The sequence below is a fragment of the Nocardia sp. NPDC058480 genome, from assembly GCF_042720495.1.
In the GTDB taxonomy this organism is placed as follows: domain Bacteria; phylum Actinomycetota; class Actinomycetes; order Mycobacteriales; family Mycobacteriaceae; genus Nocardia.
On record NZ_JBHXMN010000004.1, the window covers coordinates 57,672 to 112,534 of the forward strand.

The following is a 54,863-nucleotide window of genomic DNA, read 5'->3' on the forward strand; positions in this document are numbered from 1 at the left end:
ATCACCGCGGCCGCCCGCCCACTGCCGATCACCGAACGCGAACGTGAGATCGCCGCGCTCATCGGCCGCGGCCTGTCCAACCGCGCGATCGCCGAACGCCTCTGCGTCTCGGTGCGCACCGTCGAAGGCCACATCTACCGAGCCTGCATCAAACTCGACGCCACCGACCGCGACCAACTCGCCGAACTCATCTAAAAGCGCGGTGGCGTCGGCATCCGATCTCGCGTCAGCTCACGGGCTCGGCTCCGGCAACTGACATTCGGCGACCCTCGGGTTCATCCCCAGGTAGTTGAGCGGGCCCGCGAGCACGGTGAGGCCGATCGTGCCCAGATCGCCGCAGTTGACCGGGGTGTTCGTGAAATAGTCTCGTTGCATCGCGGCCGCCAGCCCGGACCCGAACCAGACCAGCATCAGTACCGATAGTAGGAATTTCGCGGTCTGGTGGGCCGGGCTGGCCCGGATTTCCCGTACTTCGCGAATTTCTCGGTCACGTCGATTCCGTCGACTGCGCATCGTCATCGCACCCTTCCCGCCGGCGAGCACCACACTGATACACCATGTGAACAGCGCCGACCTGGTGGGCGCCGCCACGACACGCGCGAGATTCTGCTTCATCAACTGTGCAGCCCAGTAGACGCAGAGTCAATGCGCGGTGTCCGTGGAAGCATGCACCCTTGCCGCCCCGTCACGGCTGCGGCGGGCCGGAGTTCAGGCGGCGGGCACCGATTGGTCGTCGGCGGCCTTGGCCCGCAGATCGCCCAACAACCGGGTGAGCTTGCGGGAGACGCTCATCTGGGAGACACCGAGGCGTTCGGCGATCTCACCCTGCGAGAGCGTGTCGTAGAACCGCCAGATCAGCAATTGCCGCTCTTCCGGTGGCAGTTGCGCCAGCAGCGGCGCGACGGTGATCGTGTCTTCGGTGAGCCGGTAGCTCGGGTCTTCGGCGCCGAAGGACTCGGCGACGGTCATGCCAGGGTCGCCGTCGTTGTCGCGGGCGGGGGTGTCGAGGCTTCGCGTCTGGAATGCGTTGGCCGCCACCAGGGTTCGGGCGACGTCGGTGACCGGCACATCGAGCTCGGCGGCGAGTTCGTCGGCGGTGGGGGAGCGCTGGAGTCGACGGCTCAACTCTTCGGTCGCCACCCGCACTTTGCCCTGGAGTTCCTTCTCGCGGCGCGGCACGTGCAATGGCCAGATGTGGTCGCGGAAATGGCGGCGCACCTCACCCATGATGGTGGGCACCGCGAACCCGAGAAACGGTGAACCGGTGGTTACGTCGTAGCGGTCGACCGCCATGACCATGCCGAGTCGCGCGGTCTGGAGCAGGTCGTCGAAGGCCTCGCCGCGGCCGGCGTATTTGCGAGCGATGTGGTCGGCGAGTGGTAGGCAGATCTCGATGATCCGGTCCCGCAAGGCGGCGTGTTCGGGGCTGCGAGGATCGGTCAGCGTCAAGTGCGCGAACATGGGTTCGACGTGTTCATAGGTCCGGTGGTCGGTGGTTTCGGGCATGTGGATCAGCTCCTGGCCTTCGAATGCTCTCCGGTTCGACGACAGGTGAACCTAAAGTCGGTGCAGGCCGAGCATTCTGAAGGTCATGATCATTCCCGCGCCCAGGCTGACGGCGCCGAAGATCGCGGCGGGCAGCGATCCGGTGAGCGCTGTCAGGCCGAAGAGGAAGAACACGCAGGTGGCCAACATGATGGTGGTGCTGGTCAGATCCATGCTCGGCGTACTCGTTGTCCGATTACGTGAGGTGGTCATAGATCAAGGGTTCACCAACGCGGTGGTTATTAAACCGTTATTGGTTGACAGGGGTTGACAGAGAGACGTTTTCGAATTGGATGTTTAAACCGCCGGATAATGGGAAATATCAATTCACCCCACGCACGCGCAAGTCCCGGGCGAGGTGGTCACGCTGTTCGATGATCAAGCGGCGCAACGCGTGTGGTGCGTCCGCGTTCGTCGCGAGCCACCGGTCCACCCCGTCGAGCGAATCGGCGGCAGGAAAGAGCCCGACCACGATGCGGCGGGCGATCTCGATGCTGCGCTGATCCCACACCGCGCGCAGCGCCGCGAAGTACTCGCTGTCATAGCGCGCGATCAGGTCGCGGTGCCGGCCGGCGCGGAATCCGTCGATGGTGGCGTCGAGGTGGTCGTTGGTCAGGGTGGTGTCATCGAGCGCTGAATCCCATGCCGAGGCTTTGACTTCCGCTTCCGGGCGGGCCGCGAGTGCGCACCGGTGAGCGGTTCGCCCCGACGCGGTGTCGTCTCGTGCCAGTTCGGCGTCCAGTTCGGCGACCGCGGCCGCGCCGGTGGCAGCCAGCGCCGTCCACAGCGCCCAGCGCAGATCGGGATCAAGGGCCAGCCCTTCCGGTGCCCGGTCGAGGAGGATCGCCGCGATGTCGGTGGCATGGCGACCCTCGACTGTGGCGGCGGTCGCCGTCGCACGCGCCCAAGCCAGCTGCGCACCGGAACCCGGTGCTGACGAATGCAGTGTGGCCCAGCATGATTCAAGCCACTCACCGCGCCACCGATCCCGCGCCGGATCGGGCAGATAATGGCCGATGGTGAACGACGCGTTCGCCAGCACGGCGGTGAGCAGCGCCATGTTCGTTTCGGCGGGTGCGAAATCGCGGGCCATGGACAGGTAGCGTTCGGCGTCGAGTTCCCCGTCGCGGGTGGCATTCCACAGCGCCGACCAGATCAGTCCGCGCGCCAGCGGGTCGGTCACCCGATCCAGCGAACGCTCCACGGTGGCAAGCGAATCCGTGTCGAGGCGAACCTTCGCGTAGGTGAGATCGCCGTCGTTGAGCAGACGCAGCGCAGCCGGTGCGAGAGCGACCTGGGTGTGTTCGTCGATGATGTCGAGTTCCACGCGTTCGCGGATCACCAAATCGCCTGCGGGATCGAAGTCGTAGAGCCCGACAGCGAGCCGGTGTGGGCGCGGATCGGTTTGCACGATTTCGCCGTCTTCGATGGTCAGCGTGGACACCCCGGATGTCTGCAACCAGGCTCGCGCCCAGCCGGCCAAGTCGCGGCCGGAATCGGCCGACAATTCTGTCAGCAGATCGTCGAGGGTGGTATTGCCGAAGGCGTGCGTCCGGAAATAGCGGCGCACACCCGAGAAGAATTCCTCCCGGCCGACATAGGCGACCAATTGTTTGAGCACGCTGGCGCCCTTGGCGTAGGTGATGCCGTCGAAATTGAGTTTGGCGGCCTCGAGGTCGGTGATGTCGGCGACGATCGGATGCGTGGTGGGCAGCTGATCCTGCAAGTACGCCCAGGCCTTGCGTCGGTTCGCGAATGCCACCCAGGCGTCGGTCCATGCGGTGGCCTCGGAGCTCGCCAGCGCACCCATATAGTCGGCGAACGATTCCTTGAGCCACAGGTCGTCCCACCACACCATCGTGACCAGATCGCCGAACCACATGTGCGCCATCTCGTGCAGGATCGTGTTCGCCCGGCCCTCGTACTGCGCGGCGGTGGCCGCACCACGGAACACATAGGCCTCGGTGAACGTGACCAGCCCGGGATTCTCCATCGCGCCCAGGTTGTATTCGGGCACGAACACCTGGTCGTACTTGCCCCAGGGGTACGGGTAGTCGAAGTGTTCGGCGAAGAAGTCCAGACCCTGCGACGTCACCTCGAAGATCGTGTCCGCGTCCAGGTAGCGGGCCAGCGAGGCTCGGCAGTAGATTCCGAGTGGAATCGTGAGTTCGCCTCGCGTCCAGGAGGATTCGACGCGATGATACGGGCCTGCCGCCACCGCGGTGATATACGTCGAGATCGGCAGCGTGGGGGAGAATTCGACGTTCTGAATCACCCCGTTGTTCTGGATCGCCGCGAAAGGCCGATTCGACATCACCTGCCAACCGGCCGGGGCCGTCACCGCGAACGTGAACGGCGCCTTCATATCCGGCTGTTCGAAGCACGCGAAAACGCGCCGCGCGTCCGCGGGCTCGTACTGGGTGTAGAGGTAGGTTTCGCCGTCGACCGGATCGAGGAACCGGTGCAGCCCCTCGCCCGACCGGCTGTACGCGCCGGTGCCACGGACGACGACGATATTCGTCTCGGTCAAGCCGCCGACAGTGAGCCGGGCCCCGTCGTACTCGACGGCCACGTCCGCACCGTTCACCGTCACCGACTCCACCGAAAGTCCGATGAAATCGAGCCATGTCTGCTCGACGGTGGCGTCGAACGCGATTGTCGTCGTCGTGACGAAACCAGCCCGAGTCTGGTCCGTGGCCGCAGACAGATCGAGTTCGACACGATAGTCGCCGACGGTGACCGCCGCTGATCGCGCGGCGGTCTCGGAGCGGGTCAGGTTCGCGGTATGCACACCTAGATCCTGCCAGTCGCACCGTCGGCTACGGGAGTTCTTATTCCACGGTGACGCTCTTGGCGAGGTTGCGTGGCTTGTCGACGTCGCGACCGAGGGCGATGGCGCTGTGATAGGCCAGCAGCTGCAGCGGGATCGTCAGCAGCATGGGATCCAATTCCGGTGCCACCCTGGGGACCCGGATCACTTCGTCGGCCGTATTCGGCGGCAGGTCGGCGTTCGTGACGGCGATGACCGGTCCACCGCGCGCCTTGATCTGTTCGATGGTGCTGAGGTTCTTGGCCAGCAGTTCGTCGTCGGGGACTATCACCACGCTCGGCATCTCCTGGTCGATCAGGGCGAGCGGACCATGTTTGAGTTCGGAGGCCTGGTAGGCCTCGGCATGCACGTAGGAGACCTCCTTCAGCTTCTGCGCGCCTTCGCGAGCGACCGGCCACGCCCGTACCCGGCCGATGAAGAACATGCTGCGGGCCTTGGCATATCGGTGCGCGATCTCGGCGATGGCGTCTTCGTCGGTGAGGACCTGGTCGATGGCGTCGGGCAGGGCGCGTAGCCCGTCGACGATCCGGTGGCCGTCGGCCGCCGAGAGGTCGCGTACCCGGCCGAGCAGCAGGGCGAGCATCGTGAACGACACGGTCATGTTGGTCAATGCTTTGGTCGAGGCGACGGAGATCTCCGGGCCCGCGTGCAGGAACACCCCTGCCCCGCACTGGCGTGCGATCGCGCTGCCCACCGCATTGACGGCACCGATGACCCGGCCGCCCTTGCGCTGCAGCTCCTGCACCGCGGCGAGGGTATCGAGGGTTTCGCCGGACTGGCTGATGGCGACATACAGCGCGTCGGGGTCGACGACCGGATTGCGGTAGCGGAACTCCGACGCGGGCTCCGCGGTGGCCGGGATTCGGGCCAGTTCCTCGATCAGCTGGGCGCCCAGCTGGCCGGCGTAGTAGGCCGAGCCGCAACCGAGGAAAACGACTTTGCTGATGCTGCGCAGTTCGCGGGCGTCCATGTTCAACCCGCCGAGGTGGGCGGTGGCGAAGCGGTCGTCGAGGCGGCCACGCAGCGCTCGGCGTACCGCCTCGCCCTGTTCGGCGATTTCCTTGCGCATGAAGTCGGGGAATCCGCCGAGCGCGTAGTCCTCGGCCACCATATCGATGGTGGTCGGGGTCTTGTCGGTCTGCTCGGACTCGACGCCCAGTGTGCTGGTGCGGAATTCGCCGTCGCGGATCGTCGCGAGCTCGCCGTCGTCGAGGAACACCACGCGCTGGGTGTGGTGCACCAGGGCGGCGACGTCGGAGGCAACGAACATCTCGCCGTCGCCGACGCCGAGCACGATGGGGCTGCCGTTGCGGGCAACCACCAGTTCGGTCGGACGGCGCGCGTCGAGTACCAGCAGTCCGTAGGTGCCGCGGACCCGGTGCAGCGCGACCCGAACGGCGTCCTCGAGGGATTCGGATTCGTCCAGCTCCCGGGCGACGAGGTGGGCGATCACCTCGGTGTCGGTATCGGAGACCAGCTCGATGCCTAGTGCGGTGAGCTCGGCCCGCAGCTGTTCGGCGTTCTCGACGATTCCGTTGTGCACTACGGCGATTCGCCCGCTGACATCGGTGTGCGGGTGCGCGTTGGCATCGCTGGGCTCGCCGTGGGTGGCCCAGCGGGTATGCGCGATGCCGACGGTTCCGCGCAGGGGAGTGGTGTCGGCCTTGTCGCGCAGATCCTGCACCCGGCCCCGGGTCTTGCACACGCGCGACTTCCCGCGATGGGGCAGCGCCAGGCCGGCTGAGTCGTAGCCGCGGTACTCGAGCCGATGCAGACCCTCCAGCAGCACGGGAACAGCCTGCCGGTGACCGATATATCCGACGATTCCACACATGGCGTGATGAACCCCTTACCCGTAGACGATGCGACGTAGTTGCCGTTCGGTGAATGTCGGGGCCGCGACCGGACGCTCGGCGAGTTCGGCTTCGAGCTGTCGCCAGATCTCGGCGTTGCGCATCTCCCGCGACTGCATCTCGGCGTGCCTGCGCCGGACGAACTGCTCGGCCGTCTCGTCGAAGTAGCCGACGATGTCGGCGACAACCCGGGCGGCCACGCGTTCGGGTAGGCCGGTGGACGCCACTACGTAGCGGACCAGCTCGGTGGGTACCCCGTCATTCACTCGCACGATCTTGCCTCGCTCCACCCGGTTCGCCAACATCCCTGCCCGAATTCGGGCAAATAGTGTCTCGGCAGGGTCTCGATGGGGTGCGCTGTGCGCGCCGGCGCCCCGGTCGATGCGCGCGGAGTGCATGCCGTTATCGCCTTGTGAGGTGTGAGCCGCGACTTGCGAACAATTTGCTGGAAGGCTGTCAAGGGAACGGCATACTGCGCATCCGAGTGGAGGTTGTGGTGAGGCGACGAATGGGCGACGCATTCAGTGATCGGCTTTATTTCGCGGGCCCCGCGTCGGCCTCCGACGACGCGGGCGGTAGACCCGAATATGTCGTCGACGCGGCAATAGTGACGATTGCCGAAGAGATTGTGCGGACGGGGTTCGATGCCGAAGATACCGTGCATCAGCGGCTGCGGAGATTCTGCGCGCACGCGAAAGCTGAAGGGGCCATGGTGAATTGCCTCCTCGGTGCGGCGACCGCCGTGGAAGACGGCGGGGTGGTGCCCTTTGTCGGCCGGGTCGTCGGCAGGCTCGGGCACGCGGAGTTGTTGTTCGATCTCGCCCTGGGTGAATCAGGTTTCGACCCGTTCGACGGTAATCCCGTCCTGAATTCTGTCGGGCCGGGCACGATGACCGAGCTGGATTTCGAATTCGTCATCGCTCAGGTGAGTGAGCTGGTGGATAGCTTGTTGCTGCCGAACTATCTGGCATTGCTGGAATGGCGTGACCTCACCGGGGAGGCGCCGCGATCTCGTCGGCCGGAGCAGTCGGCCGCGTTGCTGTACGAGCTGAACGAACGGCTCGCGCCGGTTCTCGGCGAGATGCCGCTGGCCTGGCTTCTGCTGCACTACGCGGAGTTCGGCGTCGCTCCGCTGGCGGACTCGATCCATCGCGCGCTGCTGCGCACCAATGCCGCCGACGCCGTGTCGGCCGCGCGGATGGCGGCCGCGGCGCTCACCGCGATGTCGTTCGTCTCCTCGTCGGCCCGGCTGGGTGATCTGCCGGTGGTGTCGCGCCGTCCACGTCATCAGCCGACGCTGGTCACCGGCAATCACGTCATGGCCGATCTCGTCTGCGCGCTGTCGCGGTGCGATACCGCGAACGGCTGGCAGGCCGACGCGAAACTGCTGCGAACCGCCGACGCGCAGACGGTCGGCTGGCTGCTGGTCGAGGATCGCCGGCTGCAACGCGAATCCCGCGGCAGCCGAAGCGATCTCATGGCATCGGCGATCGGGCTGGAAATCATGCTCGGTGTCGATCACACGTCGGGTTCGTCTCCGGCGGCGGTGCAGGCACCGACAGCGAGCGCGATCACCGCCGACCTGCTGCACGTGCTGCGCCTGCCCTGGGATCAGATCCCGGAATCTGCCCGCTACACCCCGCGACATCTGGACGGCGCCCTGCGTTTGGCCTGTTGCGCGGTGGAGTCCATGGCCCCGGGTGCCACGGATACCTCCGATATCCTGCGCCGCGCGGCCGACCGCGCGATCCCCGCGCTGAGCGCCCGACCGGAACCACCGGTCTACCTCCAGGGTGCCATGGCCCTGCTCGAGGCGTGGCATCGCGGCGGAGCGCCCCGGACCCGACCCCTACTCGAGGCAACCGAGCCCATCGCACCCGTGGTCTTCACCACCCTCTTGCTGATCGGCGCGGCACTACTCGAAATGCTGGCCGAGGAGTTCGACGCGGACGTGACGCACGTCCTCGACGCGCTCGAGACCCGACTACGAGCACGCGACCGCCTGTCGGAGTAACGACAGACAGATCGTCGGACCTCAGTGGAGGTAGCCCGTGAGTTGGGGGACCGCGTCGACAACATGCTGGGCATTGATCGGTTGGCCGACAACCGTGAAGGCCCAATCCTGGTGGGGGCGGTGCAGTGTGCCGACGACGATACCGGTGTGGGCGCCCACACTGTCGAGATCGATGCGGACCAATTCGATGCCGGTGACGTTGTCGACGACGCGGCAGAAGCCGTTGGCGATCTGGTCGAATCGTTGGCCGGTGTAGCAGGTTACGAGGAACACGATCGTGGTGACGGCGGGATCGAGACCGGTCAGGTCGGCCACGATGACTTCGTTGTCGCCGTCTCCATCGCCGGTGACGCTGTCGCCGAGGTGGCGCAGCGCGCCGTCGCGCGAGGTCAGTTGATCGTGGAAGGCGACATCGACGAAATCGGCACCCGCGAACGAGAGCGCCGCGGCGTTGAGATCGATGTCCTTGCGGCGGGGGTGGGTTCCGTTGGCGTGGGCGGGGTCCCAACCGAGGCCCATGCTGAGGTGGGTGATGGGGTGCGTCATGCGGTACTCCTGATCGAACCCCACTCGACGGAGCTCCAGCAGGGTCGCCGACCAGGCTTCCCCGCTCGCCTACCCGTAAACATGCCGTAAAGACCACGCCCACCACAAATCTGAGGGCGCCGCCGGGCCCGTTGCCGCCCGGATTCTGGTTATCGCAGGACTACCGTGACGGCGATGAGCGCACGCTTCGAAGAACTCGGCTGGCGGCAGACCCCGATCGGAGAGATCAGTTTGCGTCGGCGGTTCGATCCGACGGTTCGATCCGATGTCTACGAGGTCAAGCTCGGCGACGAGTTTCTGATGTCGAGCTTGTTCACCGTCGCCGAACGTGAGCTGTCGCGGCTGGGGCTGGCACGGACACCGGGCGACCGGCTGGATGTGCTCGTCGGCGGGCTCGGGTTGGGGTACACCGCGCGAGAAGCGTTGATGGACCCACGAATTCGTGGGCTCACCGTTGTCGAGTATTCCGACGCGGTCATCGACTGGCATCGACGTGATCTGCTCCCCGACACCGCCGGGTTGGCCGCCGATCGCAGAGTCGAGCTCGTCTGCGCGGACTTCTTCGCCGCGGCGGCGGGGCCGGTGGGATTCGATCCGGCATGCCCCGGCCGGAGGTACGACGCGCTGCTGCTCGATATCGATCACTCGCCACGCCATGTCCTGCACGGCCCGAATGCCGCGCTCTACACCGGCGAGGGCATGCGCGCGGTCGCGGATTTCCTGGTCGCCGGCGGCACCTTCGCCATGTGGTCCGACGACGCGCCGGATGACGAGTTCTGCGCAGCTCTCGAATCCGCGTTCGTCGATGTCGAGGCACAGCGGATCGTGTTCGACAACCCGCTCACCCGCGGGCAATCCAGCGCGACGATCTATCTCGCGACGCGGTCCGGCCGCTCCCGGGGCACAGGTCACGACCAGGCAATATGTGACTAGGAACAAGAATGCGGCGAAGTGATTGCCGTCGGCGTCGGCGCGGTCGATCGTAGGTATGTGGGAGTAGTCGTCCCACACACCGAACCGCTGGCGATCGCCTCATGACCGGCCGGTTCGGGATCGAGCTTTTCGTATTCGACATCGGAGTCAGATGAACAGCTTGCTCGAAAACCATCGCGGATGGGTTGCCGATATCTTCGCGGATGGGTTGCACGGACGCAGCGACGCTCCCGACCCGCGCGCGACGGTCGCGATCGATGCCCTGCCGCTGTCCTTCGAAGATCAGCACGCGCGCCGACCGGAGGAGGTGATCGGGTGGCGCGCACTGTGTTCTTGCGCAGGCTGGCGCGGGCGAACCTGGCTACGCGCCGACCGATTCGCCGACCACGCCCCCTCCGCGCGGGTACTGCATTGCTCGACCGGCCGACTCGACACGGACCTCGCCCGATTGGTGCTCGGGGAATGGGACTACCACCAGCTCGAGATGCAGGCGCTGATCCCGGTGCGGCTGGCATTCGAGGACACGGCGTCGGCGCAGCAGCGGCTCGTCGAAGCCGTCCGGTTCGTGCGGGCGTCGGGAGCGTCATGGGAAGCGGTCGCCCGGGTGATCAGCGCACCGTCGGCTGAAGCCGCCGAAAAGCGATTCGGTAATTGGTCCTCGCCCGGACACAACGCGGCGGAATTGCGCATACCGTAATTTCGCATCTCGCCTTTTCTTCCGCTCAGCCTGAATTCAATGCTGGTGGCGGCCAGTTCCTGGTGGTTTCGTGTGACCAGATCGTCCGGGTTCGAGCGAAAGGCCTCCGTATGTCCGTCGATGACGCAGCTGTCCCAGGCCATCATCGACCGCCACGACATAACGCGCGTCCCCGGACGAACACCCGGTATCGACTATTCTTCGACGGCACATTCGACCGTTGATCACGCGCGAACAGGTACCCGCTGGCCCAGTCCGACGATCGGAATGCCGTGAATTTGTGGAGCTATGTCCGGGGGCGGGGCGAGGTCTTGACCTTCCTCACCTATCAGCACGCATCGCTGGCGTTTCAGACGGTGCTGGTCGGAACCGTGGTCGCGATCCTGATCGCCGTGGCGGTGTACCGGTTACCGCTGGCGTCGGCGCTGACGGTCACCTCGAGCCGGGTGGCGCTGACGATTCCCTCGCTGGCGCTGCTGGCGTTGCTGCTCGTCCCATTCGGCCTCGGTGTCGTGCCGTCGTTCATCATGCTGGCGTTCTTCGCGGCCCTGCCGGTGATCGGTAACGCGATCGTCGGCCTGCGATCGGTGCCCGCCACGGTCGTCGAATCCGCGCGCGGCATCGGGCTCTCGCGGTGGCGGATCCTGCTGACCGTCGAACTGCCGATCGCCTGGCCGGTGATTCTCACCGGGATAAGGGTCTCGACCCAGATGATCGTCGGTGTCGCCGCGATCGTGGCCTACGTCCTCGGACCCGGCCTCGGCTCGCTGATCTTCAATGGCCTGTCCCGCCTCGGCGGCGCCAATGCCCTCGAAATGGCACTCACCGGAACCATTCTCATCGTTGCCATCGCGTTGGTCTTCGACGCGCTCCTCGTCCTGCTCGGACGCCTCACGATTGCCAAGGGACTGTGATGACCGATGTGACCAGCCAGGCGGCGCCGATGACGCCGCAACGCAATGTGACCGGTGATTCCATCACCTTGGACGGGGTCGTCAAGCGATACAAGGGCCAGGACACCCCCGCCGTCGAGCGCCTCGACCTCGAGATCGACGCAGGGAACATCGTCGCGTTCGTCGGACCGTCGGGGTGCGGAAAGACGACCACGCTCAAGATGATCAACCGGCTGATCGAGCCGACCGAGGGGCGGATCTTCATCGGTGGCCGCGACGTGACCCGGGAGGATCCCGACAAGCTGCGCCAGTCGATCGGCTATGTCATCCAGTCCGGTGGCCTGTTCCCGCACTGGTCGGTCGCCAAGAACATCGGCGCGATCCCGCGGGTGCTCGGCTGGGACAACAAGCGGATCGCCGAGCGCACCGAATATCTGCTCGACCTGGTCGGTCTCGACCCGGCGACGTTCGCCGATCGGCTGCCCAAGGACATGTCCGGTGGCCAGCAGCAGCGCGTCGGCGTCGCCCGCGCGCTCGCGGCCGACCCGCCGGTGCTGCTGATGGACGAACCGTTCGGCGCGGTCGATCCCATCACCCGGGTTCGCCTGCAGGACAGTCTGATCGCGATCCAGCACGAACTCGGCAAGACCATCGTGATCGTCACCCACGACTTCGAGGAAGCCACCAAACTCGGCGACAACGTGCTCATTCTGTCCGAGGGCGGACACGTCGAGCAGTACGCGACACCGGAGGAGATCCTCACCGATCCGGCGACGCCGTTCGTGGAGGAATTCGTCGGATCCGGCGCGAAACTGGCCTATCTCACGGTGTCGCGGGTGCGCGACGTGGCGGTCGACCCGGTGACGACCGCCCGGATCGGGGAATCGTCGCAGGTCGTGATCGGGCGGGCGAAGGCCGCGGGGCACACCTGGGTGGTGGTCGTCGACGAGGCCGGGCGGCCGCGGTCGTGGCCCTCGCTGACGGAAGTGGCGAGCAAGCCGGAGGTCTCGGACTATCTGGATCGCCGTCTGCCCGTGGTGGCAAAGTCCTCGACGCTCAACGACGCGCTCGACGCCATGCTCGCGGCGAGTCAGGGCGCCACCCTGGTCACCGACGGTCGCGGCGCTGTCGTCGGTTCGCTGAACATCGGCTCGGTGACCGATGTGATCCAGACCAAGCTCGCCGAGGGCCATGCCGCCGTCGAGGACCCGTCCTACGAAACCTATGTCGACGGTTCCGATCCCACGCCCACTCCGGTCGTCGCCGCCGCCGACGAACCCGGATCGGCCGGACCGGCATGAACCGGCTGCGCCGGGTCCCGATCGACGTCTGGTTCGAACCGCTCATCATCGTGGTGATCGGCATCGGGTACTTGCTCTGGTATCGGTCGTCGACGTTCACCGCGACCGAACAGGCCTCGCTCGGCTGGGCCAATCTGCAGACCACGATCCTCGAGCACATCCGGCTCACAGTGGTCGCCACGCTGATCGTGGTGGTCGTCGCGATTCCCCTCGGAATCGCGTTGACCAGGCCCGCGTTGCAGCGGTTCGAGCCGATCGCCGTGAACGTCGCCAATATCGGTCAGGCCGCGCCCGCCGTGGGTTTGCTGGTGCTGTTCACCTTCTGGCTCGGCACCGGATTCCGCACGGCGGTCGTAGGTCTCGTCGTCTACGCGATCCTGCCGATCCTGCAGAACACGATCGTCGGGCTGCGGCAGGTGGATCATCGCACCATCGAGGCCGCCCGCGGTATCGGCTTCTCGGCCGCCCGGACCCTGGTTCAGGTCGAATTGCCGCTCGCGGTGCCGGTGATCCTCAACGGCGTACGCACCGCGCTGGTCATCCTGGTCGGCACCGCGACGCTGAGTACCTTCATCGGCGCGACCAGCCTCGGCACGCTGATCACGACCGGTGTCACCCTGTTCCTGCCCAAGCTGCTCATCTCCGGCGCCGTGCTCGTCGGGCTGCTGGCGTTGATCATCGATTGGCTCGGCCGACTCGTCGAACTGGCCGCGACCCCACGAGGTGTCTCATGAGGCGAGTCCCGTTGATTTCCGTGCTGGTCGCGACGATCTCGTTGCTCGCCGGGTGTGGGCTGGTGAGTTCGTCGGGCACCTTCCACGACGCGACGCTGCCCGGTGGTGAGCGTCCTCTCGACGGCGCGGAGCTGACCGTCACCTCGAAGAGCTTCACCGAGGGTGTGCTGCTCGGCAAGATCACCGCGACCTACCTGGCCGCGGCGGGTGCTTCGATCACCGACCTGACCGGCGCGCCGGGGTCGGCCTCGTCGCGGCAGGCCCAGCTCAACGGCGACGCCGACGTGTTGTGGGAATACACCGGCACCGGCTGGGTCAATTACCACAACGAGACCGAGACGATCGTGGACCCGCAGGAGCTCTGGCAGCGTGTCCACGATGTCGAAAAACGTGATTACGACCTGGAATGGCTCGCCCCGGCCAACTTCAACGACACCTACGCGTTCGGTGCGTCGACACCGACCGCGCAGCGACTCGGTGTGAAGACGCTCTCGGACGTGGCCGCACTCCCGGTCGCCGAACGAACCTTCTGCGTCGACGACGAATTCTTCAGCCGCTCAGATGGTTTCATTCCGATGCTGCAGAAATACGGTATTCCCTACAACGATCCCAACGGTGTCCCCGCGGGCAACGTCACGCGCATGGACGCAGGCGTCGTCTACACCGCGACCGCCAAAGGCAGCCCGTGCCATTTCGGCATGGTCTACACCACCGACGGCCGCGTCAAGAACCTCAAACTGCTCGTCCTGGACGACGACAAGAAATTCTTCCTCCCCTACAGCGGCACCGCGGTCGTCCGCGCCGCCGTCCTCGAAGCCCACCCCGCACTGCGCGACCTGCTCGACACGATCTCCGAACGGCTGACCGACGACCTGATGCGAGAACTCAACGGCCGCGTCGACATCGACGGCGAAGATCCCGCCGACGTCGCCTACGACTGGTTGAAAAGCGCGAATCTGATCGACTAGTAGGTCACCCGCGGCGAGTACTGGGGCCGGACAGTCTATTTCGCGAGTGGCAGGCCGGTCGGTGCGGGAATGTGGTCGACGGTGAGCCGTTTGCGGAAGACCCAGTAGGTCCAGCCCTGGTAGATCAGGACCACCGGGGTGGCGAGTACGGCCGCCCAGCTCATCACCTGGAGGGTGTAGTGGCTGGACGAGGCATTGTGGATGTTCAGGTCGAAGGCGGGGCTGATGGTGGAGGGCATCACGTTCGGGTACAGGGAGCCGACCAGCAGGATGGTGGCCGAGGCGATCGTGAGCGTGGTGCCGATGAAGGCCCAGCCGTCGCGGCCCGCGGCGGTGGCGCCACCGGCGACGACCAAGCCGAGTACCGCGGCACCGAGGGCGACCCAGGTCCAGCCGGAGCCGTAGGCGAGCTGGGTCCACAGACCGAAACCGCCGACGATCACCACCGTGGGAACGAACAGGATCCGGACGCATGTGCGGGCATCGTCGCGGACTTCACCACCGGTCTTGAGCGCCAGGAAGATCGCGCCGTGTAGTGCGAACAGGATGGCCGTGGTCGCCGCGCCGAGCAGTGCGTAGGGGCTGAGAAGTTCCCACGCCGAGCCGACGATCTGCCGCTTCTCGTTCAACGGCACGCCGCGCACCAGGTTGGCGAACACCCAGCCCCACGCCAGCGCCGGAATCCAGGAGCCGATGCCGATCCCGATGTCACACCAGGCCCGCCACTTCGGCGAGTTGATCTTGGACCGCCATTCGATCGCACAGATCCGCAGGATCAACGCCACCAGCAACAGCAGCAGTGCCAGATAGAACCCGGAGAACAGGCTCGCGTACCACTCGGGGAACGCCGCGAACATCGCACCACCCGCGGTGATCAGCCAGACCTCGTTGCCGTCCCAGACCGGGCCGATGGTGTTGAGCACCACGCGTCTGCGTACATCGGAACCCTTGCCGAGGATCGGCATCAGCATGCCGACACCGAAGTCGAATCCCTCGAGAATGAAGTAGCCGGTGAACAGCACGCCGACCAGCACGAACCAGAATTGCTGCAGGCTCATCGTCGTCTCCTAGTACGCGAAGGACAGCGGCTCGACGGGTTCGGCACGGTGTCTGCCGCCGCCACCGTCGTCATCGGGACCGGACTTGTCATCGGAAGCCGTCGATTCGGGGCCGGCCACGGTGTAGCGGTGCATCAGATAGAACCAGACCACGGCCAGCGCGCCGTAGAGCAGCGTGAAGACCACCAGGGAGAACACGACGGTGGCGGTCGCGTGCTCCGAGACGCCCTGGGCCACCGTCATCCGAATGGTCTTGTCGCCGGTGGGGTTCGGAACCACCACCCACGGCTGGCGACCCATTTCGGTGAAGACCCAGCCCGCGCTGTTGGCCAGGAACGGAGTCGGGATGGCGATCAGGCTCAGCCAGGAGAACCAGCGTTTGTCGGGCACGCGACCGCCGCGGGTCAGCCAGAAACCGGCCAGCAGCAACAGCACCGAGCCGGCCAGCAGGCCGATCATGGCGCGAAAGCTCCAGTAGGTGACGAAGAGGTTGGGTCGATAGTTGCCCGGCCCGTAGTCCTCCACATAGGACCGTTGCAGATCCTCCACGCCCTGCAGGGTCACCCCGCTGAACTGGCCTTCGGCCAGGAACGGCAGCACGTAGGGGACCTCGAGCACGTGTTCGACGCTGTCGCAATTGTTGTGCGTGCCGACAGTCAGAATCGAGAATTCCGGGTCGGTCTCGGTGTGGCACAGTGATTCCGCCGACGCCATCTTCATCGGCTGCTGCTCGAACATCAGCTTGCCCTGGATATCGCCGGTGATCGCGACCACGACGATCGACGCGGCGACGACCCAGAGGCCGAGCCGGGCCACCGGCCGCCACATCACCTTGGCCTCGTCGAGTTTCGCCGCGTCGCCGCTGCGCGCGTTGCGCACCATGAACCAGCCCGCGATGCCCGCGACGAAGGTGCCCGCGGTCAGGAATGCGCCGGCGACCACGTGGGGAAACGCCGCCACCGTGGTGTTGTTGGTGAGCAGCGTCCAGATGCTGTCCAGCTCCGCGCGGTTGGTCTCGGGGTTGAATTTCGCACCGACCGGGTGCTGCATGAACGAGTTGGCCGCGATAATGAAATAGGCGGACAGGTTGACACCGATCGCGACGATCCAGATCGTCGCGAGGTGAACGAGTTTGGGCAATCGAGTCCAGCCGAAAATCCACAGACCGATGAAGGTGGACTCCAGGAAGAAGGCGATCAACGCTTCCAAAGCCAGTGGGGCGCCGAAGATGTCGCCGACGAATCGGGAGTACTCACTCCAGTTCATCCCGAACTGGAACTCTTGCACGATGCCGGTGGCCACACCGATGGCGAAGTTGATCAGGAACAGTTTTCCGAAGAACTTGGTGAGCCGATACCAGTGTTCTTTTCCAGTGATCACCCACGCCGTCTGCATGATCGCGATGAGCGGTGCCAGGCCGATGGTGAGCGGCACGAAGATGAAGTGGTAGACCGTGGTGATGCCGAATTGCCATCTCGAGACATCCAGTGTGCTCATTGCCAGCGAACTCATCTTCGGATCTCCTGCCATCGCAGTGAACTTTTGCCGAAAGAATTCGTCTGGATTTTAGGTGACGAAGTCGCGAATTCCGGTCAGGACTCGGCGATCGTCTTCGCGCGCAGCAGGATGTCTTCGATCATCGCGGGGTTCACCCGGCCGGTGGCGGTATTGCGCTGGCTCACGTGGTAACTCCCGAGCACGGTGACCGATCGGCCGTCGGGATGGGTGATCACGACTTGGGCGCCGTGGGTGAATCGGGGACGTGGGCGTGGCACCTGCCAGCCGCCTGCCAGCAGGACGGCGAACAGCGCCTGCCAGCCGAAGGCGCCGAGGACGACGATCACCCGAAGCGTCGGGCTGAGTAGTTCCAATTCCCGGCTGAGGAAAGGCGAGCAGCGTCGCCGCTCCTCGGGTGTCGGCTTGTTCTGCGGCGGGGCGCAGTGCACGGGTGCGGTGAGCCGGGTGCCAACCAGTTCGATGCCGTCGTCACGGCTGACCGGATGCGCGCCGGTCGCCAGCCCGACCGCGTGCAATGCGCCGAACAACACGTTGCCGCTCGGGTCGCCGGTGAACATCCGGCCGGTCCGGTTGCCGCCATGGGCGGCGGGGGCGAGGCCGACCACGAGAATTCGGGCGTCGGCGGGCCCGAAGCCGGGTACCGGCCGACCCCAATACGCTTCGTCGCGGAACGCGGCCCGTTTGACGACGGCGACGTCTTCGCGCCAGGCGACGAGTCGGGGGCAGGCGCGGCAGGTACATACCAAGCGATCCACTGCGGCGATATCGGGGGAGTCCTGCGCCGCCTGCGGGGCTGTTTCCGGATCCTCGCCGGTCATCGCCACAGTCTAGTCTGCGGCATGGATGCGACTTCGAGACAGTTCGCCAATCGAACCAGCTGCGCGGTACCGTCGGTACCACGTACATTCGAGGGATGTTGTCCACCGAGATCGTGAGCGCCGACGGAGTCGTGCGCGGTCGCGCGGGTCGTCGAATCGCCCGTTGGCGTGCCCTGCCCTACGCGGCCCCACCCATCGGAGCGCTGCGGTTGCGTGCTCCCCAGCCCGTTCGACCGTGGACGGGGGTGCGGTCGGCGACCGAGTTCGGCTTCGCCGCCGTGCAGAACCCGAACGGTGCCCGCGTCGGCCCACGAACCTGGCAACCCACCGGGGAAGACTGTCTGACGCTCAATGTCACCGCACCGGTGACGCCCTCGGCGACACCGCGCCCGGTGATGGTGTTCTTCCACGGTGGTGGCTATCTCATCGGCACATCGAGTATGTATTCCGGCGCGCGGTTGGCCGCGCGGGGTGACGTGATTGTGGTGTCGGTGAACTACCGCCTCGGCGCGCTCGGGTACGTCGACTTCAGTGAATTCTCCACCCCGGAAAGACCTTTCGAGTCGAACCTCGGCCTTCGCGATCAGGTCGCGGCGCTCGAATGGGTGCGCCGCAATATCGCCGCGTTCGGCGGTGACCCGGACAACGTCACGATCTTCGGTGAATCGGCCGGTGCGCACGCGGTGGTCAGCCTGCTGGCCACCCCCGCCGCGCGCGGCCTGTTCCATCGGGCGATCGCGCAGAGCGCCCCCGCTGACTGGACCTCGACACCGGAGCAGGCGCGCCGCTTCGCCCGCCGCTGCCTTGACCGGCTCGGCGCCACCCCGGCCGACGCCGCGACCGTTCTGAGCACCGTGTCCGCGAAGGAGCTGTGCCGGGCGGGCGACCGTGGGCTCGGCCGGTCGCTGCACGAGGAGCCCGGCAGCTTTCCCTACGCCCCTGTCGCCGACGGCGACTTCCTGCCGGAAACACCCTTGGACGCGATGGCGGCGGGCCGCGCGCATCCGGTGCCGCTGATCATCGGCACCAACCGCGACGAGGCGACGCTGTTCCAGCGCTTCGCCAAGTCGGTGCCGCACACCCCCGAACAGCTCAGGACCATCTTCGAACGCTACGAACCGGGCACCGAACAGCGGGTGACCAGCCGCTACCCCGGCTACCCGGCCGCGCGGACCGCAGTGCGCATCGGCGGCGACCACCTGTTCCTGCGCCCGACACTGGCCGTCCTCGAAGGCCACAGCCGATACGCCCCCACCTACGCGTACCGGTACGACTACGCCCCGCGCGCACTGCACCTGGCCGGCTTCGGTGCCACCCACGCACTCGACCTCGTCCCCGTCTTCGGGTGGGTCGACGGACCGGTCGGCCGCGCGATGACAGCAGCCGGCGGCAGGCGGGCGTTCCTCGCGGTCCAGGACTACATCCAGGACAACTGGCTCAGCTTCGCCCGCACCGGCCGACCGCTGCCGCCGTGGACGCCCTACACCGCCGAACGCCGGACCACTTGCATCATCGACAATCCACCGCGCGTACTGGTCGACCCCGAGTCCGCGCAACGTGAAGCGTGGCAAGGTATCCGGAAGTGTGAAGCATGACGGTAGAGCTCGCAGCGGGCTTGCTGGCTGACCGGATCAAGGCGCTCTACACCGAAGACGAGCAGGTCCGTGCCGCGCGGCCCGCCGAGGACGTTCACGCCGTCGTGACGACTCCCGGACTTCCGACGGCACGCATCATCGAAACCGTCATGACCGCCTATGCCGACCGTCCGGCGCTCGGCACCCGGCGCACCGAGCTGGTCGAGACGGGCGGTCGGTCGACACGGAAGCTGTTGCCGGAGTTCGAGTTACTGACCTACGGGCAGGTGTGGGAGCGCACTCGCGCGCTCGCCGCGGCCTGGCATCGTGAGGCCGTCGTCGCGGGGGATTTCGTCGCGGTGCTCGGGTTCACCAGCGCCGACTACACCGTGCTCGATCTCGCGACGATCCACCTCGGCGGGGTCGCGGTGCCGTTGCAGGCGGGCGCGGGTCTCGAACAGTTGCGATCGATTCTCGACGAGACCGAGCCGACGGTGTTCGCGGTCGATACCGCGCACCTCGACATCGCCGTCGACGCGGTGCTGGCCGGCGCCACGCCACGTTCGCTGATCGTGTTCGACCATCACGCCGACGACGACGATCACCGGGATGCCCTCGACGCGGCCCGCGCCCGTCTGCGGGCCGGGGGATCGGCACTCGTGCTCAGCACTCTCGACGACACCATCGAACAGGGCCGACTCGCCGACTCGGCGCCACTGCACGTGCCCGCCGACGGCGAGGATCCCCTCGCCCTGCTGATCTACACCTCGGGCAGCACCGGCACACCGAAAGGCGCGATGTACACCCAGCGCCTGGTCGCGGTGGGCTGGCAGCCCGCACGGCCGGTGACCGCGATCAATGTCAATTTCCTGCCGATGAGCCATATCGCCGCGCGGCTCACTCTCAACAGCGTGCTCGCCCGTGGCGGCACGGCGTATTTCACGGCGTCGCCGGACCTGTCTACCTTGTTCACCGACATCACGCTGGTGCGGCCCACCGAGGTCTTCCTGGTGCCGAGAGTGTGCGACATGATCCTGCAGCGCTTCCGCCGTGCGGTCGCCGAGCGCGGCGACGCCGCGAGCGACGCGGTGAAAACCGAACTGCGCGAACAGTTCCTCGGTGGCAGGCTGATGTCGGCGATGTGCGGCAGCGCGCCGATCGCACCCGAGTTGCGTGCCTTCGTCGAATCGGTGCTGCAGCTGTGCCTGCACGACGGTTACGGCTCCACCGAGACCGGCGGCGGGGTGATCTTCGATACGAAGGTGATGCGCCCGCCGGTGCTGGATTACAAACTCGTCGACGTGCCCGAGCTCGGCTACTTCGGCACCGACAAGCCCTATCCGCGCGGTGAGTTGCTGCTCAAGACCACCACCATGATCGCGGGGTACTACCGTCGCCCCGAGGTGACGGCCGAGGTCTTCGATGCCGACGGGTTCTGCCGCACCGGTGACGTGGTGGCCGAGCTGGCGCCCGACCGGTTGGCCTATGTCGACCGCCGCAACAATGTCCTCAAACTCTCCCAGGGCGAGTTCGTGACGGTGTCGCGGCTGGAAGCGGTATTCGCCGGCGCGGATCTGGTGCGCCAGATCTACGTGTACGGCAGCAGCGAACGGTCCTATCTGCTGGCGGTCGTGGTGCCTACCGAGGCTGCGCTCGCGGGGCCTGCCGCGCAGTTGCGCGCCGCGATGACTTCGTCACTGCACCGCGCCGCCGTCGCGGCCGAGCTCGAGCCGTACGAGATTCCGCGTGACTTCATTGTCGAGGCCGAACCGTTCTCGGTGGCCGACGGGATGCTGTCCGGAGTAGGGAAACTGTTGCGGCCCAAGCTGAAACAACGCTACGGGGAGCGTCTCGAGCAGCTCTACGCCGACCTCGCGCGGGGTCAGGAAGACGAACTGCAGCGGTTGCGTCGCGATGCGCCCGGACTGCCGGTGTACGACACCGTCGCCCGTGCCGCTCGCGCGGTGCTCGGTGGGGATCTGGCGGATCTGCGTCCGGACGCACGGTTCGGTGATCTCGGCGGTGATTCGCTGGCGGCACTGTCGTATTCGACCCTGCTGCGGGAACTGCTCGCGGTGGACGTGCCGGTGAATGTGCTGCTCGGACCGGACAGCGACTTGGCCCACATCGCCGACTACGTACGCCGTGAACGCGAACCCGGCACGCACAGAACTGATTCCGATGCGGTGCACGGCCTTGGCGCTACCGAGATTCGCGCCGCGGATCTGACACTCGAGAAGTTCTTGGATGTCACAGCCACGGCGGCCGTGCCTGCCACCGCGCCGGCGAAGACGGTATTGATCACCGGCGCGAACGGTTATCTCGGACGTTTCCTACTCCTGACCTGGCTGGAACGGCTCGCCCCGCAGGGCGGCAAGGTGATCTGTGTGGTCCGGGGCGGTAACGCGGTCGCCGCCCGCGAGCGCCTCGACGCGGCGTTCGACACCGGCGACAGCGTGCTCGCCACCCACTTCCAGGCTCTCGCGAAGGACACCCTGGAAGTACTGCCCGGTGATATCGGTGAACCGAACCTCGGTCTGCCACAGCCGACATGGGACCGGTTGGCCGCCGAGGTGGAGCTGATCGTGCACTCCGCGGCACTGGTGAACCATGTGCTTCCGTATACGCAATTGTTCGGCCCGAATGTGGTCGGCACGGCCGAGATCATCCGGCTGGCGCTGACCACCACGCGCAAGCCGGTGAGCTATCTGTCGACGGTGGCCGTCGCGGCACAGGGGGAGTCCTTCACCGAAGACGGTGATGTGCGAACCATGAGTCCGGTCCGTCGGCTGGATGGCTCCTATGCCAACGGCTACGGCAACAGCAAATGGGCGGGCGAAGTGCTGTTACGTGAGGCGGCCGAGCGGTTCGGACTGCCCGTCGCGGTATTCCGCTCGGACATGATCCTGGCGCACAGTCACTTCCGCGGTCAGCTCAATGTGCCCGATGTCTTCACCCGGCTCGTGCTGAGTGTGCTCGTCACCGGGGTCGCGCCGAAGTCGTTCTACCGCACCGATTCTCACGGGGGACGACAGCGCGCCCACTACGACGGACTGCCTGCCGACTTCGTCGCCACGGCGATCACCGAACTCGGCGCCGCCGCGACGAGCGGTTACCGCACCTACGACGTCCTCAACCCGCACGACGACGGCATCTCGCTCGATGTCTTCGTCGACTGGTTGATCGAAGCAGGCCACCACATCGATCGCATCGACAACTACGACGCATGGTTCGCCCGCTTCGAAACCGCGCTGCGCGCCCTCCCCGAACCCCAGCGCAAACACACCCTGCTCCCGCTACTCGACGCCTACCGTAAGCCGGGTCGTCCACTGCCCGGCTCTGCCCTGCCCGCTGACGGATTCCGCGCCGCCGTCCGCGCCGCACAGATCGGCCCCGACAACGACATCCCGCACCTGCCGACAGATCTCATCGCCAAATATGTCCGCGACCTGACCCATCTCGGCCTCCTGGAGTAGCTCTCACCGGCTGGGTCGCGCGATCCAGGAGTGCCACCGACTGTCGAGGATCAGGTCGGCCAAGCTCTGGTAGCCGCCACTACCAGGGTGCGCGCCGTCGCCCGCCGTAGCTTCGCGAATCCAGAGGGGATCTTCGGCCAATTGCCGTGTGGTGGCGACGAATGGCACATCCCGCGAGTCGCACAGGTCTGCCATGTCGTCGGCGAGTTCCGCTGTGCGTCGCAGATGGTCCGCACCACCGTCGATGACGGGTGGCGGGCCGATGACCAGCGGCTGGATCGCGCGCTCTCGGCTTTCGGTCAGGATGGTCGCGAGGTTGTCGAGGCACTGGGCCTTACCCACCCGGACGCTGCCGTCCTCCACGATCGCGTCATTGCTGCCGAAGGAGATCACCAGGCGATTGTCGGTGTCGGGCAGGATGCGCGGCTCGACCTCGCGCCAGCAGCGGCGCAGGACGTCGGCTGAGGTGTTGCGCCGGATGCCGAGATTGAACGCGGTGATGCCGGGGCCGCTCGCGGCGAGTACACGCCCGACCCAGCCGCGGTACTCCGGGTCACCGATGCCCTGGACGAAGGAGTCACCGATGAAGCAGATACGCAGATCCTCGTTCATTCCGGCAACTGTACGAGGCGGGGGAGTGGGGTCGCGGCTCGGTCTGACCGACGGCGGGGAGCGGACGAACGAAGGGGCAGTTGGGGTTTGAATCGTGCAGGTGGAGCCATGGGTGGCAGCGCGTCAGCGATCTTCAGCTGATGCACGCCTAATTAATCGCGATACTGAGATATATGCATCTATTTATGTGTTCCCATCAAACCTCATCGCCACCTCGGCAAACAGGCAATATCCAAAAGACACAAGGAGGCTAGGGCACTCACTGAGAGCGCTTGTCGCGGTGGGGGATCGTGGGCGAGTTGTGGACAGTGAGGGGCCGACTGCTACGGAGGGGCCACCATGCGCGCGACGGCCGACACCGTCGCCGCGCGCTGCTCCGCCACGCGATCACGGCCGGCGGCGACGTGGCGGAGCAGTGCATGGGTGGCCGCCGTGCGGGCCAGGTCGGTGAGCATGCGGAGCAGGATCGGGGCCGGGATATCGGTGGTGATGAGCCCCTCGTCCTGGCCGCGGCGGAGTTCGATGATCTTCATGTCGATGGTGCGGCGCAGAACCTGGGGAATATCGCCGGACGGTTCGAGTTCGGACCAGGCTTGTAGGCGGGCGTTGTCGGGGTGGGCGATGAAGTGGTCGAACAGGCGGCCGACATAGGCGGGAAGGTCGTCGGCCGACATCGCGGCTTCGATGCTGGTCTCGCTGGTCCAGCGTTCGGTGACGGCCGCGTAGAGCTCGTTCTTGCCGGGAAAGTAGGCGTAGAGCCGATCCTTGCTGGCGTGTGCGGCGGCCGCGATGCGGTTGATCCGGGCACCGGCGATACCGAATTCGGCGAACTCCGCTTTCGCCGCGGTGAGTATTCGCTCCCGTGTCGCCTGACCTGCCGCCCGCATGCGGCGCATCGTACCTCTTGCCGAACCATCTGGTTCGGAACTATGGTCCCATGTGGAACCGGACGGTTCTGAACTTTGTGAGACGAGGGCTTGATGAGCGCGGACAAACCACGGTGGCAGCAGCTCAGGGAGCAGGCCGACGGTGTCGCGACCGCCGATCTGGACCAGCTGTGGACCCGGCTGCGCCCGGCCCGCGCCGAGGAGATCCTCGGCGAATGGCGCGGCGACGCTTTCCAGACCGGTCACCCGCTGTGCCGCGCGCTGCCTGCCAGCCGGTGGTACGGAAAGACCTTCCTCGCCCTCGACGACGCGAAGCCGCTGATCTGCCGAGCCGAAGACGGCACGCTGTTCTCGAATGTCGAACTGGGACAGGGTGAAGCGACCCTGTGGAATATCGAGTTCCGCGGTGAGGTCACCGCGACCATGGTCTACGACGGCCGCGCGGTGTTCGATCACTTCAAGTGGCTCGACGACACCACCCTGATGGGCATCATGAACGGACGCCCCGAACTGGTTCTCGCCCGCGGCGAGTACTTCTATTTCCTCTTGGAACGGGTCTCCTGATGCGCACCTCGGCGGTGCTGTCGCGCGATCCGGCCGCGGAGTTCTCGATCGAGCCGATCGAGGTCGACGAGCCGCGCGCCGGGGAGATCCTGGTGCGGATCGTCGCCGCGGGGATCTGCCACACCGATCTGGTAACCCGGCGCGCGGGTGCCGCGGATCGTCCGATCCTGCTCGGACACGAGGGCGCCGGCGTCGTCGCGGCGGTCGGGTCCGACGTGCGTACGGTCCGGCCCGGCGATCATGTCGTGCTGACCTTCCGGCACTGCGGTGCCTGCCGCAACTGTTCGGCTGGGCGCCCTGCCTACTGCGTCCGCGCGACCGCCCTCAATCAGTTCGGCCGACGCGCGCACGACACGCCCCGGGTCCTGGTCGACGGTTCCCCGATACTGGACGGATTCTTCGGCCAGTCGAGCTTCGCCGGTTACGCGCTGACCACCGAGGACAACACGATCGTGATCGACCCGGCGATCGACCTGGCGGTGGCGGCGCCGTTCGGCTGCGGATTCCAGACCGGCGCTGGCGCTGTGCTCACTGTGTTGCGGCCGGAGTCGGGGGCGTGGGTCACCGTGTACGGTGCGGGCGCGGTCGGGATGGCGGGTCTGCTCGCTGCCCGGACGATTCCCGGCGTCCGCGTGGTCGTCGTCGAAACATCGGCTGCGCGGCGGGAACTGGCTGTGTCGCTGGGCGCTGACGCCGCGCTTGACCCCGCCGACGGGCCCACCGCACCGCGTATCCGCGAACTCACCGATGGTGGCGCGACCCACGCGCTCGACACGACCGGCATCGCCGCCGTCCTCGCCGATGCCGTCGCCGCGCTCGCTGTCGGTGCCACAGTGGTAGCCGTCGGTCTCGGCCGTGGCACGCCGCCGATCGATATCAGCGATCTCGTGCTGCACGGCAAGGCGATTCGCGGCTGCCTCGAAGGCGACAGTGTGCCTGCCACCTTCATTCCCCACCTGCTCGATCTGTACGCGGCCGGTCGTTTTCCGGTCGAGCGACTGATCGCCCGGTACCCGCACACCGAGGTCGGCACCGCGCTGGCCGACCAGCGCGCGGGTGCTGTCATCAAGCCGGTGCTCACATGGTGAGCACCCTCGAATCCCCGGACGTCCCATGACACTTCTCTACAACGACATCCCGACCATCGAGAGCGCCGAGACGGCTGCCCGCACCCAGCGGCGACTCGCGGTGCTCAGCGCCGCGCGTGCGGTCTTCGTCGCCCATGGTTACCACGGGGCGAGCATGGACGACATCGGTGTCAGGGCCGGGATGAGCAAGCCGGTGCTGTACACGCACTACGCGAGCAAGCTCGATCTCTATCTCGCTGTGCTGCAGGGCTATCTGGACCGGATGGTCGACGGTATCCGGGACGCGCTGGCCGACGCGCACGGCCAAGAGGACAAGGTGCGCCGCGCGGTGCTGGCCTATTTCGATTTCGTCGACGAGGACGCAGGCGGGCACACCCTGGTCTTCGAGTCGCCGGTGCCGAGCGAACCGTGTGTGCGGTGGCGGGTGCGCAATGCGATGGGCGAATGCGCGGTGTTGGTCAGCGCCGAGCTGCGTGCCGCGGGTATGGATGACGTCCGTGCTTACGGGTGTGCGTTCGGGGTGGTCGGCGCCAGCCACCTCGCGGCCCGTCAGTGGCTCGACGCGGGTTGTCCGATTCCGAAGGGCGAGGCTGTCGACACGGTTGTCGCGCTGTGCTGGAACGGATTGTCCGGAGTGGAGACCACGGGCGACTAGGGCGACCCCGTCGGCGAGGAATGTGTTCAGTGCGGCGCGACGGGCAGTGGACTTCCGTCGAGCAGTTCATCGCTGGGTAGCTGTCCGATGAGCACGGCGAGGGCACGCTTCCAGCGGCGCAGCACGGCCTCGCGTTCGCCGAGTGTGCCGGTGAGCATGGCGGTCATCGAGAGCCCGGTGAGCAGGTCGATGGTGAACTCGATCAGGACCTCGGCGCGCGGATCCGAGGCATACGGTTCGCCGAGTACTTCCAGGTAGAGCCTGCGCATTTCGGTGAACACGCGACGTTCCTCGGTGACGAGCTGGTCGCGGAGTTCGGCGTCGGTGCGCGCGGCGACCCACAGGTCGAGTGCGGTGAAGAAGGCGGGACTGTTCAGGTCGCGCCAGGCCAGGTCGACGACGGATTGCAGTCGGTCGCGGCCGGGCCGGAGGAGTTCGGCTTCGCGCCGGAACTTCTCGAGGCGGGTGTCGACCACCTGGGTGGTGGCGGCGATGAGGAGTTCGGCTCTGGTGGGGAAGTGGTGCTGCACGGTGCCGCGGGCGAGGCCGGCGCGTTCCTGGACCGCGCTGACGGTGGTCGCCGCGTAGCCGCGTTCGAGCAGGCATTCGGCGGTGCAGGCCAGGATCCTGGCGCGGGTGGATGCCCGACGTTGCGCCTGGGTGCGGCGTAGTGGTTGCACGGTCACCTAAGAAATCGTACGTGCTGCCGACAAGATTCGATAGATTGGTCGAAAAGTGTCGGCCGTCACCTCTTGACGACGGCGTATCGAGCTGATGCAATCAAGAAACCGTACGTAGTAACTGTTTATCTGGATGAAGGGCTGCGATGACGCAGATCTCTCACCTCCGCCGGGGTAGTGGTTCGCCGATTGTGCTTGTGCACGGTCTCGGCAGTCGCCGGCAGGTTTTCGCGCCGATCATCGATCTGCTGGCCGAACAGCATGAGGTCATCGCGATCGATCTACCCGGCTTCGGTGACTCACCCGCGCTGGACTCGGTGCGGCCGGGTCCGCGCGGGTACGCCACCTGGCTCGCGCAATGGCTGGCGGACAACGGGATTCGACGCCCGCACGTGGCAGGCAGTTCCATGGGCGGCGGTATCGCCCTCGAACTGGGTCGCGCCGGGGTGGCGTCCGGGGTCACCGCGTTCGCGCCGGTGGGCTTCTACGGGCCCGTCGGACGGCGCTGGACCCAGTGCTTGCTCACCAGCATGCGTGGTGCCGCCCGGGTCGCCGGGCCGACGTTGGACCGGCTGGTCGAGTATCCCGCGGGCCGCATGGCCCTGCTCTCGGCCATGTTCGGTCACCCGGTCCGCGTCGACCCCGATGCCGCTCGTACCGACTTGGCTGGGCTGGCCGGGGCTACTTCGTTCACGGCCGCGCGCGATGACTTCGGCGATTACGTCCTCGAACCCGGCGACGACCGTGGATCGTTGGGGGAGATCCCGGTGACGATCGCGTGGGGCACTCGCGACATCGTGCTCGTGCACCGCCCCCAGAGCGCCCGTGCCCGCGTGGTGCTGCCGTTCGCGCGTCACATCGACCTCCACGGCTGCGGGCACCTCCCGTTCAGCGACGACCCCGATACCTGCGCTCGTATCGTTCTCGAAGGGACCTCATGACACCGTCCATTGCCGTCATCGGCACCGGGTTCGGCGGCCTGGCGGCCGTTATCGAACTGAAGAAGCGCGGCTTCGACGACATCGTCGTGTTCGAGAAGGCCGACGATGTCGGCGGCGTCTGGCGGGAGAACACCTATCCCGGTGCCGCCTGTGATGTGCCGTCCCCGTTCTACTCCTATTCCTTCGAACCGAATCCGCGCTGGCCGCACCGGTTCTCGCGGCAGCCGGTGATTCTCGACTACATCAGGCACGTCGCCGAGAAATACGATGTGCGCCGCCACATCCGCTTCGGCACCGAGGTGCTCGGCGCCGCGTTCGACGACGCGAGCGGGAAGTGGACGGTCCGGCTCAGCAGCGGGGACTCCGTGGTGGTCGATGTGCTGGTGTCGGCGGTCGGCCAGCTCTCCCGACCGTCTGTGCCCGCGATCGATGGCCGGGACAGTTTCGGCGGCAGCAGTTTCCACTCCGCCGAGTGGGATCACGACATCGACCTGACGGGCAAGCGCGTCGCGGTCATCGGCACCGGGGCGAGCGCGATCCAGTTCGTCCCTGAGATCCAGCAGCAGGTCGAGAAGCTGACGCTGTTCCAGCGGACAGCGCCCTACATCATCCCGCGCCCCGACCGCGAGTTCTCGGCACGCCATCAGCGGGTGTTCGAGAAGTTTCCGGTGACCGAGCTCGCCGAACGTGGCACCTGGTACGGCGTGGTCGAAGGGCTCAGCGTCGCATGGGTGTACGCCAAACCGCTCGCCGCCGCGATCAAGGCCATCTCGAAGTGGCATATGCGCAGGCAGACCAAGGCCAAACCGGGTCTTTTCGAGAAGGTGTGGCCGGGCTATCCGGTCGGTTGCAAGCGAATCCTGTTCTCCGACAATTATCTTCCGGCGCTCACCGAAGCGAATGTGGAGGTGACCACCGAGCGGATCGCCGAGATCACCTCCTCGGGGGTGCGCACCGCGGACGGGCGCGACCACGAGGTCGACGTCATCATCTGGGGGACCGGTTTCACCAGCACCGAGTTCCTCGCCCCGATGACCATCACGGGCGCACACGGCAGGGAACTGACGCAGGAGTGGGACAGCGGCGCGCATGCCTACTACGGCATGACCGTGCCGCGGTTTCCGAACCTGTGCATCATGTACGGCCCCAACACCAATACCGGTGGCGGCTCGATCATCTACTTCCTCGAGGCGCAGGCGAAGTACCTCGGCGACTATGTCGCCCATCTGGCGGCGTCGGGTCGCGCGCTGACGGTCCGTCCGGACGTGGAGCAGGTCTACGACGAGCGGATCCAGGCCCAGCTCACCGGGAGCGTGTGGAGCCGGTGCTCGTCCTGGTATCGCCAGGCCGATGGCCGGATCACGACCAACTGGCCACTGCTCGGAATCCAATACAAGAATCAGGCGCGGTTCGACCCCGCCGACTACGAGGTGGTGTCGCGATGAGTGACTACGACTACGACGTGATCGTCGTCGGTTCCGGTTTCGGTGGCAGTGTGACCGCGCTGCGGCTGACCGAAAAGGGTTACCGGGTGGGTGTTCTCGAATCCGGTAGGCGCTGGAATGCCGAGGACTACCCGAAGACCAACTGGAACATCCCCAAGGCCATCTGGGCGCCGCGCCTTGGCCTGACCGGACCGCAGCGGATCAGCGCGCTCGGTAAGTGCCTGGTTTTCAGCGGTTCGGGTGTGGGTGGCGGGTCGCTGATCTATGGCAATACGCTCTACGAACCGTTGCCGGAGTTCTATGGCGATCGCGCGTGGGCGCATATCACCGACTGGAAGTCCGAGCTCGCACCGTATTACGACCAGGCCGCGCGGATGCTGGGTGTGGTCGAGAATCCGCGGGTCGGGCCGAAGGACGACGTGCTGTTGCAGGTCGCGCGTGATCTGAAGGTGGCCGATACCTTCCATCGGACCCATGTCGGTGTCTTCTTCAACGAGGGTTCCGAAGGCGTCGAGGTCGATGACCCGTACTTCGGTGGCGCGGGTCCGCGCCGGGCGGGCTGTATCCACTGCTCGGAGTGCTTCACTGGTTGCAAGCACAATGCCAAGAACACCACAACGCTGAATTATCTGCACCTGGCTGAAAGCAATGGCGCGCAGGTGCATCCGTTGACCACGGTGACCTCGGTGGCGCCCGACGGTCGGGGTGGCTACCGCGTCGAGACGGTCGCGTCGAACGGCTGGCTGCGCAAGGAACGACGCACCTTCACCGCCCAGCAGGTGGTGTTCGCGGCGGCGGCGCTGGGCACCCAGAAGTTGCTGCACAAGTTGCGTGGCGACGGCACGCTGCCCGAGTTGTCTTCGCGGGTCGGTGAGCTGACTCGCAGTAACTCCGAGGCGATCATCGGGGTAACCAGTAAGTCCCGGCGTGACTTCGCCCAGGGCGTGGCGATCACGTCTTCGATCCACCCGGAGCCGCAGACGCACGTGGAGGTGTGCACCTACGGCAAGGGGCAGAACGCGCTGTTCTTGCAGACGGTGCCGATGATCGACGGTGGGGCGTTCCGGTTCCTGCGGCTGTTGCTGACGATGGTTTTGCATCCGGTGCAATTTCTGCGTTCGCAGAACGCGCACGGCGCGTCGGAGCGGTCGGTGATCTTGCTGGTCATGCAGTCGCTGGACAACTCGCTGACCTCATATTTGAAGGGCAAGCGGTTGGTGACCAAACAGGGCAGCGGGGAGCCGAATCCGGAGTGGATTCCGATGGCGCACGATATCGCCCGTCGATACGCGGCTGAAACCGATGGCATCACCGGCAATATCGCCACCGATATCTTCAATATCCCCGCGACCGCGCACTACATCGGCGGCTGCACGATCGGCGATTCGCGCGATACCGGCGTGATCGACCCCTACCAGCGCGTCTACGGCCATCCCGGCTTGCACATCGCCGATGGCAGCGCGATCACCGCGAACCTTGGCGTCAACCCGTCGCTCACCATTACCGCGCAGGCCGAGCGGGCGATGGCGTTCTGGCCCAACAAGGGTGAGCCGGATCCGCGTCCTGATCTCGGTGGCGCCTACCAGCGGATCCGTCCGGTCGCCCCGGAGCGGCCCGCTGTGCCCGCTTCCGCGCCCGGTGCGCTGCGACTGCCTGTCTGAGACGAGAGGAACTTCATGACGATCGACCAACTCACCGCGCTCGAACCCGCCTGTTCCCGGGAGGCGGCGCTGGCGCTGTTCGACAGTCTCGCGCCGGTGCCCGCGACTCAGCTCGGTGGCCGGTGGCACGGTCGCGAGCTGGCGACCGGACACCAACTGGACGGCCTGCTCGTCGCGTCAGGGTGGTATGGCAAGCAGTTCGACGGGCTCGACAGCGTGCATCCGCTGCTGTTCCGCGGTCCCGCGGGCGATATTTTCGCTGTTGATCCGCGACGAGTGCCGTTGGGCCTGGTCGGCAAGGTGCCGAGCAAGGTTGTCGACCAGGGTCGAGGCCTGCTCGGAGTGTTGAAACCGGCGTTGCGCGCCCGCGGGTACCGGGCGCGGTTGCGGGCGGTGGAGCATCGTGGGGTTGTCACCACGGCGATGGCGTACGACCATCTGCCGATCATCGATGTGTTCCGCCGGGTCGACGAAAACACGGTGTTGGGTCTGATGGACTACCGCAATTTCCCCGAGCCGTATTTCTTCGTTCTGGTTCGCGATAACCCGCACGACGGTGCCCGTTTGCCCGATTGAATCGGGGGTACGCGCCGAATACGGAGAACTCTCGTCGGAAGGAGGCCGTGCCATGACTGACTACGTTGATCCCCATCAACACAAGTTTCCCGACACCGAGCGCACGACGCGCTCGCACGCGGGTGAGTTGGTTCAGGACTCGCTCAATTGGCCGGGCCTGTTGCTCGTCGGAATCGGCATCGTGATGCTCGCGGCCACCCTGACGGCCGCCGGTTCCGGATTTGTCGGGTGGGCGGTGATCGCCGGAATCCTCAGCGGTGTCTGTTTGCTGGTCGGGTTGGGGATCGTGCTCGCCGAGCATCGCCGGATCAAGGTCGGCGAGGGGCTGCACCTCACCGATCCGTGTGGTCACTGAGGTAAGAGCTCGGAAAGGACGTCGATGACGGAACGCGCCGAGCCTGGACGGATCATCGTCGACCATTCGCATCTGTTCCCCGGTGTGGTGGTGCGCGCCGATCGCATGGCTGACGAGTTCGATGTGGTGTTCTCCGATGGGGTGCACACCGAGGCCGGCATCCTCCAGGACGACGAGGGGGTCGCGGCACTCGACGTCGTCGGTTATGCCACGGCTGCGGGCACGATGCAGCCCGGGCGGGTGTGGCCGATCACGTCGATCGAGGAGGCAGGCTCCGAGGTGAATATCAAGCTGGGGCCGTACTTGCGCTAGTGGGAAGAGGCCGGTTCGTCGTCGCTGGACCTTTCTGTGCCCAACGACTGGACCGGCGTCCATCTTTGCCGCGATGATGACGTTCATGAGCGAGCATCCCGCGCAACGGCGCACTCTGGCCGTGTTGGTCGCGGCGCAGATTTTCAGTGGCGCGGGGCTTGCCGCGGGTATCACCGTCGGTGCTCTGCTGGCGCAGGACATGCTCGGATCGACCGGATTGGCGGGGTTGCCCGCGGCGATGTTCACGGTCGGGTCGGCCGCGGCGGCGGTCGGGGTGGGTCGGATTTCGCAGCGGGCGGGTCGACGAGCGGGGCTCACCCTGGGCTATCTGACCGGTGCGCTCGGCAGTTTCGGGGTGGTGGCGGCCGCGGTGACCGGGAGCTTGCCGCTGCTGTTCGTGTCGCTGATCGTGTACGGGGCAGGCACCGCGACGAGCCTGCAAGCGCGATACGCCGGTGCCGATCTGGCGCAGCCCGCACATCGGGCGCGTGCGATCAGCACGGTGCTGGTGGCGACGACGGTCGGTGCGGTCGTCGGGCCGAACCTGACGACACCGATGTCGAATATGGCTGTGGGCTGGGGTATTCCGGCGCTTTCCGGTCCGTTCGTGCTGTCCGGGGTGGCGTATGTGCTGGCGGCGCTGGTGCTGTGGGCGATGTTGCGTCCGGATCCGCTCGTGCTCGCCCGCGCGATCGCGGAGCCCCCTGGCGAGGTTGTCGTGACGAACGCTCCGACCCGGTGGTCGGCGCCGATCGTGGCGGGGACGACGGTGATGGTCGTGACGCAGTTGGTGATGGCCGCGGTCATGACGATGACGCCGATCCATATGCAGCATCACGGGCACGGTGTCGGCGCGGCGGGGTTCGTGATCGCGGTGCATGTCGCGGGGATGTATCTGCCGTCGTTGCTGTCGGGGATGTTCGTTGATCGGTTCGGGCCGGGGTTGGTCGCCGTGGCGGCCGCGGGCACCCTGGTCGCGGCCGGTTCGGCCGCGGCGCTCGCCCCGCCGACCTCGGTGGTAGCGCTGGCGGTGGCGCTCGGGCTGCTCGGGGTCGGCTGGAATCTGGGGTTGGTCGCGGGGACGACGATGATCGCGGATGCGACGCCGGTCGCCACCCGTGCCCGCACGCAGGGCACGGTCGATGTGGGCATTGCTATCGCGGGTGCAGGCGGTGGGCTGGGATCCGGCGTCATCGTGGCATTCGCCGACTACCCAGGGTTGGCGTTCCTCGGTGCGGGGATCGCGCTGTTGATCGTGCCCGCGCTTGCCTGGGCCACTCGCCGCCCACGCATCCGCGACGAGAGTCCGATCGTGCGTATCGAGAGCTGACTGTGGGCGTGGCGATGACCGCGGATCTGCGGCGACGACGCTGCCGACCGTCAGCGCGGATCACGGCGAGTGCGGCCGCCCGCGATGGCTCATCGCGGCAGACGGTCGGACGTGGGATGATCTGGCGATGAAAGGTCAGACGAGTACCGGCCGGCTGTTGACACTGTTCGGCGGCGTGGCCCTCGTGATGCTGATGGTCAACTGGAGCCTGATGCGCGCGATCGCTTTCGCGGTGATCTGGGCGGTCGCGGCGGGTGTGCTGGTCTTGCGCGACCGGCGCCGTGGGGCCGAGGACATCGATGAGACCTCGGCCGACGCAGGCGCCTCAGACTCCGGCGAGCGCTGAGGCCAGATCCGGCACATCCAGGGCCTGCACGGCCTGCTCGCGCACATCAGGGCAACGCTGCTGAGTGACGGCATCGATCACCTCACGATTGCGGCCACCGCGACATTGATGCCGCCGTTACGCACCGCCCAGTTCTGCACCGTGGCATTGAACGACACCCGCGCGACAGTCACCCCCTGCGCACGCCAGTTATCGAGATCCGGGGCCATCATCTCGCACAGGTGCATGGCAGCCTCATCGGAGATTTCAGGTGCGCCCTCGACCGACGGTGGCAAACCGGGATCGGGTGCCTCTGTGCTGGTAGCGCAGCTGGCGACAACCAGCAGCCCGATCAACACGGACCCTCGGAGATGTCTGAACACGACGCTGTCCCTCCGGTAGAGGTCTGTCCTTGTTCAGTGCGCATGCCCGCCTCGCGACGGTCAAACAGCGGTCGACGGTCGGAAATCGCTGGGGGAGGTAGTGATTCGGGCAGGCTGGTGAGGAATAACCTCGAAAACCGGTGGAACGACACCGCTGTGTGTCATTACGATGCAGCCGAACCCAGCCATTTAGCCAAGGACGTGCCGTTGTACATCCGGTGAGACCTCCCGAGCAGTGAATTTCGCGCGCCGCGCATCTGCGCCGCGCTGCTCTTCGCTGCGGACTTCTCACCGAAAAGGGTGTACCTCTATGCTCAAAATCTGGGTGGTCGTGCCCACCTGTCTGCCCCTCATCCGCCGCCGTTGCCATGCATGCGCGTCTGCGCGTTTCCGGGCCAGCAAGAAATTTCGCGTCAACGCAAACCACAAGCTCCTCGATGCGTGGCTCCTCGCGCGCTGTATCACCTGCGGGGACACTACAAAACTCACGATCATGGAGCGGGTGAATGTGCGTTCGGTGCGTTCTGAACTGCTGGACCGGATGCATGACAACGACCCCAGCCTGACAGCTGAGTTACTCGAGGATCCGTTTGTGCAACGCCGCAATCGCATCGCTCTGGATTGGGACAATGCTTGGCGTCTCGACACCGGCGGGTCGGACCACCTCGACAGTGACCTGGTCGAGGTGTCGGTTCGCTTCGCGGCGCGGATCCCTATCCGGCCGACCCGGCTGATCGCTGACGGTTTCGGGTTTTCCCGAGGTGAGACCGAGAGATTGATCGTCGAGGGAAGTCTCGTTTCAGCAGTCCGCCTGAGCGGCAAGGTTTCCGGCGACTTCGGATTCACGCTGAAGCGCTGAGCCTTTCGTGGCCTGGTTGTCCGTTCGGCAGACCCGCCGGATGGGCAACTAGGCCAGCGATCGGCCCAAGTGCGAATCAGCCCCCCGGGACCGCACTTGCGGTCACCGGCGATCTACTCGACGGTGCCGATCGAAAGACCGTCAGATGATGGGCGCCATGCTGGTTCGCCTGAAACCTCATGCACACGAACTAATCCCATCGCGACCAACTGTTCGAGGTACATCTCGGTGCGGCCTACCGAGTGGCTCAACTTGGAGGCAAGGTCAGGAGTCGTGATCGGCGCTGTCGGGGAGAAATAGCACAAGCTGGTCAAAATCCAGTCCTGGCAATGGGTCAGGTGGTCCTCGCTCATCACGAGCCCCTGACCTGTTGTGCGCGTTCGTCGAGGACCATGCGGTTCTGTTCCACCAGGGTGGTTCGGGCACGCCGCCGACACCGACACGTGTCGACCTCACATTCCAAATGGACTTGCATCGCCCAATGGGCCTGCGCAGCCGTGAGTGGGCCGGGGTCACGACCACACAACAGGAGAGCGTTCACCGGGTCGCCGCCGTCCGGCCAGCGGGCGTGATCTGCCATTCGTCGTGCCGGTTCTTGAACGCGAAGTCCTTGCGCTGCAGCTTGATTGCGGCGCGTCGCACTTGCCATTCGGTGACCTTCACATTGAGGGCGATCGTGGAAATCGTGAGCATGCCGCCTGATTTCAGCGCGGCCAAAATCTCAGTTTCGAGCGTGATACTCAAGGGCCACCTCGGATGTGTCGGAGCGTAGAGGCTCCAAACTACGAAGCGACGCGACGATGACACCACGAACTTGCGTGAACTTGCGCCAACTTTGTCAATGGCTGGTATCTAATTGCCAGTTCATGGATGCTGAAGAGAGGGTGCGCAAGTTTGCGCACATGACTCGACTCGACAGGACGGTACGTCATGCAGTTGAAGTTCCTCGGCAATGGTGGAAGCGGCGGCGGCGGGTGCCCTGCTCTGCTCGCGACCGACACAGGTGCCTACATCGTGCAAGGGTGGGAGACCAGCGACTCAGCTGTCATCGAGATCCCGCACCTGCTCCTCGGATTCGCTGAGCCCGACACCTTCGTCGGTGCGACGATGACCGACACCGGACGGGGAACCTTCACCCTGACCGGCCGACCGGTGATCGACCGTGCCACGCTGGACCAATTGGATCTCGCTCCCGGAGAGACCGCGATCGAGGTCCCGAAGTGCGAGAGGAAGTTCTACGGTGCTCCTGCTGGAAGGTGAAGCGTTCGACAGCCTCCTCCGGTCCGCCCACCAGGAGGCATTTCATCTGGAGGTGCAAGACACCTACAGCACTCCCGACGAGACGCAACCGTTCCGCGACTTCCTTAACGGCGGTCCCGCTGATGACTATTCGTGGCTGCGGGGATGGCTGGACTTGGTCGAGGAGACCACGGTGCGTGGGGTGGCCGTTCGACGGGCGCGCGTGGTCACGGTTCCGCACACCGACTACACCCGCTGGCTTCTCGAGGTCTCCCACCAGAACGCCGCCGCGGGGGAACAAATTCGGTACCTGTCCCGCCACGAGGTAGACACCGAGCAACTGACCGTCGACGACTGGTGGCTGTTCGACCGGAACTCGGTGGCGTTCACCGTGTTCGAACCCGACGGGCGATGGCGTGGCGGTGCGTTGACCGCCGACCCGCGAATCGTGGCGGACTGCGTGCGGGTGCGGGACCTCGTCTGGGAAGCGGCAGTTCCGCACTCCGAATACCTCACCCTCGGTGCGCGGTGACCAACTCGGCCGATGAAGCGCGCGAAGCTCTCGGACTTCGGCTCCGGGAGCTTCGTCGCGACGCCGGCATCACAGCACGCCTGCTCGCGCAGCTTGCTGGATGGCACGAATCCAAAGTTTCGCGCACCGAGTACGGCAAACAAACTCCGTCCGAGGCTGACCTGCACGCCTGGTGCGAACACACCGGTCGTCCTGACCAACTCCCTGACCTCATCGCGACCGTGCGCAACATCGAAGCGGCCTACATGGAGTGGAAACGCCTGCTCGGCGCTGGGACGCGACGCCGCCAGAAGATGTCGGTGAAACTCGAAGGCGGCACCCGGTCGATGCGCTGGTACGAGCCGACGATCGTGCCCGGCCTGTTGCAGACCGCCGAGTACGCCGAAGGGATCCTGTCGAAGATCATCAGCTTCTACGGCATCCCCGATGACCTCGCTGAGGGTGTTACAGCGCGGGTTGAACGTCAGCGGGTGCTGTACCGAGGTGACCGCCGGTTTTCGTTCATCATCGCCGAGCAGGTGCTTCATACGACAGTTGTCGACGATCAGGTGATGCTGGGGCAGTTGGATCGGTTGCTGACGTTGATGTCCCTGCCACGTGTCGTGCTGGGTGTCGTGCCGATGAACTCACCGTACGAGGGTCCAGCGACGAACGGGTTCGCGATCTTCGATCAGCGGCTCGTTCAGGTCGAGACGGTCACCGCGGAGCTGTCGGTGACGCAGCCGCGTGAGATCGCCCTGTACGAGCGGATATTCGCGGTGTTGAACGACCGGGCTGTGTTCGGTGCCGGTGCCCGTGAGTTGATCGGTGAGGCTGTCCGGGCGCGCCGTTAGCGAGCTCGGCCCCATGCGCGGACCGTGGGCGGGGCATAGAACCATCGCTGCTCGTCCGCCAACTCGGCCTGCGCGGCGGCAATGACCTTGGGTGAGACGTCGAGCGCTATCAGGGTTTCGTGGACCTGCGCCCAGGTGAGGTTCCACATGCGCGCCATCGGCGAACCACCGCGAAACATCGGAATCTCCGCCTCTACTTGAACGTCGACGAGCCCCACTGCTCCCAGGTATGCGGGCAAATCCCGAGCCCAGGCTTGGTTCGCACCTGCGGTCTCGGTCGAACGTGCAAAGGCTCGCCAGACCTCCCCGAACGCGCCGGGCAGTTCATCGAGAACGCCGAGGCCATCGCCTTCCTCGAGCAAGATAACGCCGCCTGGTGCCAGCGCCCGGACCAGGCGCTGCAGAACAATGTCTCGTTGGGCAATGTGGAGCAGCACGAATCGTGTGTGGACGAAATCGAATGCGCCTTCGGGGAGTTCGTCGGTGACGAGGTCCATCCGGGCGACTTCGCCGCCTCGGTGGGGCAGATCCGTCAGGTGGCGTGGGTCAGCGTCCACTGCGAGCACGCGACCACCTGGCAATGTGACACTGCATAACCAGCGCGCGAACGACCCGCCGCCGGCCCCAGCTTCCAGACACCGCCATCCCGCCTCCACACCCAGTCGCTGCGCAAGCGCGATGCTTTCTGGGTCGTAGGCGGCGCCCAGCAGAGTGAGGCGTTCGTTTGCGAAACCCCATTTGTTGGGGAGGGTGTAATGCGGATTCCGTGGCGATGAGGTCGGCGGTAGTCCGGTCATGATCAGACGCTAATTCGAGTGATCTGGGCTGACGTCGGAACTAAGCCGTTTCGCGTGGCCGAGTGATCGAATACACAATGACGTCAGCCCGGTTCGCGTTCGGGCGCGGTCTCAACGGCCGCTTCGAGCCTCGAGACTTCGGGCGAGGCGATCCAAACTCTGCAGCACTGTTGGGCGGTCGTGATCCAGGTCGGCCAGGAGTTGCGTATGGGCCTCTATCTCATGAGGGAAGACCTCATCGATCAAAGTGATTCCGGCTGTAGTGAGGTGGATCAAGGTCGATCGTCGATCGGCCGGATTCTTGGCACGGGCGATCAGTCCCCGCCGCTCGAGCTTGGCGAGCGTCTTTCCGACACCTGCCCTGGACATTCCGAGATGCTCCGCGAGTCGGATCGCGGTGAGCGGCGGGTCGGCATATCGCAATGGAACCAGTAGCCCGACCTCTGCGGTGCTGATACCTGCCTCGGCGTAGATGTCCTCCACGGCCCGGTCGAGCAGAGTGGAGATGCGCTTGATCTGGGCTACCACCACCATGGCGGAGGTATCGAGCTCAGGATTTCGGACACGCCAGAGATCGCATGTCCGGTCTCGCAGTGATTGCTCGGCCATCGGCGCTCCTTTTGTAAACTAGTTAACAATTCGGTACGTTCAGAAGCGTACCCGGACGGCGACACTGCCGTGAGGAGGGAGCTGATCGAGGGGGATCCATGGGTTATGACGTTGCGGTGATCGGCGGGGGTGCAGCAGGTCTCAGCGCTGCACTGGTCTTGGCCCGATCCCGTCGCCAGGTAGTTATCATCGACTCCGGTGAACCTCGAAACATGGCTGCCGAGACCACGCATGGGTTCTTGACCCGCGACGGCGCGACACCGGCGGAGATGCTGACCCTCGGCACGACAGAAGCGCTCCGATACGGTGCACAGTTGCTGACCGGTCGAGTCGTTGACATAGACGTGGCGGACGGCGGCTTCGCGGTCGAAACCGCGACTGGACAAGTCATTACGGCGCGGTCCGTTGTCCTGGCGACCGGCTTACGCGATGAGCTGCCTACGATCCCCGGAGTTCGAGAGCAATGGGGCAAGGGAGTCCTGCACTGCCCGTACTGCCACGGATATGAGGTGCGAGACGAACCGCTTGCAGTTCTGGGTGGTGCGAACAGGATGTTCTCCGTGCATCAAGCCTCGCTGGTGCGTCAATGGTCCGACGATGTCACCTTCTTTCCGCGAGAGATCGACCTGTCCGGCGATGAGCGTCGCCGTCTGTCCGCGCGTGGCATTCGAGTCGTCGAGGGAGATGTCGTGCAGGTTGTCGTGCGTGACGGTGAACTGCGCGGCGTGGAAGTCGAATCGGGACAGGTCATTCCACGAAGAGTGATCTTTGTTGGGCCGTGTTTCAGCCCCCGTGACGAGTTGCTGACCCGGCTGCGGTGCGCGGTAGGCGACGATGACTGGGTGGCTGTCGATGCCACCGGCCGCACTAGTGTGCCGGGCGTCTGGGCGGCGGGCAATGTCGTTGATTCGCCCGCGCAACTGATCCACGCTGCGGCCGCGGGATCCAAAGCTGCGGTGGCCGTGAATCACTATCTGCTCGAACAAGACATCGAGAGTTCACTCATGATCGCTGGCTAGTCGGGGTCCCGCCGTGGCCACCAGATATCCGAATGTAGCGACGACTCGTTGCATGTGCAGTTCGTAGGCGGAAGGATTGGCGCAGGTATCGGTCTGGTGAGAGGGGTGGGCCCATGACGTCGGAGTTGGATCCTGCGGCTATCGAGATCGGGAGTTTCTTCGCGCAGCCGCCTGGGGTGGTGTGGCGGGCGTTGACGGAGCCGGGGTTGCTCGAGTTGTGGTTGATGCGGTCGGTCGGGTTTTCGCCCACTGCCGGAACGCATTTCATTTTTGTGGTTCCCTCCACGCCGTCGGCGGAGATCGCGTGTGAGGTGTTGGTGGTGCGCGACGGGGAGCAGTTGGCGTTCAGCTGGGTCGATCTTCGGGCGGAGCGGCCGGCGCGATGGGTGCTGGATTGGACGATTCAGGCGCAGGGGCGGGGGACTCGGTTGTTGTTGACGCAGACGGGGTTCGATATCGGGAACAAACGGCAGAAGATGGCGCGCAACGCGTTGGAGCGGGGGTGGCGGCGGACGGCGATGGGACGGTTGCGGGATGTGCTCGAGGCCGAGGCGTCGGAATCGTGGTGAGTGCAACCGGTGACCGGTGATCGTGGGTTCGGTTAGCGTTCGGCGGTCGGGTTCGGTGGTTAGGAGGGTGTGTTGACGGTCGACGTCGATATCGCGGTGCATCCGCTGGATGATCCGGTGCGGGCTTCGTTGCGGGGGGAGCACAGTCGGTTCGCGCAGTGGGCGGGGCGGATCGGGCGTTATGAGCCGGAGGTGGCGCGGTTCGTCGGGCATCCGGTGGTTTTGGACGGGCAGGATTGGGCGGATCTGGGGGCCGTGCTCGGGTCGGGCGGAAGTGCTGGGATACGTGGGGCTGGGCATGTTCTGCCGGCGGGATGGGCGGTGCTTGCCGAGTTCGACACGGTGCAGATGGAGGGTGCGGGGTTGCGGGTCGCTGTGGATTCCGAGCTCGAGATACTCACTGCCGCTGAAGTTCCCGAGATCCTGGAGTTGATCGCGCGCACCGAACCGGGGCCGTACGCGCCGCGCACCATCGAGATGGGGACCTATCTGGGGTTGCGGGTCGAGGGGCGGTTGGTGGCGATGGCGGGGGAGCGGCTGCATCCGCCGGGGTGGACCGAGATCAGTGCGGTGTGCACCGATGCCGAATTCCGGGGTCGGGGGATCGCGTCGCGGTTGATTCGGGCGGTCGGGGCGGGAATTCGGGTGCGGGGTGAGACGCCGTTTCTGCATGCGGTCGCGCACAACACGTCGGCGATCAGTTTGTACGCGACATTGGGGTTCACCGTGCGAAAGAAGTCGAAGCTGACGCTGGTGCAAGCGCCGTAGATCAACGGGTGTCGGCCAGCGTTGCCAGCAGGGCGGGCAGGGCGGTGCCGATGGGTTGGCGGATGACCTCGTCGGCGAGGTTGTCGTAGGGGGTGGGTTCGGCGTTGATGATGATCAGGCGGGCGCCGTGTTCGGCGGCGACACCTGCCAGCGACGCGGCGGGTTGGACCTGCAGGCTGGTGCCGACGGCGATGAAAACGGTGCAGGCCTGCGCGATCGCCATGGCGTGCCCGAGCACCTCGGGGTCGAGTGCCTGGCCGAACATGACCGTCGCGGTTTTGAGGATGCCGCCGCAGCGCAGGCAGGCGGGGTCGGGTTCGCCCGCGGCGATGCGGTCGAGGGCCTGTTCGGTGGTGGTGCGGTCATCGCAGGACGTGCACAGCACGGTGCGGGCGTTGCCGTGCAGTTCGAGGACTTTGCGGTCGGGCAGGCCGGCGAGCTGGTGCAGCCCGTCGACGTTCTGGGTGATCACGCGCACCGCCGTTCCGGTCGCGGCCAGCGTGGTGACGGCCTGGTGCGCGGGGTTGGGCTGTGCGCGCCAGGCGGGGTGTTCGCCGCGCATGAGCCAGGAACGGCGGCGGATGTCGGGATCGGTCATGTAGTAGTCGTAGGTGACCAGTTTCTGGGCGTCGGGGTCGCGCTGCCACAGGCCCGCCGGGCCACGGTAGTCCGGGATTCCGCTGTCGGTGGAGACACCGGCGCCGGACAGGATCGCGACGAGCTGCTTGGTCATGGGATCCAGCGTAGGGCCGGTCGAACACCGCGGTCGACGGGATTCAGGTCGTTGGACTGTCCTATCTGACTATTGGACGCTAAAGTCTGCCTGGAGTGGACTACAGCGAAAGGTGGCGGACGAATGACGTCGGCAACGGTCAAACAGCAGGTACTCGAACTCGGTGGGGCGTTCATGATCTCGCGCGAGGCCAGGGCGTTCGGGGAGACGACCGGGGTGGCCGGATTCCACGGCGCCTACACGCGGGGCCGTGGCGGGGTGCTCGGTGATGTCGACGCCGATGTGGTGAGCGCGGCGTTCGGCTTCTTCGAACCCGGATGTGTCCGTGCCGCTTGGGAATCGGTGCAGATGCCCGCCGCCGAGGCAGCGGTGGACTACCTGGGCGCGTGTCGCGACTTCGGGCAGCGCAAGCTCGTCGCGTTCGAACAGTCCGACCGGCTCGCCGAGTTGCTGCGACGCGTGGTCGATGCCGCACCCTCGACCGGGTTGCCGTTGTTCGCCGGGTGGCGGGCGATGCCGGTGCCCGAGGACGGGCGGGCCGCGGTGCTGCAGCTGACGCACGTGCTGCGCGAACTCCGCGGCGGGCTGCACCTGGTCGCGGTGATGGCCAACGGGCTCACCCCGCTGCAGGCGATCCTGGTCGCGGGGTCGCCGATCCTCGACGGTCCCGGCCACGCGAAATTTCTCGGCTGGGCCGAACCGTTCGAGACGGTCACCGACGATATGCGGATGCGCTGGGAGGCGGCGGAGACACTGACCGACGAACTGATCGCCCCCTGCTTCGACATCCTCGACGAGACCGAGCGCGAGGACCTCGCCGCGCTCATGCTCGAAGCGCACCGAGTCGCCTTGAGCCGCTAGGACATTCAAGAACCGATGACGTCGCGCCCGCGGCCCACGATCAGTGGGTCGGCGGTGCCGACGATCTCGAGATCCTTGTTGTCGTAGTCGAACCCGCTCAACACGTGCCGCATCGCGTTGAGCCTGGCGCGCTTCTTGTCGTTGCTCTTGACCACGATCCACGGCGCGTGGTCGGTGTCGGTGTGTTCGAAGTTCTCTTCCTTGGCCTCGGTGTAGGAGTCCCACTTGTCGAGCGAGGCCAGATCCATCGGCGAGAGCTTCCAGTGCCGCACCGGGTCGACCTGGCGGATGGCGAAGCGGGTGCGCTGCTCCAGTGGCGAGACCGAGAACCAGAACTTGACCAGGTCGATGCCGTCGTCGACGAGCATCCGTTCGAACAGCGGCACCTGCGACAGGAAACGGCGATGCTGTTCGGGTGTGCAGAAATCCATCACCCGTTCGACACCCGCGCGGTTGTACCAGGAGCGGTCGAACAGCACGATCTCGCCCGCGGCGGGCAGGTGCTCGACGTAGCGCTGGAAATACCACTGGGTGGACTCGCGCGCGGAAGGCTTTTCCAGTGCCACCACCCGGGCCCCGCGCGGATTGAGATGCTCCATGAACCGTTTGATGGTGCCGCCCTTGCCCGCGGCGTCGCGACCCTCGAACACGATGACGACGCGGCGCCCGGTCGCCTTCACCCAGTTCTGCAATTTCAGCAGTTCGATCTGCAGTAGTCGCTTGTCGAGGTCGTACTGCAGGCGGGAGAGGCGCTCGCCGTACGGGTAGCCCTCGCGCCAGGTGTCGACGACGAGGCCGCCGGGTTCGGTGAGCAGAATCGGATCGTCGTCGTCGCTGTCGTCGACGGTGAATCCGGTGGTGTCGGCCAGGTTCACGACGGTCGCGAGATCGGCGATCTCGCTGACATCACGGGGGATCGGACGAATCTCGACATCGGTCATCCCTGCGACGCTAAGTGATGTGCGTGTCGCCCAGATGAACGCGTGGTGCCAGGCCGGGCGAAGCCCTCATGCGAACCCGGCCGCACCACGAATGGGCAAGGTGCACAATCGAAAGATGTTCGACTCAGCAACTCGTTCGGCGGCACCATGACCGGGCGCAATGGTCGACGCCCCGGTTCACCGACGGCGCTGCGAGACCAGAACCGGGTGCGCGTGGTCGAGGAGCTGCGCAGACAGGGGCAGGCCACCCAGGCCGACCTCGCCAGGGCGACCGGCCTCGCCCCCGCGACGATCTCCAACATCGTGCGTGATCTCGCGGGCGCGGGCAGTCTGCGCATCGAAAAGCGCAGTGGCAAACGCAATTCCGTGCGGTTGACCGGGGGATCGGGGTTCGTTGTCGGCCTGGATCTCGGGTACCGCCACCTCACCGTCGGCATCAGCGATCTGACCCATCACGTGGTGGCGCAGGCACGCACCGAACTGCCTGTCGGTCTGTCGGCGGACCACGCGATGGACCAGGCCCGTGGACTACTCGACACCGCGCTCGACGACGCGGGCATCGAGCGTGACGCCGTGGTCGGTGCCGCGATGGGACTGCCCGCACCGGTCGACCCCACGACGGGTCGCGTCGGCGCACCGTCGATCCTGCCCGGCTGGGTGGGGGTCGATGCGAGCGCGCTGGCCGCAACGGCTTTGGCGTTGCCGGTGCGCGTCGTCGTCGACAACGACGCGAATCTCGGTGCGCTCGCCGAACATCAGTGGGGGGCCGGGTCGGGCACGACCGACATGGTCTATCTGAAGCTGTCGGCGGGCATCGGCGCCGGGCTGATCGTGGGCGGGCGCCTGTACTGCGGGTTCGGCGGCACCGCGGGCGAGGTCGGCCACACCACGGTCGACGAATTCGGTGCGGTGTGCCGGTGCGGCAATCGCGGGTGTCTGGAAACGCTGGTGTCGGCACGTCATGTGCTCTCGTTGCTGGCCCCGACCGAGGGTGATCTCTCGATCGAGGAGGTCGTGGGCCGGGCGGTCGCCGGTGATCGCGCGTTCGTGCGCGTACTCGACGACGTCGGCAGGCAGGTCGGCACCGCCGTCGCCGGGATGTGCGGCGTCCTCAATCCCGAACTGCTCGTCCTCGGTGGCGAACTCGCCCAGGCCGCCCAGATCCTGATCCCCTCGATCCAGCAGGTGGTCGATCGCTGCGGGGTGCCCTCAGCGGCGGCCGCGCTGCGTATCCGCCCCGCGGCGCTCGGCTCCCGAGCCCATCTGCTCGGCGCGATCGCGCGGGCGATCGCCGACGCGGACCATTCGGTGTTCATTTCCTGAACACCCAACACGGCGATCTGGGCTCGATACCGTGAATTCCTGCAGATGACACCTCATTCGGGGCACACTGTGATCTGATTCACGCCGCTACTCGTGAGGCCATGCTGCCTCGCCGTGGAGAGGACGATGCCGATGCATGATGGAGGCTCCTTCACCGACCAGTCCGCCCTTCCCGACGGCGAAGGATCGTCGGGTAGTCGGGTGATCCGGATCGCATCGGTCGCGGCGCTCGGCGGATTGTTGTTCGGCTTCGACAGTGCCGTGATCAACGGCGCGGTCTCGGCGATCCAATCCGAATTCGATGTCGCCGACGCGGTTCTCGGCTTCGCGGTGGCCTCGGCCCTGCTCGGTGCGGCCGCGGGTGCGATGACCGCGGGCCGGATCGCCGATCGCATCGGCAGGCTCAAGGTGATGAAGATCGCCGCGGTCCTGTTCTTCATCAGCGCCGTGGTCACCGCCTTCGCTCCCGACGTCTGGGTTCTGGTCGTCGGCCGGGTGATCGGCGGTGTCGGTGTCGGCGTGGCCTCGGTCATCGCCCCGGCCTACATCGCCGAGACCTCGCCCGCGCGCATCCGCGGCAGGCTCGGATCATTGCAGCAGCTCGCGATCGTGCTCGGCATCTTCCTGGCGCTGCTGGTGGACTATGTGCTCGCCCACCTCGCGGGCGGTGCGAGCGAGACGCTGTGGTTCGGGCTGGACGCGTGGCGCTGGATGTTCTTGTCCATGGTGGTGCCCGCCGTGGTCTACGGCATGCTGGCCTCGACGATTCCCGAGTCGCCGCGCTACCTGGTGGCCACGCACAAGATCGGCGAGGCGCGGCGCGTGTTGTCGATGCTGTTCGGTGCGAAGAACCTCGAGATCACCATCGGCCGCATCGAGGAGAGCCTGCGCAGCGATACCAAGCCATCGTGGCAGGACCTGCGCCGTTCGGGGGGCGGGCTCTACCCGGTCGTGTGGGTGGGCCTGATGCTGTCGGTGTTCCAGCAGGCGGTGGGCATCAACGTGATCTTCTACTACTCGAACGTGCTGTGGGAGGCCGTCGGCTTCGAGGAATCCCAGTCGTTCCAGATCAGCGTGTTCACCTCGGTGGTCAACATCGCCACCACCATCGTCGCGATCATGCTCATCGACAAGGTCGGACGCAAACCGCTGCTGCTGACCGGCTCGATCGGCATGACCGTCACGCTGGCCACGATGGCGATCTGCTTCGGCGCCGCCGACCAGGTGCCCGACGCCGAGGGGGTCATGGAGCCGCACCTGACCGGTGCGCTCGGCCCGATCGCGCTGGTCGCGGCCAACCTGTTCGTCGTCTTCTTCGGCATGAGCTGGGGCCCGGTCGTGTGGGTGCTGCTCGGTGAGATGTTCCCGAACCGGATCCGTGGTGCGGCGTTGTCGCTGGCCGCGGCGGGGCAGTGGGCGGCGAACTGGGCGATCACCGTCTCGTTCCCCAGTCTGAAGACCTTCTCGCTCGGTTTCGCCTACGGGATGTACGCGGTGTTCGCGCTGCTGTCGCTGGGTTTCGTGGCCAAGTTCGTGCCCGAGACCAAGGGGATGTCGCTCGAGGACATGGACGAGGCCGCCGGTTTCGAACGCCCTACCGCCAGCGCCTGATCATCACCCGCTCGACCAGTGACCGTGGCGGGTCACCATCGACGACGAGGAAGGCTGCGCGATGTACCTTGCGGTGTACCGGTCGCCGGCGGAGACGAGCCGGCTGGTGAAGGCATACGGCGCCGAGGTGGTGGGGCCGTGAACGCACCAACCCGGACGAGCGGCATCGAGACCTGGTCGGTGGTCGAGGACGGCTGGAACCCGCAGCGCGCCAACTACTTCGAGACGATCTTCACCGTCGGCAACGGGCGCCTCGGTACCCGTGGGTCGCTCGAGGAACGGCACACGGGGGCGTTGACCGGCACGTTCATCGCCGGTGTCTACGACGCGTACGACTCGCCGGTCATCGATCTGGTGAACGCGCCGGATTGGCTCGACAGCGAGGTCTTCGTCGACGGTGCGCGCCTGGACACCGAGTCCGCGCAGGTACTCGAGCATCGTCGTGAACTGGACCTGCGCAGTGGAGTTCTGCACCGCGATACCGTGTTCGGGCTGCCCGACGGCGCGCGGGTCCGGCTGCGGACTCAGCGGTTCGCCAGTACCGCCGATCGGGACCTGTGCTGTCTGCGGATCGAAGTGAGCTGCCTGGATCGGGCCGGAGAGGTGACGCTGCGGACCGGTATCGATGCCAACCGGCGCAATCTCGAACGATTGCCGACCTATCGCGAGCAGACCGCGTTCGGCTATGAACGCAAGTGGGACAAGTGGGCCAAGTCCACGCACCTGGTATCGGTCGCTGCGGGATTCGACGGTGAGGTCGGTGTGATCGAGAGCCGCACCATCGACAGCGGGGTCGATCTCGCTTACGCCTTCACCTGCTCGGCCGACGGCGGGCGGCGTCAGCACCGTTCGCGGCACGACGCCATCGAAGTGGAGTTTCGATTCGACACGGGCGCAGGCGAATCCGTGCGGGTCGACAAAATGGTCGGGATCGCCACCAGTCGCGACTATCGGTCGGTGAACCCGCCACGGGAGCGCGCGGTCGACACCGTCGCCCGGGCAGGTTCCTTCGATACCGCCGCGGCGGCGAACCGGGCGGCGTGGGATCGGCTGTGGGCCGACGCCGATTGCGAAGTGGTCGGCAACGACCGGGTGACCCAGGCGCTGCGGTTCGCGATCTATCACCTGCTCATCGCCGCTGACCCCGATGACCCGACCGTGAGCATCGGCGCGAAATCGCTGTCCGGCGAAGGCTATCGGGGGCATGTCTTCTGGGACACCGAGGTGATGTTGCTGCCGTTCTTCCTGTTCACCCAGCCGCGCGCGGCCCGCGCGCTGCTCGGCTACCGCCACCACACCCTGCCCGGTGCACGGGAAGTGGCCGCCGAGAACGGAACCGGGGGCGCTCGCTTTCCGTGGGAATCGGCCGATACCGGACGGGAGGAATGTCCGCAGTACACCGCGGACGGCAAAGACCGTTTCTACACGCGCGAAGAAGAACTCCACATCACCGCCGATGTGGCCTACGCGATCATGCGGTACGCCACCGTGACCGGTGATGACGACTACCTGTTCGGCGAAGGCGCCGTGATCCTGTTCGAGACCGCCCGCTTCTGGGTGCAACGGTGCGTCGAAGAGGGCGATGCGCTCGTGATCCGCACGGTGATGGGACCGGACGAGTTTCATTCCCACGTCGACAACAACGCGTTCACCAACAAGCTGGTGCACTGGCATCTGCGGCAGGCGGCGGCGGTCTATGAACGGATGTCGCGGGAATGTGGCGAGCAACTGCACGACCTCATGGCATCGATCGGGCTCGACCCGGGTGAACCGGCGCAGTGGCTGGCCACCGCGGACCGGCTGCGGGCCCCGACCGATCCCGACTGCGGTGTCATCGAACAATTCGACGGTTATTTCGATCGCACGGACGTATCCATCGTCGAATGGGACGACAACGATATGCCGCGATACCCGGTCGGCTGCGACCCGTTCAACTGCGAGACCACGTCGCTGCTCAAACAGCCCGATGTGGTGATGCTGCTGCATATGCTGCCCGACGAATACTCGCTGTCCACGCGGCTGCTGAACTACGAGTTCTATGAGCGGCGCACGATGCACAAGTCCTCGCTGAGCCCGTCGATCCACGCGATCGTGGGTTTGCAGGTCGGCGATTCCCGCACGGCGGAACGGTATTTCGGGCGGTCGGCGTTCGTCGATCTCGACGACAACCAGGGCAATACCGAAGAGGGAATGCACATCGCGTCGGCGGCGGGCACGTGGCAGGTCGCGACGCACGGTTTCGGTGGCTTCCGGGCCGCCGCCGACGGGGTGCGTTTCTCGCCCGCGCTGCCGCCGTCCTGGCATCGGTTGCGGTTCTCGGTGCACTGGCGGGGGCGCACGGTGCGGGCCGATCTCGGGCGTCGGGAGGCGCGATTCGAGTTGGTCGGCGAGGGGCCCGAGGTGGAGATCACCGTGTGGGAGCGGCCGGTGACCCTCGAACCCGGTGTCGTGGTCGTGGTCGAGGCGTCATGACGCGCGTCTTCGATGCGCAGGCAGTGCTGTTCGATCTCGACGGCGTGCTCACCGACACCGCGGCGGTGCACCGGCGGGCGTGGTCGGCGCTGTTCACCGAGTACCTGCCGCGGGTCGCGCCCGAGGCGGCCCCCTACACCGACGCCGACTACTTCGAATTGGTGGACGGTAAGCCGCGTGCGGCGGGCGTGCGGTCGGTGCTGGACTCCCGCGGCGTGCGAGTGCCGGACGGGGAGTCCGAGGACCCGCCCGACGCGCAGACCGTGAATGGCCTGGGCAACCGCAAGAACATCTGCTTCACCGAGATCATCCGCGGTGACGGTGTCGAGGTGTTCGAAGGGTCGTTGCGTCTGGTCGAGGAGCTCGCGGCCGCCGGTATCCCGATGGCGGTGGTGTCGAGCTCACGCAATGCGGTGCTGGTGCTCGGGACCGCGGGTCTGCTGGACCGGTTCGCGGTGGTTGTCGACGGTGTGCTCGCCCAGGACGAAGGCCTCGCGGGTAAACCGGCACCCGACATGTTCCTCACGGCCGCACGGGTTCTGGGGGTGGATCCGGCACGGACGGTGGTGATCGAGGACGCGGTGTCCGGGGTCGAGGCCGGGCACCGGGGCGGATTCTGGGTCATCGGGGTCGACCGGGGGAGCGGACCTTCGGCGTTGCGCGCGGCCGGCGCCGACATCGTCGTCAGCGACTTGGCGGAACTGGTCGAGCATCAGATCCGGTGACGTAGGTCGTCGATCGTGCTGGTGTCATCCCACCGATGTGCGCCGTCTAAGCTGCGGCGGCGTCTCGATCATGACACTGTGCTTCGATCAGGTCAGTTGTCCAACAGAGCTACTACCCAGAAGGTGAGCATGCACGATCAGTTCTCGTCCGGAATCGGCCGTCGTGAAGTTCTGGCCGGGGCGGCCGGTGTCGTCGCGGGCGTGTCGTTGGTGGGGCTCACACCCGCCGCCGCGGTGCCTGCCGAGGTGCCCAAGTTCGCCCCGAAGGCCGGGCGCAGTGTGCGGGTGCTGATCACCGGCGACGCAGGCACCGGTACCCGCACCCAGTGGGCGGTCGCCGACGCGGCCCGTGCGTTCCACGCGCGTGAACCGTTCGCGATGGCGGTGGGACTCGGTGACAACATCTACGACTCGGGTCCCAGCGGCCCCGACGACGCCCAGTTCGCCACGAAATTCGAGGATCCCAATGCGGGACTGGACTTTCCGTGGGCCATGGTGCTCGGTAACCACGACACCTCCGGCGTATTCCCCGGTGACGGCGGCTGGCTCGCACGCGGCAATCACGAGGTCGAATACCACGCGAAGTCTTCGCGCTGGTGGATGCCGAGCCGCTACTACTCGGTTCGGGTGCCCGAACAGAACCCGGTCGTCGAGTTCTTCGTGCTCGATCTCAACCCGCTCGCGGCCTACATTCCGCCACTGCTCGACCCCTACTGGGCAGTGGACGGACCGTACATGAACGCCCAGCGCGCCTGGCTGGACGGCGCGCTGGCCGAATCGACGGCGCAGTGGAAGATCGTGTGCACCCACCACCCGTATCTGAGCAACGGGCCGCACGGCGACGCGGGCAACTACGAGGGCCTGCCGATCGAGCCGCTCAACGGCGTGCACGCCAAGCGCTTCTTCGAAGACCACGTGCTCGGCAAGGTCTCGTTCCTGCTCTCGGGCCACGACCACACCTTGCAGGTGCTCGATCCGACGCCGGCGACCAAGGGCACCCGCCAGATCGTGTCGGGTGCGGCGGGTAAGACCTCCGGTGGGCAGCCGCGCCTCACGACCGGCGCTCACGCCGCGCTGTTCGAAACCCAGCACGAGCTGGGATTCATGGTCATGGACCTCGCGCCGGATTCGGTGAATTTGCGCGTGCTCACCGTCGACCCGGCCTCGGGCGCGAGCACCCAGGTCTTCGACCGCCGGCTCGGCTGAACTCGACCGCCGGCGGTGGCAGGAGGATGATCGAAGGATGGGTTTCTATACCGATCGGATCCTCCCGCACATCGTCGACAAAGTGTGCGGGGTCGCCCAGAACGGGCCATTACGTGAACGGGCATGCGCCGCGTTGCACGGCACTGTCGTCGAGGTCGGCTTCGGGTCGGGCAACAACATCGGGTTCTATCCGGCCGAGGTCGAGCGGGTCAGCGGGGTCGAACCCGCGGACACCGCATGGAGAATCGGTGCCAAACGTGTTGCGGCGAGCGCGATTCCGATCGAACGTGCCGGTCTGGACGGACAGTCGCTACCGTTTTCCGACGCCACCTTCGACACCGCCCTTTCCACCTTCACTCTGTGCACCATCCCCGATGTGACAGCGGCACTCGCCGAGATCCGCCGGGTACTGCGACCCGGTGGCACCCTGCACTTCGTCGAACACGGACTCGCGCCGGAGGAGTCGGTGCGGACCTGGCAGCACCGACTCGACCCGATCCAGCAGAAGATCGCGGGCGGCTGTCACCTCAACCGCGACATCGCGGGCCTGATCACCGACGCGGGCTTCGAGATCGCCGAACTCGACCGGTTCTACCAGCCGGGCGCCCCGAAAGCCTTCGCGGCGTTATCCCTCGGTGTCGCCGGCCGTCCCTGAGATCGCCTGCCGACTACCACAATTCGACCAGCGGTGCCTGATGTTCGCGCCGCTGCCATTCGTCGGTGACACGGCCCAGCCGGTGCGGTGCGGCGATACTGCGCATGCCTGCGATCTTGTCGTCACGCAGCTCCAGGATCGCGACGCCGAGGACTCGATCGTCGAGCGTGACGAGCGCAGCCGGGCAGCCGTTGACCACGACGGCGTGGATCGAGGGTGAACCTCCGGCGAGTCGGCGCTTGGCCGGCGTCGGTGTGAAGCCCGCGCGCACCACGTTGGCGAGCCGCTGCGGGGTCGCGTAGTGGATCAACTTGGCGGCCAGCCCCCCGACGCCGTCGGAGATCCCGGTCGCGTCGTCGGTCAGCAGCGCGATCAGCCGATCGGTGCGGCCCGAGGTGGCGGCATCGACGAACGCCGCGACGATGCGCCGCGCGGCACCATGGTCGATGCGGGTGGCGTTGCGGGCGACGGTGATTCGCCCACGGGCACGGTGGAGGTGTTGCTGACTCGCGGAGACGGTGATGTCGAGGATCTCGGCGATCTCTGCATGGCGGTACGCGAAGGCCTCGTGCAGCACGTACACGGCGCGTTCGACGGGCGAGAGCCGTTCCATGAGGGTCAGCACCGCCAGGGTCACCGATTCGCGCTGCTCGACGGTGTCGGCGGGGCCGAGCATCGCGTCGCCGTCGAGGAGTGGTTCGGGCATCCAGGTGCCGACCGCACGTTCGTGGCGCGCCTTCGCCGACCGGAGCCGATCGAGGGCCAGATTGGTGACGATCTTGGTCAGCCATGCCTCCGGCACCTCGACGTACTCGCGGTCGGCGGCCTGCCATCGCAGGAACGCGTCCTGCACCGTGTCCTCGGCGTCGGCGGCCGAACCGAGCAGGCGGTAGGCGATCGAGGCCAGCCGGTTGCGGCTGGCCTCGAAACGCGCCACGGTGGCAGTGTCCATGGGCACGACTCTAGGTCGCTACCAACGCATGCGGTCGGTCGGTGGCCGCGCGGTATCGGCGGCTCGGCATACCGAACGTCGGGTGCCTCAGGCTCCAGGGGTTGACCCCGAGGATGGCCGCTTTGAGGAGTGCGGCCGTCCGGCCACGCAGGGCCAACGACTTCGACCGCGCGTCACCGTCGACCATCTGGAAGAGCCCGTCCTTGCGGCCGAGGCTGATGTGGTTGCCCACATACGACAGCGAGGTCGTCGAGATCGTGCGCCCGGTCCGGTCCCCGACGATCGAGGCCGTCGCCTGCATACCGGTGAATCCCGCGGAGGCGCACGACATCGGCAACGGTTGACCGTTGTCGCCGATGACGAAGGCACTGTCACCGGCGGCGTAGACGTCAGGGTGCGAGACCGACCGCATCTGACGGTCGACCGTGATCTGGCCGTTGGGTTCCACCACGAGACCGCTGGCCGCGGCGATCGGATGCACGGCGAACCCGGCGGCCCACACCGTCGCATCGACGGCGAAAACAGTGCCGTCGGCGGCAACGGCGCCCGCCGCCTCGACACGCTCGACGGTGGTGTTCTCGTGGACCGTGATGCCGAGCCGGTCGAACGCATCGAGCAGATGGCGGCGGGCCTTGCTGCCCAGCCAACCGCCGAGCTCGCCGCGGGTGGCGAGGCCGACCTGAAGCTCTGGATGGGATTCGGCGATCTCGGTGGCGGCCTCGATCGCGGTCAGGTTGCCGCCGACTACCAGGACCTTCGCGTGCGCGCCCAGATCGTCCAGGCGTGCGCGCAGCCGCAGCGCGGCCGGGCGGGATGCCACGTGGAAAGCGTGCTCGCCGACACCGGCGACGTCATGGTCGTCGGCGGTACTGCCGAGCGTGTAGAGCAGCGTGTCGTATTCGAGCCGGTCGATGTCCGTGCCGTCGGCAACGGTGACAGTCCGGTGCTCGACGTCGACGCCGGTCACCCGCGCTACGCGAAGCCGGATGCCGGTGCCGGCGAAGACCTGCGCCAGCGGCAGCCGGCGCAGGTCTTGTCCGGCCGCGAGTTGGTGATTGCGCAGCCGCTGGGCGAAATCGGGTTCGGCGTTGACGACGGTGATCTCGAAATCGCCGGAATGGAGTCGGCGGGCCAGTGCTCCGGCGGAAAAGGCTCCGGCGTATCCGGCCCCGAGGACGACGATGCGGTGCTTCATGATTCGCTCCTGTCTGCTTCGCGTGCACCCTGAACGCGACAGCACGCGATTTCCTGACAGGATCGATCAGTGACCTGGGTCACTGTCAATGGGTGACCCTTGTGCGGCGCGTACGGGGAAGGCCCGCGTTCGGTCGGTGCGACGTTGTCAGCGGTCCGCGGTGGTGGTGGTGAGGAATTCGGTGATGGCGGTGGCGACGGCCGTGGGTTGGTCGAGCATGGACAGGACGTAGGCGTCGTCTATTTCGACGAGACGGGAGTGGGGGATCAGGGCGGCCAGGCGGGCGCCGTGGGAGCGGGGCATGACTTTGCCCGCGGAAGACCAGAGGATGAGGGTTTCGCCGGGGAAGTGTTGGAGGGCTTCGGTGTTGGTGATGAGTTCGCGTTTGTCGA

The 54,863-nt window shown here is 66.2% G+C and carries 58 protein-coding genes (2 of these 58 cut by a window edge); 35 read left to right on the forward strand and 23 right to left on the reverse strand.

Annotated features, from left to right (window positions below; all coding sequences use genetic code 11):
• Positions 1-195 carry the 3' end of a LuxR C-terminal-related transcriptional regulator gene (locus ACFWO8_RS11935; RefSeq protein WP_378949750.1) on the forward strand. 2,388 nt of this gene lie to the left of the window's left edge, so only the last 195 of its 2,583 coding nucleotides appear in the window; its start codon lies off the left edge, out of view; its stop codon occupies positions 193-195.
• Between the two features lie 36 nt (positions 196-231).
• Here ACFWO8_RS11935 and ACFWO8_RS11940 read toward each other — a convergent pair whose 3' ends face one another.
• From ACFWO8_RS11940 to ACFWO8_RS11965, 6 genes are all read right to left on the reverse strand, one after another.
• Positions 232-411: a hypothetical protein gene (locus ACFWO8_RS11940; RefSeq protein ID WP_378948475.1), complete on the reverse strand. Its 180-nt coding sequence runs from the start codon at positions 409-411 to the stop codon at positions 232-234.
• 297 nt (positions 412-708) lie between these two features.
• Complete coding sequence (locus ACFWO8_RS11945; protein WP_378948478.1) at positions 709-1,506, reverse strand: SigB/SigF/SigG family RNA polymerase sigma factor; 798 nt, start codon at positions 1,504-1,506, stop codon at positions 709-711.
• A gap of 51 nt (positions 1,507-1,557) precedes the next feature.
• Positions 1,558-1,758: a hypothetical protein gene (locus tag ACFWO8_RS11950; RefSeq protein ID WP_378948481.1), complete on the reverse strand. Its 201-nt coding sequence runs from the start codon at positions 1,756-1,758 to the stop codon at positions 1,558-1,560.
• Between the two features lie 109 nt (positions 1,759-1,867).
• Positions 1,868-4,336, reverse strand: a complete 2,469-nt coding sequence (gene pepN, locus ACFWO8_RS11955) for an aminopeptidase N (RefSeq protein ID WP_378948484.1) — start codon at positions 4,334-4,336, stop codon at positions 1,868-1,870.
• A gap of 40 nt (positions 4,337-4,376) precedes the next feature.
• Entirely contained in the window at positions 4,377-6,209 is a 1,833-nt protein-coding gene (gene glmS, locus ACFWO8_RS11960) for a glutamine--fructose-6-phosphate transaminase (isomerizing) (protein WP_378948486.1), read from the reverse strand.
• A gap of 15 nt (positions 6,210-6,224) precedes the next feature.
• Entirely contained in the window at positions 6,225-6,494 is a 270-nt protein-coding gene (locus ACFWO8_RS11965) for a hypothetical protein (protein ID WP_378948488.1), read from the reverse strand.
• 242 nt (positions 6,495-6,736) lie between these two features.
• On the opposite strand from ACFWO8_RS11965, the gene ACFWO8_RS11970 reads away from it, so the two are divergent.
• Positions 6,737-8,242 (forward strand): hypothetical protein, encoded by a 1,506-nt coding sequence (locus tag ACFWO8_RS11970; RefSeq protein ID WP_378948491.1) that lies wholly within the window; start codon positions 6,737-6,739, stop codon positions 8,240-8,242.
• A gap of 21 nt (positions 8,243-8,263) precedes the next feature.
• On the opposite strand, the gene ACFWO8_RS11975 is transcribed toward ACFWO8_RS11970, so the two are convergent.
• Entirely contained in the window at positions 8,264-8,788 is a 525-nt protein-coding gene (locus tag ACFWO8_RS11975; RefSeq protein WP_378948493.1) for a TerD family protein, read from the reverse strand.
• 174 nt (positions 8,789-8,962) lie between these two features.
• Between ACFWO8_RS11975 and ACFWO8_RS11980 the strand changes: the two genes are divergently transcribed.
• The 6 genes from ACFWO8_RS11980 (at position 8,963) to ACFWO8_RS12005 (ending at position 14,314) form a co-directional block, all read left to right on the forward strand.
• A complete protein-coding gene (locus tag ACFWO8_RS11980; RefSeq protein ID WP_378948495.1) occupies positions 8,963-9,721 on the forward strand; it encodes a spermidine synthase in 759 nt (252 codons plus the stop codon).
• A 151-nt stretch (positions 9,722-9,872) separates the two neighbouring features.
• Positions 9,873-10,418 carry a hypothetical protein gene (locus tag ACFWO8_RS11985; protein ID WP_378948498.1) on the forward strand — a complete coding sequence of 182 codons (546 nt, stop codon included), beginning with the start codon at positions 9,873-9,875 and terminating at the stop codon, positions 10,416-10,418.
• A gap of 272 nt (positions 10,419-10,690) precedes the next feature.
• Positions 10,691-11,332, forward strand: coding sequence for an ABC transporter permease (locus ACFWO8_RS11990; RefSeq protein ID WP_378948500.1), 642 nt, complete (start codon positions 10,691-10,693; stop codon positions 11,330-11,332).
• On the forward strand, positions 11,332-12,612 hold the full coding sequence (locus ACFWO8_RS11995) for an ATP-binding cassette domain-containing protein (RefSeq protein WP_378948503.1): 1,281 nt from the start codon (positions 11,332-11,334) through the stop codon (positions 12,610-12,612). Before ACFWO8_RS11990 ends, ACFWO8_RS11995 begins: the two co-directional genes overlap by 1 nt.
• Positions 12,609-13,346 carry an ABC transporter permease gene (locus tag ACFWO8_RS12000; RefSeq protein WP_378913543.1) on the forward strand — a complete coding sequence of 246 codons (738 nt, stop codon included), beginning with the start codon at positions 12,609-12,611 and terminating at the stop codon, positions 13,344-13,346. Before ACFWO8_RS11995 ends, ACFWO8_RS12000 begins: the two co-directional genes overlap by 4 nt.
• Positions 13,343-14,314 (forward strand): glycine betaine ABC transporter substrate-binding protein, encoded by a 972-nt coding sequence (locus tag ACFWO8_RS12005; protein WP_378948505.1) that lies wholly within the window; start codon positions 13,343-13,345, stop codon positions 14,312-14,314. The genes ACFWO8_RS12000 and ACFWO8_RS12005 overlap by 4 nt, the downstream gene beginning before the upstream one ends.
• Positions 14,315-14,349: 35 nt before the next feature.
• On the opposite strand, the gene cydB is transcribed toward ACFWO8_RS12005, so the two are convergent.
• From cydB to ACFWO8_RS12020, 3 genes are all read right to left on the reverse strand, one after another.
• Complete coding sequence (gene cydB / locus ACFWO8_RS12010) at positions 14,350-15,372, reverse strand: cytochrome d ubiquinol oxidase subunit II (protein WP_378948507.1); 1,023 nt, start codon at positions 15,370-15,372, stop codon at positions 14,350-14,352.
• A gap of 9 nt (positions 15,373-15,381) precedes the next feature.
• A complete protein-coding gene (locus ACFWO8_RS12015) occupies positions 15,382-16,869 on the reverse strand; it encodes a cytochrome ubiquinol oxidase subunit I (protein ID WP_378949752.1) in 1,488 nt (495 codons plus the stop codon).
• 95 nt (positions 16,870-16,964) lie between these two features.
• Positions 16,965-17,708, reverse strand: a complete 744-nt coding sequence (locus ACFWO8_RS12020) for a uracil-DNA glycosylase (protein WP_378948510.1) — start codon at positions 17,706-17,708, stop codon at positions 16,965-16,967.
• Between the two features lie 95 nt (positions 17,709-17,803).
• Here ACFWO8_RS12020 and ACFWO8_RS12025 point away from each other — a divergent pair, with 95 nt between their 5' ends.
• Both ACFWO8_RS12025 and car read left to right on the forward strand, forming a co-directional pair.
• Positions 17,804-19,303 (forward strand): carboxylesterase/lipase family protein, encoded by a 1,500-nt coding sequence (locus ACFWO8_RS12025; protein WP_378948513.1) that lies wholly within the window; start codon positions 17,804-17,806, stop codon positions 19,301-19,303.
• A complete protein-coding gene (car, locus tag ACFWO8_RS12030) occupies positions 19,300-22,758 on the forward strand; it encodes a carboxylic acid reductase (RefSeq protein ID WP_378948516.1) in 3,459 nt (1,152 codons plus the stop codon). The genes ACFWO8_RS12025 and car overlap by 4 nt, the downstream gene beginning before the upstream one ends.
• A 3-nt stretch (positions 22,759-22,761) precedes the next feature.
• On the opposite strand, the gene ACFWO8_RS12035 is transcribed toward car, so the two are convergent.
• Positions 22,762-23,370, reverse strand: a complete 609-nt coding sequence (locus tag ACFWO8_RS12035; protein ID WP_378948519.1) for a GDSL-type esterase/lipase family protein — start codon at positions 23,368-23,370, stop codon at positions 22,762-22,764.
• Positions 23,371-23,693: 323 nt separating this feature from the next.
• On the reverse strand, positions 23,694-24,257 hold the full coding sequence (locus ACFWO8_RS12040) for a TetR family transcriptional regulator (protein ID WP_378948522.1): 564 nt from the start codon (positions 24,255-24,257) through the stop codon (positions 23,694-23,696).
• A 93-nt stretch (positions 24,258-24,350) separates the two neighbouring features.
• Between ACFWO8_RS12040 and ACFWO8_RS12045 the strand changes: the two genes are divergently transcribed.
• Genes ACFWO8_RS12045 through ACFWO8_RS12055 form a run of 3 tightly spaced genes read left to right on the forward strand, consistent with a single transcriptional unit; the run spans position 24,351 to position 26,564 of the window.
• Positions 24,351-24,821, forward strand: coding sequence for a DUF4334 domain-containing protein (locus ACFWO8_RS12045; protein ID WP_378948524.1), 471 nt, complete (start codon positions 24,351-24,353; stop codon positions 24,819-24,821).
• Entirely contained in the window at positions 24,821-25,909 is a 1,089-nt protein-coding gene (locus tag ACFWO8_RS12050; protein WP_378948527.1) for an NAD(P)-dependent alcohol dehydrogenase, read from the forward strand. The genes ACFWO8_RS12045 and ACFWO8_RS12050 overlap by 1 nt, the downstream gene beginning before the upstream one ends.
• Before the next feature lie 25 nt (positions 25,910-25,934).
• Entirely contained in the window at positions 25,935-26,564 is a 630-nt protein-coding gene (locus ACFWO8_RS12055; RefSeq protein ID WP_378948529.1) for a TetR/AcrR family transcriptional regulator, read from the forward strand.
• 26 nt (positions 26,565-26,590) lie between these two features.
• Here ACFWO8_RS12055 and ACFWO8_RS12060 read toward each other — a convergent pair whose 3' ends face one another.
• The gene (locus tag ACFWO8_RS12060) at positions 26,591-27,250 is read right to left on the reverse strand and encodes a TetR/AcrR family transcriptional regulator (RefSeq protein ID WP_378948532.1); all 660 of its coding nucleotides are present in this window, start codon (positions 27,248-27,250) and stop codon (positions 26,591-26,593) included.
• Positions 27,251-27,390: 140 nt separating this feature from the next.
• On the opposite strand from ACFWO8_RS12060, the gene ACFWO8_RS12065 reads away from it, so the two are divergent.
• The 8 genes from ACFWO8_RS12065 (at position 27,391) to ACFWO8_RS12100 (ending at position 34,210) form a co-directional block, all read left to right on the forward strand.
• Positions 27,391-28,185: an alpha/beta fold hydrolase gene (locus ACFWO8_RS12065; RefSeq protein WP_378948535.1), complete on the forward strand. Its 795-nt coding sequence runs from the start codon at positions 27,391-27,393 to the stop codon at positions 28,183-28,185.
• Positions 28,182-29,630 carry a flavin-containing monooxygenase gene (locus tag ACFWO8_RS12070; protein ID WP_378948538.1) on the forward strand — a complete coding sequence of 483 codons (1,449 nt, stop codon included), beginning with the start codon at positions 28,182-28,184 and terminating at the stop codon, positions 29,628-29,630. Before ACFWO8_RS12065 ends, ACFWO8_RS12070 begins: the two co-directional genes overlap by 4 nt.
• Positions 29,627-31,291, forward strand: coding sequence for a GMC oxidoreductase (locus tag ACFWO8_RS12075; protein WP_378948541.1), 1,665 nt, complete (start codon positions 29,627-29,629; stop codon positions 31,289-31,291). The genes ACFWO8_RS12070 and ACFWO8_RS12075 overlap by 4 nt, the downstream gene beginning before the upstream one ends.
• A 15-nt stretch (positions 31,292-31,306) precedes the next feature.
• Complete coding sequence (locus ACFWO8_RS12080; RefSeq protein WP_378948544.1) at positions 31,307-31,867, forward strand: DUF4334 domain-containing protein; 561 nt, start codon at positions 31,307-31,309, stop codon at positions 31,865-31,867.
• 52 nt (positions 31,868-31,919) lie between these two features.
• A complete protein-coding gene (locus ACFWO8_RS12085) occupies positions 31,920-32,222 on the forward strand; it encodes a hypothetical protein (protein WP_378948547.1) in 303 nt (100 codons plus the stop codon).
• A 24-nt stretch (positions 32,223-32,246) separates the two neighbouring features.
• Positions 32,247-32,534 (forward strand): hypothetical protein, encoded by a 288-nt coding sequence (locus ACFWO8_RS12090; RefSeq protein WP_378948550.1) that lies wholly within the window; start codon positions 32,247-32,249, stop codon positions 32,532-32,534.
• Between the two features lie 76 nt (positions 32,535-32,610).
• The gene (locus ACFWO8_RS12095; protein ID WP_378949755.1) at positions 32,611-33,864 is read left to right on the forward strand and encodes an MFS transporter; all 1,254 of its coding nucleotides are present in this window, start codon (positions 32,611-32,613) and stop codon (positions 33,862-33,864) included.
• 127 nt (positions 33,865-33,991) lie between these two features.
• Positions 33,992-34,210 carry a hypothetical protein gene (locus ACFWO8_RS12100; RefSeq protein WP_378948553.1) on the forward strand — a complete coding sequence of 73 codons (219 nt, stop codon included), beginning with the start codon at positions 33,992-33,994 and terminating at the stop codon, positions 34,208-34,210.
• 77 nt (positions 34,211-34,287) lie between these two features.
• On the opposite strand, the gene ACFWO8_RS12105 is transcribed toward ACFWO8_RS12100, so the two are convergent.
• Complete coding sequence (locus ACFWO8_RS12105) at positions 34,288-34,545, reverse strand: hypothetical protein (protein ID WP_378948556.1); 258 nt, start codon at positions 34,543-34,545, stop codon at positions 34,288-34,290.
• A gap of 337 nt (positions 34,546-34,882) precedes the next feature.
• On the opposite strand from ACFWO8_RS12105, the gene ACFWO8_RS12110 reads away from it, so the two are divergent.
• The gene (locus ACFWO8_RS12110) at positions 34,883-35,431 is read left to right on the forward strand and encodes a DUF1062 domain-containing protein (protein WP_378948559.1); all 549 of its coding nucleotides are present in this window, start codon (positions 34,883-34,885) and stop codon (positions 35,429-35,431) included.
• A 113-nt stretch (positions 35,432-35,544) separates the two neighbouring features.
• On the opposite strand, the gene ACFWO8_RS12115 is transcribed toward ACFWO8_RS12110, so the two are convergent.
• Entirely contained in the window at positions 35,545-35,784 is a 240-nt protein-coding gene (locus tag ACFWO8_RS12115; RefSeq protein WP_378948562.1) for a hypothetical protein, read from the reverse strand.
• Between the two features lie 184 nt (positions 35,785-35,968).
• Positions 35,969-36,175 carry a hypothetical protein gene (locus tag ACFWO8_RS12120; RefSeq protein WP_378948565.1) on the reverse strand — a complete coding sequence of 69 codons (207 nt, stop codon included), beginning with the start codon at positions 36,173-36,175 and terminating at the stop codon, positions 35,969-35,971.
• 186 nt (positions 36,176-36,361) lie between these two features.
• On the opposite strand from ACFWO8_RS12120, the gene ACFWO8_RS12125 reads away from it, so the two are divergent.
• Genes ACFWO8_RS12125 through ACFWO8_RS12135 form a run of 3 tightly spaced genes read left to right on the forward strand, consistent with a single transcriptional unit; the run spans position 36,362 to position 38,035 of the window.
• Positions 36,362-36,691: a hypothetical protein gene (locus tag ACFWO8_RS12125; RefSeq protein WP_378948578.1), complete on the forward strand. Its 330-nt coding sequence runs from the start codon at positions 36,362-36,364 to the stop codon at positions 36,689-36,691.
• A complete protein-coding gene (locus tag ACFWO8_RS12130; RefSeq protein ID WP_378948591.1) occupies positions 36,672-37,202 on the forward strand; it encodes a DUF6879 family protein in 531 nt (176 codons plus the stop codon). The genes ACFWO8_RS12125 and ACFWO8_RS12130 overlap by 20 nt, the downstream gene beginning before the upstream one ends.
• The gene (locus tag ACFWO8_RS12135) at positions 37,199-38,035 is read left to right on the forward strand and encodes a DUF5753 domain-containing protein (protein ID WP_378948594.1); all 837 of its coding nucleotides are present in this window, start codon (positions 37,199-37,201) and stop codon (positions 38,033-38,035) included. The genes ACFWO8_RS12130 and ACFWO8_RS12135 overlap by 4 nt, the downstream gene beginning before the upstream one ends.
• Here the strand turns inward: ACFWO8_RS12135 and ACFWO8_RS12140 are convergent.
• Both ACFWO8_RS12140 and ACFWO8_RS12145 read right to left on the reverse strand, forming a co-directional pair.
• Positions 38,032-38,832 carry a class I SAM-dependent methyltransferase gene (locus ACFWO8_RS12140; protein WP_378948597.1) on the reverse strand — a complete coding sequence of 267 codons (801 nt, stop codon included), beginning with the start codon at positions 38,830-38,832 and terminating at the stop codon, positions 38,032-38,034. The genes ACFWO8_RS12135 and ACFWO8_RS12140 overlap by 4 nt on opposite strands.
• Positions 38,833-38,943: 111 nt before the next feature.
• Positions 38,944-39,441: a MarR family winged helix-turn-helix transcriptional regulator gene (locus ACFWO8_RS12145; RefSeq protein WP_378948600.1), complete on the reverse strand. Its 498-nt coding sequence runs from the start codon at positions 39,439-39,441 to the stop codon at positions 38,944-38,946.
• Positions 39,442-39,539: 98 nt separating this feature from the next.
• Between ACFWO8_RS12145 and ACFWO8_RS12150 the strand changes: the two genes are divergently transcribed.
• From ACFWO8_RS12150 to ACFWO8_RS12160, 3 genes are all read left to right on the forward strand, one after another.
• Positions 39,540-40,460, forward strand: a complete 921-nt coding sequence (locus tag ACFWO8_RS12150; protein WP_378948603.1) for an NAD(P)/FAD-dependent oxidoreductase — start codon at positions 39,540-39,542, stop codon at positions 40,458-40,460.
• A gap of 113 nt (positions 40,461-40,573) precedes the next feature.
• Positions 40,574-41,029, forward strand: coding sequence for an SRPBCC domain-containing protein (locus ACFWO8_RS12155; protein ID WP_378948606.1), 456 nt, complete (start codon positions 40,574-40,576; stop codon positions 41,027-41,029).
• Positions 41,030-41,098: 69 nt separating this feature from the next.
• Positions 41,099-41,797: a GNAT family N-acetyltransferase gene (locus ACFWO8_RS12160; RefSeq protein ID WP_378948609.1), complete on the forward strand. Its 699-nt coding sequence runs from the start codon at positions 41,099-41,101 to the stop codon at positions 41,795-41,797.
• Position 41,798: 1 nt separating this feature from the next.
• On the opposite strand, the gene ACFWO8_RS12165 is transcribed toward ACFWO8_RS12160, so the two are convergent.
• Positions 41,799-42,530: an NAD-dependent deacetylase gene (locus ACFWO8_RS12165; protein WP_378948613.1), complete on the reverse strand. Its 732-nt coding sequence runs from the start codon at positions 42,528-42,530 to the stop codon at positions 41,799-41,801.
• Between the two features lie 123 nt (positions 42,531-42,653).
• Between ACFWO8_RS12165 and ACFWO8_RS12170 the strand changes: the two genes are divergently transcribed.
• Positions 42,654-43,391 carry a hypothetical protein gene (locus tag ACFWO8_RS12170; protein ID WP_378948616.1) on the forward strand — a complete coding sequence of 246 codons (738 nt, stop codon included), beginning with the start codon at positions 42,654-42,656 and terminating at the stop codon, positions 43,389-43,391.
• 5 nt (positions 43,392-43,396) lie between these two features.
• On the opposite strand, the gene ppk2 is transcribed toward ACFWO8_RS12170, so the two are convergent.
• Positions 43,397-44,332 carry a polyphosphate kinase 2 gene (gene ppk2, locus ACFWO8_RS12175; protein ID WP_378948621.1) on the reverse strand — a complete coding sequence of 312 codons (936 nt, stop codon included), beginning with the start codon at positions 44,330-44,332 and terminating at the stop codon, positions 43,397-43,399.
• A 147-nt stretch (positions 44,333-44,479) separates the two neighbouring features.
• Between ppk2 and ACFWO8_RS12180 the strand changes: the two genes are divergently transcribed.
• From ACFWO8_RS12180 to ACFWO8_RS12205, 6 genes are all read left to right on the forward strand, one after another.
• Entirely contained in the window at positions 44,480-45,655 is a 1,176-nt protein-coding gene (locus tag ACFWO8_RS12180; RefSeq protein ID WP_378948625.1) for an ROK family protein, read from the forward strand.
• A gap of 126 nt (positions 45,656-45,781) precedes the next feature.
• Positions 45,782-47,266 (forward strand): sugar porter family MFS transporter, encoded by a 1,485-nt coding sequence (locus ACFWO8_RS12185; protein WP_378948628.1) that lies wholly within the window; start codon positions 45,782-45,784, stop codon positions 47,264-47,266.
• A gap of 138 nt (positions 47,267-47,404) precedes the next feature.
• Entirely contained in the window at positions 47,405-49,738 is a 2,334-nt protein-coding gene (locus tag ACFWO8_RS12190) for a glycoside hydrolase family 65 protein (protein WP_378948631.1), read from the forward strand.
• On the forward strand, positions 49,735-50,463 hold the full coding sequence (locus ACFWO8_RS12195) for an HAD family hydrolase (RefSeq protein ID WP_378948635.1): 729 nt from the start codon (positions 49,735-49,737) through the stop codon (positions 50,461-50,463). The genes ACFWO8_RS12190 and ACFWO8_RS12195 overlap by 4 nt, the downstream gene beginning before the upstream one ends.
• Before the next feature lie 129 nt (positions 50,464-50,592).
• Positions 50,593-51,669 carry a metallophosphoesterase gene (locus tag ACFWO8_RS12200; protein ID WP_378948638.1) on the forward strand — a complete coding sequence of 359 codons (1,077 nt, stop codon included), beginning with the start codon at positions 50,593-50,595 and terminating at the stop codon, positions 51,667-51,669.
• Positions 51,670-51,706: 37 nt separating this feature from the next.
• Complete coding sequence (locus tag ACFWO8_RS12205; RefSeq protein ID WP_378948641.1) at positions 51,707-52,324, forward strand: methyltransferase domain-containing protein; 618 nt, start codon at positions 51,707-51,709, stop codon at positions 52,322-52,324.
• A gap of 13 nt (positions 52,325-52,337) precedes the next feature.
• On the opposite strand, the gene ACFWO8_RS12210 is transcribed toward ACFWO8_RS12205, so the two are convergent.
• The 3 genes from ACFWO8_RS12210 to ACFWO8_RS12220 all read right to left on the reverse strand — a co-directional run.
• Positions 52,338-53,276 carry a sigma-70 family RNA polymerase sigma factor gene (locus ACFWO8_RS12210; RefSeq protein WP_378948644.1) on the reverse strand — a complete coding sequence of 313 codons (939 nt, stop codon included), beginning with the start codon at positions 53,274-53,276 and terminating at the stop codon, positions 52,338-52,340.
• 10 nt (positions 53,277-53,286) lie between these two features.
• A complete protein-coding gene (locus ACFWO8_RS12215; RefSeq protein WP_378948648.1) occupies positions 53,287-54,471 on the reverse strand; it encodes an NAD(P)/FAD-dependent oxidoreductase in 1,185 nt (394 codons plus the stop codon).
• Positions 54,472-54,618: 147 nt separating this feature from the next.
• Positions 54,619-54,863: the final stretch of an alpha/beta fold hydrolase gene (locus tag ACFWO8_RS12220; RefSeq protein WP_378948651.1), read on the reverse strand. The gene runs 601 nt beyond the window's last position; only the last 245 of its 846 coding nucleotides appear in the window; its start codon lies beyond the right edge, outside the window; the stop codon is at positions 54,619-54,621.

What these genes read in the sequence shown, in the direction of transcription:
- ACFWO8_RS12180 (WP_378948625.1), top strand. Translation starts at nt 44,480, where the DNA reads ATGACCGGGCGCAATGGTCGACGCCCCGGTTCACCGACGGCGCTGCGA.
- ACFWO8_RS12165 (WP_378948613.1), bottom strand. Translation starts at nt 42,530, where the DNA reads ATGACCAAGCAGCTCGTCGCGATCCTGTCCGGCGCCGGTGTCTCCACC.
- ACFWO8_RS12085 (WP_378948547.1), top strand. Translation starts at nt 31,920, where the DNA reads ATGACTGACTACGTTGATCCCCATCAACACAAGTTTCCCGACACCGAG.
- ACFWO8_RS12005 (WP_378948505.1), top strand. Translation starts at nt 13,343, where the DNA reads ATGAGGCGAGTCCCGTTGATTTCCGTGCTGGTCGCGACGATCTCGTTG.
- ACFWO8_RS12035 (WP_378948519.1), bottom strand. Translation starts at nt 23,370, where the DNA reads ATGAACGAGGATCTGCGTATCTGCTTCATCGGTGACTCCTTCGTCCAG.
- ACFWO8_RS12025 (WP_378948513.1), top strand. Translation starts at nt 17,804, where the DNA reads ATGTTGTCCACCGAGATCGTGAGCGCCGACGGAGTCGTGCGCGGTCGC.
- ACFWO8_RS11970 (WP_378948491.1), top strand. Translation starts at nt 6,737, where the DNA reads ATGGGCGACGCATTCAGTGATCGGCTTTATTTCGCGGGCCCCGCGTCG.
- ACFWO8_RS12050 (WP_378948527.1), top strand. Translation starts at nt 24,821, where the DNA reads ATGCGCACCTCGGCGGTGCTGTCGCGCGATCCGGCCGCGGAGTTCTCG.
- glmS (WP_378948486.1), bottom strand. Translation starts at nt 6,209, where the DNA reads ATGTGTGGAATCGTCGGATATATCGGTCACCGGCAGGCTGTTCCCGTG.
- ACFWO8_RS11980 (WP_378948495.1), top strand. Translation starts at nt 8,963, where the DNA reads ATGAGCGCACGCTTCGAAGAACTCGGCTGGCGGCAGACCCCGATCGGA.
- ACFWO8_RS11995 (WP_378948503.1), top strand. Translation starts at nt 11,332, where the DNA reads ATGACCGATGTGACCAGCCAGGCGGCGCCGATGACGCCGCAACGCAAT.
- car (WP_378948516.1), top strand. Translation starts at nt 19,300, where the DNA reads ATGACGGTAGAGCTCGCAGCGGGCTTGCTGGCTGACCGGATCAAGGCG.
- ACFWO8_RS11985 (WP_378948498.1), top strand. Translation starts at nt 9,873, where the DNA reads ATGAACAGCTTGCTCGAAAACCATCGCGGATGGGTTGCCGATATCTTC.
- ACFWO8_RS11975 (WP_378948493.1), bottom strand. Translation starts at nt 8,788, where the DNA reads ATGACGCACCCCATCACCCACCTCAGCATGGGCCTCGGTTGGGACCCC.
- cydB (WP_378948507.1), bottom strand. Translation starts at nt 15,372, where the DNA reads ATGAGCCTGCAGCAATTCTGGTTCGTGCTGGTCGGCGTGCTGTTCACC.
- ACFWO8_RS12110 (WP_378948559.1), top strand. Translation starts at nt 34,883, where the DNA reads ATGCTCAAAATCTGGGTGGTCGTGCCCACCTGTCTGCCCCTCATCCGC.
- ACFWO8_RS12040 (WP_378948522.1), bottom strand. Translation starts at nt 24,257, where the DNA reads ATGCGGGCGGCAGGTCAGGCGACACGGGAGCGAATACTCACCGCGGCG.
- ACFWO8_RS12210 (WP_378948644.1), bottom strand. Translation starts at nt 53,276, where the DNA reads ATGGACACTGCCACCGTGGCGCGTTTCGAGGCCAGCCGCAACCGGCTG.
- ACFWO8_RS12100 (WP_378948553.1), top strand. Translation starts at nt 33,992, where the DNA reads ATGAAAGGTCAGACGAGTACCGGCCGGCTGTTGACACTGTTCGGCGGC.
- ppk2 (WP_378948621.1), bottom strand. Translation starts at nt 44,332, where the DNA reads ATGACCGATGTCGAGATTCGTCCGATCCCCCGTGATGTCAGCGAGATC.
- ACFWO8_RS12065 (WP_378948535.1), top strand. Translation starts at nt 27,391, where the DNA reads ATGACGCAGATCTCTCACCTCCGCCGGGGTAGTGGTTCGCCGATTGTG.
- ACFWO8_RS12125 (WP_378948578.1), top strand. Translation starts at nt 36,362, where the DNA reads ATGCAGTTGAAGTTCCTCGGCAATGGTGGAAGCGGCGGCGGCGGGTGC.
- ACFWO8_RS12015 (WP_378949752.1), bottom strand. Translation starts at nt 16,869, where the DNA reads ATGAGCACACTGGATGTCTCGAGATGGCAATTCGGCATCACCACGGTC.
- ACFWO8_RS11945 (WP_378948478.1), bottom strand. Translation starts at nt 1,506, where the DNA reads ATGCCCGAAACCACCGACCACCGGACCTATGAACACGTCGAACCCATG.
- ACFWO8_RS12045 (WP_378948524.1), top strand. Translation starts at nt 24,351, where the DNA reads ATGAGCGCGGACAAACCACGGTGGCAGCAGCTCAGGGAGCAGGCCGAC.
- ACFWO8_RS12055 (WP_378948529.1), top strand. Translation starts at nt 25,935, where the DNA reads ATGACACTTCTCTACAACGACATCCCGACCATCGAGAGCGCCGAGACG.
- ACFWO8_RS12090 (WP_378948550.1), top strand. Translation starts at nt 32,247, where the DNA reads ATGACGGAACGCGCCGAGCCTGGACGGATCATCGTCGACCATTCGCAT.
- ACFWO8_RS11940 (WP_378948475.1), bottom strand. Translation starts at nt 411, where the DNA reads ATGCTGGTCTGGTTCGGGTCCGGGCTGGCGGCCGCGATGCAACGAGAC.
- ACFWO8_RS12115 (WP_378948562.1), bottom strand. Translation starts at nt 35,784, where the DNA reads ATGAGCGAGGACCACCTGACCCATTGCCAGGACTGGATTTTGACCAGC.
- ACFWO8_RS12205 (WP_378948641.1), top strand. Translation starts at nt 51,707, where the DNA reads ATGGGTTTCTATACCGATCGGATCCTCCCGCACATCGTCGACAAAGTG.
- ACFWO8_RS12020 (WP_378948510.1), bottom strand. Translation starts at nt 17,708, where the DNA reads ATGACCGGCGAGGATCCGGAAACAGCCCCGCAGGCGGCGCAGGACTCC.
- ACFWO8_RS12075 (WP_378948541.1), top strand. Translation starts at nt 29,627, where the DNA reads ATGAGTGACTACGACTACGACGTGATCGTCGTCGGTTCCGGTTTCGGT.
- ACFWO8_RS12215 (WP_378948648.1), bottom strand. Translation starts at nt 54,471, where the DNA reads ATGAAGCACCGCATCGTCGTCCTCGGGGCCGGATACGCCGGAGCCTTT.
- ACFWO8_RS12145 (WP_378948600.1), bottom strand. Translation starts at nt 39,441, where the DNA reads ATGGCCGAGCAATCACTGCGAGACCGGACATGCGATCTCTGGCGTGTC.
- ACFWO8_RS12000 (WP_378913543.1), top strand. Translation starts at nt 12,609, where the DNA reads ATGAACCGGCTGCGCCGGGTCCCGATCGACGTCTGGTTCGAACCGCTC.
- ACFWO8_RS12150 (WP_378948603.1), top strand. Translation starts at nt 39,540, where the DNA reads ATGGGTTATGACGTTGCGGTGATCGGCGGGGGTGCAGCAGGTCTCAGC.
- ACFWO8_RS12200 (WP_378948638.1), top strand. Translation starts at nt 50,593, where the DNA reads ATGCACGATCAGTTCTCGTCCGGAATCGGCCGTCGTGAAGTTCTGGCC.
- ACFWO8_RS12070 (WP_378948538.1), top strand. Translation starts at nt 28,182, where the DNA reads ATGACACCGTCCATTGCCGTCATCGGCACCGGGTTCGGCGGCCTGGCG.
- ACFWO8_RS12195 (WP_378948635.1), top strand. Translation starts at nt 49,735, where the DNA reads ATGACGCGCGTCTTCGATGCGCAGGCAGTGCTGTTCGATCTCGACGGC.
- ACFWO8_RS12080 (WP_378948544.1), top strand. Translation starts at nt 31,307, where the DNA reads ATGACGATCGACCAACTCACCGCGCTCGAACCCGCCTGTTCCCGGGAG.
- ACFWO8_RS12185 (WP_378948628.1), top strand. Translation starts at nt 45,782, where the DNA reads ATGCCGATGCATGATGGAGGCTCCTTCACCGACCAGTCCGCCCTTCCC.
- ACFWO8_RS12095 (WP_378949755.1), top strand. Translation starts at nt 32,611, where the DNA reads ATGACGTTCATGAGCGAGCATCCCGCGCAACGGCGCACTCTGGCCGTG.
- ACFWO8_RS11950 (WP_378948481.1), bottom strand. Translation starts at nt 1,758, where the DNA reads ATGACCACCTCACGTAATCGGACAACGAGTACGCCGAGCATGGATCTG.
- ACFWO8_RS12170 (WP_378948616.1), top strand. Translation starts at nt 42,654, where the DNA reads ATGACGTCGGCAACGGTCAAACAGCAGGTACTCGAACTCGGTGGGGCG.
- ACFWO8_RS12155 (WP_378948606.1), top strand. Translation starts at nt 40,574, where the DNA reads ATGACGTCGGAGTTGGATCCTGCGGCTATCGAGATCGGGAGTTTCTTC.
- ACFWO8_RS12140 (WP_378948597.1), bottom strand. Translation starts at nt 38,832, where the DNA reads ATGACCGGACTACCGCCGACCTCATCGCCACGGAATCCGCATTACACC.